This window comes from Bradyrhizobium hereditatis, from assembly GCF_020329435.1.
Classification (GTDB): Bacteria; Pseudomonadota; Alphaproteobacteria; order Rhizobiales; family Xanthobacteraceae; genus Bradyrhizobium; species Bradyrhizobium hereditatis.
In genome coordinates, this window is record NZ_JAGKJK010000002.1 from 512,320 (window position 1) to 560,982 (window position 48,663).

General features: G+C 64.2%; 46 protein-coding genes and 2 pseudogenes (1 of these 48 only partly in view). 28 read left to right on the top strand and 20 right to left on the bottom strand.

From position 1 onward, the window contains the following. The 7 genes from pgsA to J6524_RS07815 all read left to right on the top strand — a co-directional run. A protein-coding gene (pgsA, locus tag J6524_RS07785) for a CDP-diacylglycerol--glycerol-3-phosphate 3-phosphatidyltransferase (protein ID WP_225669787.1) crosses the window boundary here: on the top strand, positions 1-447 show its 3' portion. It extends 168 nt beyond the left edge of the window; 447 of the gene's 615 nt are visible here — the last part of the coding sequence; the start codon falls outside the window, past its left edge; its stop codon occupies positions 445-447. After that, entirely contained in the window at positions 444-695 is a 252-nt protein-coding gene (gene moaD / locus J6524_RS07790) for a molybdopterin converting factor subunit 1 (RefSeq protein ID WP_225669788.1), read from the top strand. Before pgsA ends, moaD begins: the two co-directional genes overlap by 4 nt. A gap of 8 nt (positions 696-703) precedes the next feature. Then, positions 704-1,171, top strand: a complete 468-nt coding sequence (locus J6524_RS07795) for a molybdenum cofactor biosynthesis protein MoaE (RefSeq protein ID WP_225669789.1) — start codon at positions 704-706, stop codon at positions 1,169-1,171. Then, positions 1,171-2,130, top strand: coding sequence for a 50S ribosomal protein L3 N(5)-glutamine methyltransferase (prmB, locus tag J6524_RS07800; protein ID WP_225669790.1), 960 nt, complete (start codon positions 1,171-1,173; stop codon positions 2,128-2,130). Before J6524_RS07795 ends, prmB begins: the two co-directional genes overlap by 1 nt. A gap of 108 nt (positions 2,131-2,238) precedes the next feature. Then, complete coding sequence (gene aptA, locus J6524_RS07805) at positions 2,239-3,585, top strand: omega-aminotransferase AptA (protein WP_225669791.1); 1,347 nt, start codon at positions 2,239-2,241, stop codon at positions 3,583-3,585. 283 nt (positions 3,586-3,868) lie between these two features. Then, the gene (locus J6524_RS07810; RefSeq protein ID WP_225669792.1) at positions 3,869-5,332 is read left to right on the top strand and encodes an EAL domain-containing protein; all 1,464 of its coding nucleotides are present in this window, start codon (positions 3,869-3,871) and stop codon (positions 5,330-5,332) included. A gap of 15 nt (positions 5,333-5,347) precedes the next feature. Further along, on the top strand, positions 5,348-6,202 hold the full coding sequence (locus J6524_RS07815) for a TIGR01459 family HAD-type hydrolase (protein ID WP_225669793.1): 855 nt from the start codon (positions 5,348-5,350) through the stop codon (positions 6,200-6,202). A 167-nt stretch (positions 6,203-6,369) separates the two neighbouring features. On the opposite strand, the gene J6524_RS07820 is transcribed toward J6524_RS07815, so the two are convergent. Next, complete coding sequence (locus J6524_RS07820; protein ID WP_028350718.1) at positions 6,370-6,765, bottom strand: response regulator; 396 nt, start codon at positions 6,763-6,765, stop codon at positions 6,370-6,372. Positions 6,766-6,981: 216 nt separating this feature from the next. On the opposite strand from J6524_RS07820, the gene J6524_RS07825 reads away from it, so the two are divergent. The 5 genes and pseudogenes from J6524_RS07825 (at position 6,982) to J6524_RS07845 (ending at position 13,648) form a co-directional block, all read left to right on the top strand. Then, on the top strand, positions 6,982-7,950 hold the full coding sequence (locus tag J6524_RS07825) for a bifunctional riboflavin kinase/FAD synthetase (protein WP_225669794.1): 969 nt from the start codon (positions 6,982-6,984) through the stop codon (positions 7,948-7,950). After that, positions 7,947-8,501: a sugar O-acetyltransferase gene (locus J6524_RS07830; protein WP_225669795.1), complete on the top strand. Its 555-nt coding sequence runs from the start codon at positions 7,947-7,949 to the stop codon at positions 8,499-8,501. The genes J6524_RS07825 and J6524_RS07830 overlap by 4 nt, the downstream gene beginning before the upstream one ends. Positions 8,502-8,695: 194 nt before the next feature. Next, positions 8,696-11,725, top strand: a pseudogene (gene ileS / locus J6524_RS07835) (isoleucine--tRNA ligase); the annotation flags it as partial. A gap of 618 nt (positions 11,726-12,343) precedes the next feature. Then, entirely contained in the window at positions 12,344-12,841 is a 498-nt protein-coding gene (lspA, locus tag J6524_RS07840) for a signal peptidase II (protein ID WP_225669796.1), read from the top strand. A gap of 93 nt (positions 12,842-12,934) precedes the next feature. After that, entirely contained in the window at positions 12,935-13,648 is a 714-nt protein-coding gene (locus tag J6524_RS07845) for a hypothetical protein (protein ID WP_225669797.1), read from the top strand. Here J6524_RS07845 and J6524_RS07850 read toward each other — a convergent pair whose 3' ends face one another. Then, entirely contained in the window at positions 13,649-13,810 is a 162-nt protein-coding gene (locus J6524_RS07850) for a hypothetical protein (protein WP_225669798.1), read from the bottom strand. On the opposite strand from J6524_RS07850, the gene J6524_RS07855 reads away from it, so the two are divergent. From J6524_RS07855 to arfB, 3 genes are all read left to right on the top strand, one after another. Then, on the top strand, positions 13,809-15,200 hold the full coding sequence (locus tag J6524_RS07855) for a M16 family metallopeptidase (protein ID WP_376711986.1): 1,392 nt from the start codon (positions 13,809-13,811) through the stop codon (positions 15,198-15,200). The two genes, J6524_RS07850 and J6524_RS07855, sit on opposite strands and share 2 nt — an antisense overlap. A gap of 62 nt (positions 15,201-15,262) precedes the next feature. Beyond that, positions 15,263-16,564: a M16 family metallopeptidase gene (locus tag J6524_RS07860; protein ID WP_225669854.1), complete on the top strand. Its 1,302-nt coding sequence runs from the start codon at positions 15,263-15,265 to the stop codon at positions 16,562-16,564. A gap of 253 nt (positions 16,565-16,817) precedes the next feature. Continuing rightward, a complete protein-coding gene (gene arfB / locus J6524_RS07865) occupies positions 16,818-17,234 on the top strand; it encodes an alternative ribosome rescue aminoacyl-tRNA hydrolase ArfB (protein WP_225669799.1) in 417 nt (138 codons plus the stop codon). Positions 17,235-17,253: 19 nt separating this feature from the next. Here the strand turns inward: arfB and J6524_RS07870 are convergent, their stop codons facing one another. From J6524_RS07870 to J6524_RS07880, 3 genes are all read right to left on the bottom strand, one after another. Next, positions 17,254-17,787, bottom strand: coding sequence for an RNA polymerase sigma factor (locus J6524_RS07870; RefSeq protein WP_225669800.1), 534 nt, complete (start codon positions 17,785-17,787; stop codon positions 17,254-17,256). After that, complete coding sequence (locus tag J6524_RS07875) at positions 17,784-17,990, bottom strand: YgaP family membrane protein (RefSeq protein WP_225669801.1); 207 nt, start codon at positions 17,988-17,990, stop codon at positions 17,784-17,786. Before J6524_RS07875 ends, J6524_RS07870 begins: the two co-directional genes overlap by 4 nt. Positions 17,991-18,171: 181 nt before the next feature. Further along, positions 18,172-18,459 (bottom strand): hypothetical protein, encoded by a 288-nt coding sequence (locus J6524_RS07880; RefSeq protein ID WP_225669802.1) that lies wholly within the window; start codon positions 18,457-18,459, stop codon positions 18,172-18,174. A gap of 308 nt (positions 18,460-18,767) precedes the next feature. On the opposite strand from J6524_RS07880, the gene mutL reads away from it, so the two are divergent. Continuing rightward, positions 18,768-20,579: a DNA mismatch repair endonuclease MutL gene (gene mutL / locus J6524_RS07885; protein ID WP_225669803.1), complete on the top strand. Its 1,812-nt coding sequence runs from the start codon at positions 18,768-18,770 to the stop codon at positions 20,577-20,579. A 127-nt stretch (positions 20,580-20,706) separates the two neighbouring features. On the opposite strand, the gene rsmD is transcribed toward mutL, so the two are convergent. Together rsmD and J6524_RS07895 are read right to left on the bottom strand one after the other, a co-directional pair. After that, positions 20,707-21,270, bottom strand: coding sequence for a 16S rRNA (guanine(966)-N(2))-methyltransferase RsmD (gene rsmD, locus J6524_RS07890; protein WP_225669804.1), 564 nt, complete (start codon positions 21,268-21,270; stop codon positions 20,707-20,709). A 7-nt stretch (positions 21,271-21,277) separates the two neighbouring features. Next, complete coding sequence (locus J6524_RS07895) at positions 21,278-23,209, bottom strand: pseudouridine synthase (protein WP_225669805.1); 1,932 nt, start codon at positions 23,207-23,209, stop codon at positions 21,278-21,280. A gap of 162 nt (positions 23,210-23,371) precedes the next feature. On the opposite strand from J6524_RS07895, the gene J6524_RS07900 reads away from it, so the two are divergent. After that, the gene (locus tag J6524_RS07900; protein WP_225669806.1) at positions 23,372-23,818 is read left to right on the top strand and encodes a nucleoside deaminase; all 447 of its coding nucleotides are present in this window, start codon (positions 23,372-23,374) and stop codon (positions 23,816-23,818) included. Between the two features lie 127 nt (positions 23,819-23,945). Here the strand turns inward: J6524_RS07900 and J6524_RS07905 are convergent, their stop codons facing one another. Then, positions 23,946-24,851 (bottom strand): alpha/beta fold hydrolase, encoded by a 906-nt coding sequence (locus tag J6524_RS07905; protein ID WP_225669807.1) that lies wholly within the window; start codon positions 24,849-24,851, stop codon positions 23,946-23,948. Positions 24,852-25,099: 248 nt separating this feature from the next. Between J6524_RS07905 and J6524_RS07910 the strand changes: the two genes are divergently transcribed. After that, positions 25,100-26,332 carry an acyl-CoA dehydrogenase family protein gene (locus J6524_RS07910; RefSeq protein WP_225669808.1) on the top strand — a complete coding sequence of 411 codons (1,233 nt, stop codon included), beginning with the start codon at positions 25,100-25,102 and terminating at the stop codon, positions 26,330-26,332. Between the two features lie 166 nt (positions 26,333-26,498). Here the strand turns inward: J6524_RS07910 and purD are convergent, their stop codons facing one another. Next, positions 26,499-27,776: a phosphoribosylamine--glycine ligase gene (gene purD / locus J6524_RS07915; RefSeq protein WP_225669809.1), complete on the bottom strand. Its 1,278-nt coding sequence runs from the start codon at positions 27,774-27,776 to the stop codon at positions 26,499-26,501. Positions 27,777-27,944: 168 nt separating this feature from the next. Here purD and xseA point away from each other — a divergent pair, with 168 nt between their 5' ends. Next, on the top strand, positions 27,945-29,564 hold the full coding sequence (gene xseA, locus J6524_RS07920) for an exodeoxyribonuclease VII large subunit (RefSeq protein WP_225669810.1): 1,620 nt from the start codon (positions 27,945-27,947) through the stop codon (positions 29,562-29,564). Between the two features lie 235 nt (positions 29,565-29,799). Here the strand turns inward: xseA and J6524_RS07925 are convergent, their stop codons facing one another. Next, positions 29,800-30,636 carry a dienelactone hydrolase family protein gene (locus J6524_RS07925; protein ID WP_225669811.1) on the bottom strand — a complete coding sequence of 279 codons (837 nt, stop codon included), beginning with the start codon at positions 30,634-30,636 and terminating at the stop codon, positions 29,800-29,802. 186 nt (positions 30,637-30,822) lie between these two features. Here J6524_RS07925 and J6524_RS07930 point away from each other — a divergent pair, with 186 nt between their 5' ends. Then, entirely contained in the window at positions 30,823-31,050 is a 228-nt protein-coding gene (locus J6524_RS07930; RefSeq protein ID WP_225669812.1) for a DUF2093 domain-containing protein, read from the top strand. 2 nt (positions 31,051-31,052) lie between these two features. Here J6524_RS07930 and lpxK read toward each other — a convergent pair whose 3' ends face one another. From lpxK to J6524_RS07960, 6 genes are all read right to left on the bottom strand, one after another. Further along, entirely contained in the window at positions 31,053-32,066 is a 1,014-nt protein-coding gene (gene lpxK, locus J6524_RS07935) for a tetraacyldisaccharide 4'-kinase (RefSeq protein ID WP_225669813.1), read from the bottom strand. Beyond that, a complete protein-coding gene (locus tag J6524_RS07940; protein ID WP_225669814.1) occupies positions 32,059-33,393 on the bottom strand; it encodes a 3-deoxy-D-manno-octulosonic acid transferase in 1,335 nt (444 codons plus the stop codon). Before J6524_RS07940 ends, lpxK begins: the two co-directional genes overlap by 8 nt. Beyond that, positions 33,356-34,069, bottom strand: coding sequence for a lysophospholipid acyltransferase family protein (locus J6524_RS07945; protein WP_225669815.1), 714 nt, complete (start codon positions 34,067-34,069; stop codon positions 33,356-33,358). The genes J6524_RS07940 and J6524_RS07945 overlap by 38 nt, the downstream gene beginning before the upstream one ends. Then, positions 34,066-34,314 (bottom strand): DUF4170 domain-containing protein, encoded by a 249-nt coding sequence (locus J6524_RS07950; RefSeq protein WP_225669816.1) that lies wholly within the window; start codon positions 34,312-34,314, stop codon positions 34,066-34,068. Before J6524_RS07950 ends, J6524_RS07945 begins: the two co-directional genes overlap by 4 nt. Before the next feature lie 93 nt (positions 34,315-34,407). After that, positions 34,408-35,217 (bottom strand): 3'(2'),5'-bisphosphate nucleotidase CysQ, encoded by an 810-nt coding sequence (locus J6524_RS07955; RefSeq protein WP_225669817.1) that lies wholly within the window; start codon positions 35,215-35,217, stop codon positions 34,408-34,410. Further along, entirely contained in the window at positions 35,204-36,571 is a 1,368-nt protein-coding gene (locus tag J6524_RS07960) for a TldD/PmbA family protein (protein WP_225669818.1), read from the bottom strand. The genes J6524_RS07955 and J6524_RS07960 overlap by 14 nt, the downstream gene beginning before the upstream one ends. A 287-nt stretch (positions 36,572-36,858) precedes the next feature. On the opposite strand from J6524_RS07960, the gene J6524_RS07965 reads away from it, so the two are divergent. Next, entirely contained in the window at positions 36,859-37,386 is a 528-nt protein-coding gene (locus J6524_RS07965) for a DUF6101 family protein (protein ID WP_225669819.1), read from the top strand. 900 nt (positions 37,387-38,286) lie between these two features. On the opposite strand, the gene ubiA is transcribed toward J6524_RS07965, so the two are convergent. Both ubiA and J6524_RS07975 read right to left on the bottom strand, forming a co-directional pair. Next, on the bottom strand, positions 38,287-39,213 hold the full coding sequence (ubiA, locus tag J6524_RS07970) for a 4-hydroxybenzoate octaprenyltransferase (protein WP_225669820.1): 927 nt from the start codon (positions 39,211-39,213) through the stop codon (positions 38,287-38,289). A gap of 10 nt (positions 39,214-39,223) precedes the next feature. Further along, positions 39,224-39,859 (bottom strand): hypothetical protein, encoded by a 636-nt coding sequence (locus J6524_RS07975; RefSeq protein ID WP_225669821.1) that lies wholly within the window; start codon positions 39,857-39,859, stop codon positions 39,224-39,226. 208 nt (positions 39,860-40,067) lie between these two features. Between J6524_RS07975 and J6524_RS07980 the strand changes: the two genes are divergently transcribed. The 6 genes from J6524_RS07980 to J6524_RS08005 all read left to right on the top strand — a co-directional run bounded on the left by J6524_RS07980 (position 40,068) and on the right by J6524_RS08005 (position 46,299). Continuing rightward, on the top strand, positions 40,068-40,808 hold the full coding sequence (locus J6524_RS07980; protein ID WP_225669822.1) for a 16S rRNA (uracil(1498)-N(3))-methyltransferase: 741 nt from the start codon (positions 40,068-40,070) through the stop codon (positions 40,806-40,808). Between the two features lie 419 nt (positions 40,809-41,227). After that, positions 41,228-42,406: an ATP phosphoribosyltransferase regulatory subunit gene (locus tag J6524_RS07985; RefSeq protein ID WP_225669823.1), complete on the top strand. Its 1,179-nt coding sequence runs from the start codon at positions 41,228-41,230 to the stop codon at positions 42,404-42,406. Then, a complete protein-coding gene (gene hisG / locus J6524_RS07990) occupies positions 42,403-43,380 on the top strand; it encodes an ATP phosphoribosyltransferase (protein WP_225669824.1) in 978 nt (325 codons plus the stop codon). Before J6524_RS07985 ends, hisG begins: the two co-directional genes overlap by 4 nt. Before the next feature lie 76 nt (positions 43,381-43,456). Next, complete coding sequence (locus tag J6524_RS07995) at positions 43,457-44,497, top strand: glycosyltransferase family 2 protein (RefSeq protein ID WP_225669825.1); 1,041 nt, start codon at positions 43,457-43,459, stop codon at positions 44,495-44,497. After that, positions 44,494-45,336 (top strand): ChbG/HpnK family deacetylase, encoded by an 843-nt coding sequence (locus J6524_RS08000; RefSeq protein ID WP_225669826.1) that lies wholly within the window; start codon positions 44,494-44,496, stop codon positions 45,334-45,336. The genes J6524_RS07995 and J6524_RS08000 overlap by 4 nt, the downstream gene beginning before the upstream one ends. 129 nt (positions 45,337-45,465) lie before the next feature. Next, positions 45,466-46,299 (top strand): DUF2076 domain-containing protein, encoded by an 834-nt coding sequence (locus J6524_RS08005; RefSeq protein ID WP_225669827.1) that lies wholly within the window; start codon positions 45,466-45,468, stop codon positions 46,297-46,299. Positions 46,300-46,371: 72 nt separating this feature from the next. Here J6524_RS08005 and J6524_RS08010 read toward each other — a convergent pair whose 3' ends face one another. After that, positions 46,372-47,172 (bottom strand): L,D-transpeptidase, encoded by an 801-nt coding sequence (locus tag J6524_RS08010; RefSeq protein ID WP_225669828.1) that lies wholly within the window; start codon positions 47,170-47,172, stop codon positions 46,372-46,374. Between the two features lie 298 nt (positions 47,173-47,470). On the opposite strand from J6524_RS08010, the gene J6524_RS08015 reads away from it, so the two are divergent. Further along, entirely contained in the window at positions 47,471-48,244 is a 774-nt protein-coding gene (locus J6524_RS08015) for a protein phosphatase CheZ (RefSeq protein ID WP_225669855.1), read from the top strand. Between the two features lie 173 nt (positions 48,245-48,417). On the opposite strand, the pseudogene J6524_RS08020 reads toward J6524_RS08015, so the two are convergent. Continuing rightward, positions 48,418-48,663: pseudogene (locus J6524_RS08020) on the bottom strand (integrase core domain-containing protein); the annotation flags it as partial.

Here is a 48,663-nt window from a genome sequence, read left to right on the forward strand (position 1 = left end):
GCCGGCGTCACTGATTACCTCGACGGCTATTATGCCCGGATCTGGGACCAGCAATCGGCCTTCGGACGGATGCTCGATCCGATCGCCGACAAGCTCTTGGTGGCGTCGTGCCTGTTGATGCTCGCGGCCGACAACTCGATCCATGGCTGGACCCTGTGGGCGGCCATTGTGATCCTGTGCCGCGAGATCCTGGTGTCGGGCCTGCGCGAATATCTGGCTGCGCTGCGGGTCAGCGTGCCCGTGACAAAGCTCGCGAAATGGAAGACCGCGATCCAGCTGGTCGCGATCGGCTTCCTGATTGCAGGCGAAGCGGGCGAGCAGCTGTTTGCCGCAACCACCCTGATTGGCATCATCCTGCTGTGGATGTCGGCGATCTTCACGATCTACACCGGCTATGATTATTTCCGCGCCGGCATCCATCACCTTATCAAGGAGGATGAGGGATGAAGGTCAAATATTTCGCCTGGGTACGTGAACGGATCGGCGTGGCGGAGGAGACCGTCGAGCCGCCGGCCGACGTGCGCACGGTGAACGATTTGATTGGCTGGCTTTCCCGGCGCGGCGAGGCTTACGCCCATGCCTTCGAAAAGCCGAAGGTGATCCGCGCCGCGATTGACCACGCCCATGTCAAGCCGGATGCCGTCATCACCGGCGCGCGCGAGATTGCGTTTTTTCCGCCGATGACCGGCGGTTGACCTCAACCATGTCCGTCACCGCGACCATCCACATCCAGGAAGGCGACTTCGATGTTGCGCAGGAGATCGCAGCCCTCACCCGTGGTCGGACCGATATCGGCGCCGTCGTCACGTTCAGCGGCATCTGTCGCGGCAGCGAGAACGGCGCGCCGATCGCGGCATTGATGCTTGAGCATTATCCCGGCATGGCGGAGGCCGAGATCGGACGCCACGCCGACGAGGCGCTGTCGCGCTGGCCGTTGCAGGCTCTCACCATCATTCATCGCTTCGGCCGCATTGCACCGGGCGAAAACATCGTGCTGGTGGTGACCGCCTCGGCGCATCGCCAGGCGGCCTTTGAAGCAGCGGAATTCCTGATGGACTATCTGAAGACCAGCGCACCATTCTGGAAGCGCGAGGAAAGCGAAAAGGGTGCGAGCTGGGTCGAGGCGCGCGATCATGACGACGCAGCCGCCGCGCGCTGGACCAAATCCTGATGGCTAAAGCCAAGAAAGCGGCCGCAAGGCGCGGCGCCAGCCAAACGAAACTGCCCAAGGTAGGCACTGGCGAATTGCTGACGCTGCTCGACTTCGTCCGCTACGCCGTCAGCCGCTTCAATGAGGCCGGGCTGGTATTTGCGCACGGCACCACCGATCCGGTCGCCGAGGCCGCCTTCATCGTCTGCGAGACGCTGCACCTGCACCCCGACCAGTTCGAATCTTTCGCGACCGCGCGGGTCACCGCGGCCGAAGGCAGGAAAATTCTTGACCTGATCGCGCGCCGCGTCACGACGCGAAAGCCCGCCGCCTACCTCGTCAACAAGATCTACATGCGCGGCCTCCCCTTCTATGTCGACGAGCGCACCATCGTGCCGCGCTCCTTCATCGGCGAATTGCTCGATCAGCATTTCGGCGGCGACGAAGAAGCCGGCTCGCTGATTTCGGCCCCGCTCGCAGTGGAGAGCGTGCTCGACCTCTGCACCGGCTCGGGCTGCCTTGCCATTCTGGCCAGCCGGAATTTTCCCAACGCCCAAATCGACGCGGTGGATATTTCAAAGGATGCGCTCGAGGTCGCCGCGCGCAATGTCGGCGATTATGGCCTGCAGGATCGCCTCACGCTCTATCGCGGCGATCTGTTCAAGCCGCTTGATGGCAAGCGCTACGACCTCATCATTTCCAATCCACCCTATGTCGATGCGGAAGGAATGGCCGGACTGCCGCGCGAATGCCGCGCTGAACCGAAGCTTGCCTTCGACGGCGGCGCCGACGGGCTTGACGTGGTCCGCCGCATACTCGACGAGGCGGCCGCGCACCTGACGCCGCAGGGCGGGCTATTATGCGAGATCGGCCGCTGCCGCCCGCAGCTCGAGGCCGCCTATCCGCACCTGCCGCTGCTCTGGCTCGATACCGAGGATTCTGAGGGCGAAGTATTCTGGATAGCCGCGGCCGATCTCTGAATCGTTGAGATTGCGCGCAAATATTACGGCGTGCCGGCGTTCCCGTTGAGGGGCGAAACTGATAGTTTGGCGTTAGCCCAACGCTCAAAACATCAAAGAGGCCGCCCCATGCTGGACAAGAGCCCCCGCCCGACTTCCGTCAACGTTCCGAACGACCTCGCCGCGCACTGGATGCCGTTCACCGCGAACCGGGCGTTCAAGAAGAATCCGCGACTGCTCGCCGGCGCCAAAGACATGCACTACTTCACCGTCGACGGCCGCACGTTGATCGATGCCGCCGCGGGCATGTGGTGCACCAATGCCGGCCACGGCCGCACGCAAATTTCGGACGCCATCGCCAAGATGGCAGCGACGCTGGACTATGCCCCGCCGTTCCAGTTCGGCATTCCGCAGGCGTTCGAACTTGCGAGCCGCATCGCCGAGCTGGCGCCGAAAGGCCTCGACCATGTGTTCTTCTGCAACTCCGGCTCGGAGGCGGCGGATACTGCGCTGAAGATCGCGCTGGCCTATCACCAGATCAACGGCCAGGGCGGCCGTTCGCGCCTGATCGGCCGGGTGCGCGGCTATCACGGCGTCGGCTTCGGTGGCACATCCGTCGGCGGCATCGTTGGCAACCGCAAGATCTTCGGCTCGCTCTTGTCAGGCGTCGACCATCTACCGGCGACCTACGACCGCGAGAAGCAAGCGTTCACCAAGGGTGAGCCGGAATACGGCGCACATTTCGCCGATGCGCTGGAGGACCTCGTCAACCTGCATGGCACCAACACCATCGCCGCCGTGATCGTCGAGCCGATGGCAGGATCGACCGGCGTGCTGGCAGCGCCGAAGGGTTATCTCAAGCGGCTGCGCGAGATCACCCAGAAGCACGGCATCCTCCTGATCTTCGACGAGGTGATCACCGGCTTCGGCCGGCTCGGCTTTGCCTTTGCCGCCGAGCGCTACGGCGTGCTGCCTGACATGATCACCTTCGCCAAGGGCGTTACTAATGGCGCAGCCCCGATGGGCGGTGTGGTGGTGCGCGACACCATCCATGACGCCTTCATGACTGGTCCCGAGCACATCGTCGAGCTGACGCATGGCTACACCTATTCGGCGCATCCGCTGGCCTGCGCCGCGGCCCTTGCCACGCTCGACATCTACCGCGACGAGAAGCTGTTCGAGCGGGCCAACAAGCTCGAATCCAAGTTCGCTGACGCCGTGATGTCGCTGAGGGACCAGCCCAATGTGCTTGATATCCGCACCATAGGTTTGACGGCCGGGATCGACCTTGCACCGTCTGCCGACGGGGTGGGCAAGCGGGGCTTTGCCGGGCTCAACAGCGCCTTCCACGACCATGACATCATGCTGCGCGCCGTCGGCGACACGCTGGCGCTGACCCCGCCCCTGATCGTCACCGAGGACCAGATCGGCGAGATCGTGGACAAGGTCGGGAAGGTGATCCGCGCGGTCGCGTAGGCGTCCTCGCGCGCCGGCCTTGAGCCGGGGCCCATCTCTCCTCCTGCCGATCCTTGACATGTGTCCCGGCTCCTGATGCGCAATTGCGCATAAGGGCCGGGACACGGAACACGCACGCGGCCGGCACCGCATTTCCAGTTCCGACCGTGTCCAAAGAACACTAGCTTTGCGAATCAACATTGATGCTAAGGTTGCTGCGCTTGGGGAGCGCAAACCGGACCGTGCCTGAAGCTTCCGTGTTTTCCCGGGTGAAGACAGTTCGGACCTGAAGGCGTAGCGCGCCATGATTCGCATCTCGACGATTTTCATCGCTATCTGCATGGTGCTGGTTGCGGCCTCCCTCGGGCTCGCCCTGCATGCGGTCGCGGGCTTCACCGGCACCGAATCCGCGATCGTGGCGCTCACCGCGCTGACCTTCCTGATCCTCTACAACGCCGTGTCGATGCGGCTGCGCGACCGTTCCGACGTCGGCGGCCAGATCGCCGATCTTTCCCGCGGCACTGCCGACCTCGCCCGCCAGGTCGCCGAATTCGGCCGACGGCTCGCCGCGGTCGAGGGCCGGGTCGTATCGGCGAATTCTGCTAGTTCCGATCGCATCCAGGCCGTGCTTGGCGAGATCAACGAGCTCGGCGTGCTGGTCAAGCAACTGGCTGTCTCGGTGGCGAGCCATGAGGATCTGTTGGCCGCCGGCGCGGCGGCTGCGGCCGCAACCCCTTCCCCCAAGCCGGCTCCGGAGCCGCACCACGAATCGGCGCCGGCCGCCTTGCAACCTGCGCCTGCCCTCAGGCCCACACCGGCGGTCGCTGCGACCCCCGCCCCGGCTGCTGTTGCTGCGGAATCGGCATCGCGCAACCAGCCGCAATTGCTCGCCGCAGTGAAGAACGCCATCGAGGAAAACCGGCTCGACATTTACCTGCAGCCGATGGTGACGCTGCCGCAGCGCAAGGTTCGCTTCTACGAAGCGGTGACGCGGCTGCGCGACGAGAGGGACCAGATCATCGCCGCCGATGATTTCATCTCCACCGCCGAAGCCGGCGGGCTGATCGGCAAGATCGACCACATGGTGATGCTGCGCTGTGTCCAGGTGCTGCGTCGCCTGATGGTGCGCAACAAGGACGTCGGCGTGTTCTGCAACGTCTCGGCGGCGACGCTCGGCAACCCCGCCAATTTCGCCCAATGCCTCGACTTCCTCGAGGCCAATCGGGCGCTGGCGCCGTCCTTCGTGCTCGAATTCAAGCAGGCGATGTTCCGCCGCCTGGGACCGATCGAGGTCGAGCATCTAGCCGCGCTATCGCAGCGTGGCTATCGGTTCTCGATCGATCATGTCACCGATCTCAGGATCGAGCCGCGCGAGCTTGCCGACCGCGGCGTTCGTTTCGTCAAGGTGCCGGCGGCATTGCTGCTCGATCCGAAGCAGAGCTCGACCTCGGACATCCACCCGTCCGACCTTTCCGATCTGCTCGGCCGCTTCGGCATCGATCTGATCGCCGAGAAGATCGAGGGCGAGCGCGCGGTGGTGGATCTGCTCGACTACGACGTACGCTTTGGTCAGGGCTTCCTGTTTGCTCCGCCGCGGCCGTTGCGGCCCGAGGGGGCATCTGCTACCGGCGGGGCCGTCCCGAACAAGGAATCCGGCACTCCCAATGGCGCCAGCAACCCCGTTCCCATGGCAAGCCAGCCCACGCAGCCCCCCGTACGTGCGACCGGCAATGCCGCGCTGGTGCGCCGCGCCGCAGGCCCGGCCTAACAGGCTGCCGAAATCATGACCTCATTGCGGTTCGTCGAGCGGCTGGGCGATCTCGTGGATGGCGTCGAGGTCATTCTCTCCGACATCTGGGGCGTTGTGCATAACGGGCTCGAATCCTTTCCCGAAGCCTGCGAGGCGCTGCATACCTGCCGTCAGCGCGGCGCTACCGTCATCCTGATCACCAACGCGCCGCGACCGGCCGATTCCGTGCAGCGCCAGTTGCGCAAGCTCGGCGTCGAAGATGAAACTTACGACGCCATCGTCAGTTCAGGCGACCTGACCCGCAGCTTCGTTGCCGATCACCCCGGCAAGAAGATGTTCTGGATCGGTCCGGAGCGAGACTCCTCGATCCATCGCGGGCTTGACGCTGTGATGGCGCCGCTGGAGCAGGCCGACTACATCGTCTGCACCGGCCTGTTCGACGACGAAACCGAGACGCCGGAAGACTATCGCGCGATGATGCTGCAGGCGCGCGAGCACAAGCTGCCCCTGATTTGCGCCAACCCAGATATCGTCGTCGAACGCGGCGACCGGCTGATCTATTGCGCAGGCGCGATCGCCGAGCTCTATCGCGAGCTTGGCGGCGAGGCGATCTTCTATGGCAAGCCGCACCGGCCGATCTATGAACGCGCGATGGCGCTCGCCGCCGAGCGCCGCGGCCGGCCCACGTCGCTCGACCGCGTGCTGGCGATCGGAGATTCGGTGCGGACCGATCTTACCGGCGCGCACGGCTTCGGGATCGATTGTCTTTTCCTGACCCGCGGCATCCATTCCGAGGAGTTCGAGGGCATCGACCAGCTCGACCCGGCCTCGGTGAAGGAGCTGTTCGGACATCCACCCCGCGCGCTGATGCGAGAGCTGCGCTGGTAGGTGCATCGCTGCACCGGACTCAAAATTGCGAAAACAACCCCATGCAAAGTAGGAATGGGCCTTACATCATCCGAAAACGCAAGACCTGGTAGGGCTCATGAGAGCGTAGCATGCCCGGGATTGGGCCGGGCATCACGAGAATTGGAGCGAGCTGGAGACCAGGCGCCTTACGCCGTCGCCATATCCGGGAAGACCGCCTCGATCTTGGTCTTCAACGTCGCCGCGTTGAACGGCTTGACGATGTAGTTGTTCACGCCGGCCTTCTTGGCGGCGATCACGTTCTCGGTCTTGGATTCGGCCGTAATCATGATGAAGGGCGTGGTGGCCAGATTGGGGTCGGCGCGAACTTCCTTGAGCAGGTCGTAGCCGGTCATCGGCTCCATGTTCCAGTCCGAGATCACGAGCCCGTACTTCTTGCTGCGCATCTTGTTCAGCGCGGCCGAGCCGTCGCTGGCGTCGTCGATATTGTCGAAGCCGAGCTGCTTCAAAAGATTTCGGATGATGCGGATCATGGTGCTGTAGTCATCAACCACCAGAACCGGCATGGACAAATCAACCGCCATCTTTTCCCCCACTCAACGCTGACGCCACAAATTATCGATAGGCCTGCGCGACCCGCAGACCTCGCCACCTCTAGCATCAGCCCTTAAACAGCCCGTAAACGGCCGGAGCCGGATTGCATCCGTTTTGGTCCCACCCTCCCCGCTTGACTTCGGACGGGGGGCCGCGTCACGGTCCGGCCGCGTTCACCGAGCCGGAATTCCTGAAGAATCCCTGAAATGACTGGTTTTACCGTTATCCGAGACACCACGCCTGCCGCCGAAATCCCCCGCGGGGCCGTGGTCGCCATGGGCAATTTCGACGGCGTCCATCTGGGCCACCGGGCCGTCATCGAGGCCGCCTTGCAGATGGGCCGTGCCCACGGCAAGCCGGCTTTCGCTCTCACGTTTGAACCGCATCCACGCACCTTTTTCAGCCCGAACAGCCCCCAGTTCCGCCTCTCCGACGAGACCAACAAGCTGCGGCTCCTGGCCGGGACGGGGCTGGCCGGCGCGGTCGTGATGACCTTCGACAAGGCCCGGGCCGGAACCTCGGCGCAAGATTTCATTCACCACGACCTGATCGGGCGGCTCGGCGTCAGCGGCATTGCCGTTGGCTACGACTTTCATTTCGGCAAGGGCCGGGCCGGCTCGCCGAGCCTTCTGGTCAGCGAGGGGCCCCGCCTCGGCATCGAGGTCGACGTCCAGGCTCATGTCGATATCGAGGAGCGGCCGGTGTCCTCTAGCGCGATCCGCATGGCGCTGGCAGAAGGCCAGATCGACGAAGCAACCGCCATGCTGGGCGGGCCCTGGTTCGTGAGCGGCGAGGTGATCCATGGCGAGAAGCGCGGCCGCGATCTTGGCTACCCCACCGCCAATATCCGCCTCGACAAGAATTGCAGCCTCAAGCACGGCATCTATGCGGTACGGGTCGGACGCGGTGCCGAACGGCTGGACGGCGTGGCGAGCTTTGGCCGCCGTCCGACCTTCGATAACGGCGCGCCGCTGCTCGAAGTGTTCCTGTTCGACTTCAAGGGCGACCTTTATGGCACCGTGCTCGATGTCGCCTTCATCGGCTTCATCCGCGACGAACTTAAATTCGACTCGATCGACGCATTGATCCGCCAGATGGACGACGACAGCGCGCGCGCCCGCGCGCGCCTGGCCGCCGCGCCGGACGCGTTTCCGAAGCTCGGAGTGATCGATTGAGCAAAACCGAAAAGCAGAAGATGCTGGCGGGCGAACTCTATCGCCCCGGCGATCCCGAATTGCAGGCGGATGCCGCCGCCAACAAGACCTGGCTGGCGCGTTACAACGCGGCACTGGCCGCGCCCGTGGCTGAGCGTCACGCGCTGCTATCGGCGCATTTCGGCCGCGTCGGCACCGGCGCGGTGATCCGTCCGCCGTTCTTTTGCGATTACGGCTACAACATCCGCCTCGGGGACGAAGTGTTTCTCAACTTCAACTGCGTCATCCTCGACGTCGTCGAGGTCGTCATCGGCGACCGCACCCAGATCGGGCCGGCGACGCAAATTTATGCAGCGGACCACCCCCGCGATGCCGAAACGCGGCGGACGGGCCTCGAATTCGGCCGCCCGGTGCGGATCGGCAGCGATGTCTGGATTGGCGGCGGCGCCATTATCCTGCCCGGCGTCACAATCGGCGACGGCGCAGTGATCGGTGCCGGCAGCGTGGTGACGCGGGATGTCGCCCCTGGCGTCACGGTTGCCGGAAACCCGGCCCGGCCGCGGCGGGACTGAAACGGCGCCTCCGCCAGCCTTTGCGATTTTCCCGGCCCCCTGCTATGGAAAGTCCCATGTTTGCGCGGCGCACCATCAGCATTAGGGGCCCGGCTTCCGCCTGAGCGTTTGCTTGGCGCAAGACCGGGATTTTCCTGTTTCAGCCGCTCCTCCCCAGCGTTTCAGCGCTGCCTTCGAGCCAAACCAGAGCATTCATGTCGCAACAGCCGCAAAAGTCCGACGTTACTGACTATTCGAAAACCCTGTTCCTGCCGCAGACGGAATTCCCGATGCGCGCCGGCCTGCCGCAGCGTGAGCCGGAGATCCTCAAATACTGGAACGAGATCGACCTCTACGGGAAGCTGCGCGAGAGCGCGAACGGCCGCACCAAATTCGTGCTGCATGACGGCCCGCCCTACGCCAATGGCAACATCCATATCGGCCATGCCCTCAACAAGATCCTCAAGGACGTGGTGACCAAGAGCCAGCAGATGCTCGGCTTCGATTCCAACTACGTGCCCGGCTGGGACTGTCACGGCCTGCCGATCGAATGGAAGATCGAGGAAGAGAACTACCGCTCCAAGGGCAAGCCGAAGCCTGACTTCCGCGACTCCACCGCGATGGTGGCGTTCCGCAAGGAATGCCGCGCCTATGCGACGCACTGGCTGAACGTGCAGCGCGAGGAGTTCAAGCGGCTCGGCATCATCGGCGACTGGGATCATCCCTACGCCACGATGAGCTATCCGGCCGAAGCGCAGATCGCGCGCGAACTGATGAAGTTTGTGGCCAACGGCACGCTCTATCGCGGCTCCAAACCCGTGATGTGGAGCGTGGTCGAAAAGACCGCGCTGGCGGAAGCCGAGGTCGAATACGACGACTACACCTCCGACATGGTGTGGGTGAAGTTTCCGGTCACCTCACCGGCGCATGGCGCACTCGCCGAGGCGTCGGTCGTGATCTGGACCACGACGCCATGGACACTGCCCGGCAACCGCGCCATCTCGTTCTCGCCGAAGATCGCCTACGGCCTCTACAAGGTCACCGACGCGCCCGCCGACAATTGGGCGAAGACCGGCGATGTCCTGATCCTCGCCGATGCGCTCGCAGCGGAAGTCTTCAAGCAGGCGCGCGTCACCGCCTACGAAAAGGTGCGTGACCTGTCGGGTGACACGCTCGACGCGGTGGAATGCGCCCATCCGCTGCGAGGCTTCGGTGGCGGATATGAATTCACCGTGCCGCTGTTGCCCGGCGAACATGTCACCGACGATACCGGTACCGGCTTCGTTCATACAGCGCCGAGCCACGGCCGCGAAGACTTCGACGCCTGGGTGGCGCACACGCGTGACCTCGACGCGCGCGGCATCAACACCGCAATCCCCTACACCGTAGACGAGAACGGCGCCTTCACCGATCATGCTCCCGGCTTCACCGGCAAGCGCGTGATCAACGATAAGGGCGAAAAGGGTGACGCGAACGACGCCGTGATCAAGGCGCTGGTCGAGGCTGGCAAGCTTTTGGCGCGCGGCCGGCTGAAGCACCAATATCCGCATTCCTGGCGCTCGAAGAAGCCGGTGATCTTCCGCAACACGCCGCAGTGGTTCATTGCGATGGATAAACCAATCACTCCAAACAAGCTGGTTTGGGGCAGTGGTGTGAATACCCCCATGACGCTGGCCGGCGATGACACTTTGCGGAACCGGGCTCTGAAATCGATCTCGGTGACTCAGTGGGTGCCGCCATCCGGCCAGAACCGCATCAATGGCATGATCGAGAGCCGCCCGGATTGGGTGATCTCCCGGCAGCGCGCCTGGGGCGTGCCGATCGCCGTCTTCGTGCGTGAGAAAGGTGACGGCTCCGCCGAAATCCTGCAGGACGAAATCGTCAACCAGCGCATCGTCGAAGCCTTCATGGAGGAAGGCGCGGACGCCTGGTACATGGATGGCGCGCGCGAACGTTTCCTTGGGACGCGCGCCGGCGAAGACTGGAAGAAGGTCGACGACATCCTCGATGTCTGGTTCGACTCCGGCTCGACACATGCCTTCGTGCTGGAAGACCGCCAGAATTTTCCGGGCCTCGGCCACATCGTCCGCAAGGTCGATGGCGGCGAGGATATCGTGATGTATCTCGAAGGAAGCGACCAGCATCGCGGCTGGTTTCATTCCTCGCTGCTGGAGAGCTCCGGCACCCGCGGCCGCGCGCCGTATGACATCGTGCTGACCCACGGCTTCACGCTGGACGAGAACGGCCACAAGATGTCGAAATCGCTCGGCAACACCGTCGAGCCGCAAAAGGTGATGAAGGACTCCGGCGCCGATATCCTGCGCCTCTGGGTCTGCGCCACCGACTACGCCGACGACCAGCGCATCGGGCCCGAGATCCTCAAGAACACGATCGAGACCTATCGCAAGCTGCGCAACTCGATCCGCTGGATGCTCGGCACGCTGCATCATTTCAATCCGGCCGAGGCGGTCGCGCATGGTGACATGCCCGAGTTGGAACGATTGATGCTGCACGAGCTCGCCAAGCGCGCCTCCATCGTGCGCAACGCCTATGCTGAGTTCGACTACAAGACGGTGGTCGCGACGCTGGCGGCGTTCATGAACAGCGAATTGTCGGCGTTCTATTTCGACATTCGCAAGGATACGCTCTATTGCGATCCGCCATCCTCGGTCGCGCGCAAGGCGGCGCTGACTACGATCGACATCATCTGCGATGCGATCCTGCGCTGGCTGGCGCCGGTGCTGAGCTTCACCTGCGAAGAAGCGTGGCGGATGTACAAGCCGAACGCGGAAGCCTCGGTGCACCTGACGCTGTTCCCGGAAGGGTTCGACCAATTCCGTGACGAGAAGCTTGCGAAGAAATGGGACATGATCCGCGCCGTGCGCCGTGTCGTAACAGGCGCACTGGAGATCGAGCGTGCCGCAAAACGGATCGGCTCCTCCCTGGAAGCTTCGCCTATCATCTATCTGCCCGAGGAGTACATGGGCGACCTGTTCGATGTTGATTGGGCGGAGGTCTGCATCACGTCGAGCGCCGAGGTGCACGTGCTGAAGGATGGCGAGAACGCACCGGCTGACGCCTTCAAGCTCGACGACGCCATGGGAATCGGCGTCGTGGTAGAGAAGGCGGTCGGCACCAAATGCGCGCGATCATGGAAGATCCTGCCCACGGTCGGAGAAGACCCTGATTATCCGGACGTGTCCCCGCGCGATGCACAGGCGCTGCGTGAGTGGAAGGTGCCTGGCCGCAACGATGGGCGAGCAACGCCGGTGGGCCAGCCGGCAGCGCAGAAACAGGACGTTGCAGAGGAGCCTGAGACGCCTGCAACAGCCGCAAACGTCGTGAGCATTGCGGAAACGATCGAGCCGCCCGCCGAGAACAACAAGCCCGCTGACGCTCCAAAGACGCCCAAGCGCGTCAGCGTGGCCGACGTTGTGAAACCTGCCGAGAGCACTGACGTGACGAAGCCTCCGAAGGCTGCCAAAGCCAAGAAACCTGCCGCTGCCGCGGAGGCAACAAAGGGGAAGAAAGCCGCTGGTGCGTCGAGCGCCACTAAAGACAAGAAGGCTGCCGTTGCATCGAAAACCAAAGGCAAGAAAGCTGCCGGTAGTTCGAAGACCGCCAAGGGAAAGAAGCCCGCCGGCACCTCGAAAGCAAGCAAGGGCAAGAAGGCTGCCAGCGCCTCAAAGGCCGCCAAGAGCACGAAGGCTGCCAAAGGCATAAAGGCCTTCGTCGCAAAGAACGCTGCGAAGGGAAAGAAGAAGGCCGCGAAGAAGCGCGCGGCAGCAGCGCCTGCGAAGAGAAAGAAAACAAAGAAAACCAAGGGCAAGAAGGCCAGATAAGTGTCCGGCAAGGAACGCTCCGTGACCCCACACCTGCGCGCTGGCGCCATCACGGCGGTCGCAACGCTGGTGGTCGACCAGGCCTCGAAGTTCTGGCTGCTCTATGGGTTCGACCTCGCCCAGCGCGGCGTGGTCAAGGTGACGCCGTTCTTCGACCTGGTGCTGGCCTGGAATGTCGGGATCAGCTTCGGCTGGTTCCAGAGCGAGAACCAGCTCGCCCAGATCGCGCTGATGGCGATCAAGGCGATCGCCGTGATCGTGCTCGGGATCTGGATGGCGCGCTCCAGCACGCTGCTGGCGACGCTGGCGCTCGGCCTGATCATCGGCGGCGCGGTTGGCAATGGCATCGACCGCTTCCTTTACGGCGCGGTGGTCGATTTCGCCCTGTTCCATATTGAGATCGCGGGAAAAACCTTCAATTGGTACGTGTTCAACCTCGCCGATGTGGCCATTGTTGCCGGGGTAGCGGGCCTATTGTATGACTCGTTCCTGGGGGTACCCGCCGCAAAAGCGCCCTGATCCCGGCCGATACGGACCCTTGCCGTATTGGAGCTATTGCGCCCCTCAGGCCGGCCTCCGTATGTTGCAGAAATTGTGAATGGGAACAGCGCGATGCGCGAGACCGAAGCCCGCTTCTGGATGCTACAGACTAGCTCGCTGAGCCGGGCGCTGCGGTTCGCCGCCATTGCCCTTGGCGTCGGCCTTGTGATGGCCGCAGGGCCGGTGCGCGCAGCTGACGACGAGGACGAGGACGACAAGACCTTCGAGGAAAAGATCATCGAGGGCATCATGCGCGGCATCGGCGGTACCAACATGGAAAACCGCGGCATCGAATACCGCGAGCGCTCTCCGCTGGTGGTTCCTCCCAAGCTCGATTTGCCGCCCCCGTCCGCGGCCGCAGCCGAAACCAAGGTGCCGAATTGGCCGAAGGATCCCGACGAGCAGCGCCGCAAGGCGGCGATTGCCGCGCGAAAGAAAGAGAACAAGGACCCGCGTGAAGCGGCCCGCGTCTTGACGCCGGCTGAACTCGCGGTGGGCAAGACTGCCGCGCCCGCACGCAAGGATAATGATCCGGTGCAACCCGGCACCTCGAACACCAACCCGATCCTGAGCCCGTCGCAGCTCGGCTATAGCGGCGGCTTCAGCGGCCTGTTCGGCGGCAACAAGACCGAGACGGCCACGTTCAAGGGCGAGCCGACCCGGGATTCGCTGACCCAGCCGCCGCCCGGCTACCAGACGCCGTCGCCGAATTATGCCTACGGCACCGGACCGAAGGAATCGCTCAACAAGGAATACAATCCGTCCAAGGGCAAGTATGGCGAATAGTTAAGCCGTTCTCTCGCCTTCGTGACGATGGATGCTACCAACGCCGTGTACGATGCCGCGGCTCGATCCCGAACGGTTTTGTCGGGTTATTTCTAACATTTGCGCCAATTCCTCTCGCAGGACCAGTAGCCAGTTTTGCGGAATAAGCGCCAGATAGGTCATGATGTCCTCACACCGCTTTGCCGTTTCTGTCGTTGCAGCCTTCATCTCGACGTTTGCTTTCTCGGCCGGCAGCGCATTCGCCCAGACCACGGTCACCTCGGAACGTCCCGCCAGCTTCACCCTCGACAACGGCCTGCAAGTCGTCGTGATTCCGGATCGCCGCACGCCGGTCGTCACGCAGATGATCTGGTACAAGGTCGGCTCCGCCGATGAGACGCCGGGCAAATCCGGCCTGGCGCACTTCCTCGAACATCTGATGTTCAAGGGAACAGCCAAGCATCCCGAAGGCGAATTTTCCAAGACCGTGCTGCGGATTGGCGGCAACGAGAACGCCTTCACCTCGCTCGACTACACAGGATATTTCCAGCGCGTGCCGCGCGAGCAATTGGCGAAAATGATGGAGTTCGAGGCCGACCGCATGACCGGCCTCATTCTCAAGGATGAGAACGTCTTGCCCGAGCGCGATGTCGTGCTCGAGGAATTCAACATGCGCGTCGCCAATAATCCCGAGGCGCGGCTGACCGAGCAGATCATGGCGGCGCTGTACCTCAACCATCCCTATGGCCGGCCGGTGATCGGCTGGCGCCAGGAAATCGAGAAACTGGATCGCGAGGATGCGCTGGCGTTCTACAAGCGCTTCTACGCGCCGAACAACGCGATCCTGGTGATTGCGGGCGACGTCGACGCCAAGGAAGTCCGCCCGATGGTGGAAAAGGCCTATGGCGGCATCCCGGCGCAGCCCGCGATTGCCGCGCAGCGCGTTCGCCCGCAGGAGCCGATGCCCGCGGCTCCGCGCACAGTGACGCTCGCCGATCCGCGCGTCGAACAGCCCGGCCTGCGGCGCTATTATCTCGTCCCCTCCTCGACCACTGCAGCCGCAGGGGAAGGCCCGGCCCTAGACGTGCTCGCGCAGCTGATGGGCGGCGGCTCCAACTCCTATCTCTATCGCGCGCTGGTGATCGACCGTCAGCTCGCGATCAGTGCGAATGCCGGCTATCAGGGCACTGCACTCGATCCTACGCAGTTCACGATTTCGGTTTCACCGAAGCCCGGCGTGGAGTTTTCGCAAGTAGAGCAGGTGATCGACGGCGTGATCGCGGAGGTGATCCAGAATCCCGCCCGTGCCGAGGATCTCGAGCGGGTCAAGACCCAGTTAATCGCGGAGGCGATCTACGCCCAGGACAACCAGGCCACGCTGGCGCGCTGGTATGGCGGCGCGCTGACCACCGGACTTTCGATCGACGACATCAGGAGCTGGCCGGACCGGATTCGCGCCGTCACCGCCGAGCAGGTCCGCGACGCCGCGCAAAAATGGCTCGACAAGAAACGCTCAGTGACCGGCTATCTCATCAAGGATACCGCGCAAAAACGCGAGGAGAAGCGCTCGTGATCCGTTTTTCGATTGGCGCGCAGCGCCTCGCATCCGGCCTGATCGCCGGCGCCGTGCTGCTGATGCTGGCGGCGAGCCCCTCTTACGCCGCCGCCAAGATCCAGCGGCTGGTCTCTCCTGGCGGCATCGAGGCGTGGTTCGTGCAGGACGCGACGGTGCCGCTGATCGCGATGGAGTACGCCTTCGCCGGCGGCGCCGCCCAAGACCCGTTAGGTAAGTCCGGCGTCGGCAACATGGTCGCCGGCCTGCTCGACGAGGGGTCCGGCGAGCTTGATTCCAAAACCTTCCACGAGCGCCTCGAGCGGCGCGCGATCGAGCTGAGTTTTTCGTCGACGCGGGATTATTTCCGCGGCTCGCTGCGCATGCTCAAGGACAACAAGGATGAGGCCTTCGGCCTCTTGCATCTGGCGCTGACCTCACCGCGTTTTGACGCCGCCGACGTCGAGCGCATTCGCGCGCAGGTGCTCTCCGGACTGCGCCGCGACACCACCAACCCGACCTCGCTGGTGAGCCGCAAATTCCTCGAAGTCGCCTTCGGCGATCATCCCTATGGCCGGCAGGGCAACGGTACGCTCGACAGCGTGCCGAAGATCGACGTCGCCGACATGAAGGATTATGTTCGCCGCTTGATCGCCAAGGATACGCTTCGTATCGCCGTGGTTGGCGATGTCGACGCCGACACCCTCGGCAAGCTCCTGGACAAGACATTTGGTGGACTGCCGGCCAAGCCCAACCTGACGCCGGTGCCCGAGGTTGAGGCTACCAAGCCGCCGCAGCGCGCATTCGTGCCGCTCGACGTGCCGCAAACCGTGGTGACGTTCGGCGGCCCCGGCATTCGCCGCCACGATCCGGATTTCATGGCCGCCTATGTCGTGAACCACATCATCGGCGGCGGATCATCGTCGCGGCTCTACAAGGAGGTGCGCGAAAAGCGCGGCCTTGCTTACTCGGTCTATGAATCCCTGCTCTGGATGGATCGTTCCGCTCTGTTCATCGGCAACACCGGCACCCGCGCCGACCGCGCAGGCGAGACTGTCGACGCGATCGAGAAGGAAATCCGCCGCATGGCCGAGGAAGGCCCGACCCAGAAGGAACTGGACGAGGCCAAGTCGTATCTGAAGGGCTCGCAGATGCTGGCGCTCGACACCTCCTCGAAGCTCGCGCAGGCGCTGCTGCAATACCAGCTCGACAAGCTGCCGATCGATTACATCGAAAAGCGCAACGCCCTTGTCGACGCGGTGACGCTCGACGACGCCAAGCGAGTAGCCAGGAAGCTGTGGGGCCAGGGCCTGCTCACCGTCATCGTCGGGCGCGCCCCGCAGGCCGCCGCCCAGCCCGCGTCGGCGCCGCTGCAGGCGAATTAGCCTTCTTCCGCGTTTAGGCACTCTCTCCCGACACGGTACTCTGCGCTCCCTCCCTCCTTGCGGGGGAGGGCTGGGGAGAGGGGTAAGCCACACGCACCGCCGATGCCGCCACCCCTCTCCCCAACCCCACGAGCGAGCTTCGCTCGTCTCGGACCCCGCAAGGGAGAGGGAACGACCAAGCTCGCGGCGAGCAGCTTCTCCTCAAAACCGCTATCTTGCATTCGCCGATTCTCTAGCCTTCCCGGTGAACGCCATGCTGCGGGTTTCCCGCGACCTCACGATCGACGACGACGACATCGAGATCGTCTTCGTCCGCGCCTCCGGCCCCGGCGGGCAGAACGTCAACAAGCTCGCGACCGCGGCCCAGCTTCGCTTCGACGCGCGCAAGATCGCGCTGCCGGAGGACGCCGCGGCGCGGCTCGTGCGGCTCGCCGGACAGCGCATGACAAAGGAGGGCGTGATCGTGATCCATGCCCAGCGCTTCCGCACCCAGGAACGCAACCGGGCCGACGCCATCGACCGCCTGCTCGAGCTGTTGCGCGAAGCCTTGATCCGCCCGACGCCGCGGCGTCCGACCAAGCCAACCTTCGGATCGAAGCAGCGGCGACTGGAGGGCAAGAAGCGGCGCAGTGACATCAAGGCGAAGCGCAACGTACGTTTCGAGGATTGAGTCCCCCTCTCGCGACATCTCAATCCCGGATCAGATATTCCCTGATCATCAGCCGCGCGCGGTGAATGCGGGCCTTGACGCTTTCACGCGTCAGGCCGAGCACGCCTGCGATTTCGTCGATCGACAACTCCTCGATATCACGGAGCAGGATTACCTCGCGGTAGTGATCTGGCAGCGACTGGATGGCGCGCGACAGATCGATGCGGATGTCCTCGGGCGCGAGAAGCGCCAGGCGTGCCTCTACATCGTCGGTCGAACTCTCCGCTGTCGCCGTCGCCCGGCGCAGTAGCCGCAAGCAGGCGCGGCGCGCCACCGCAAACAGCCACGCCGAAAACGACGTCACCGCACGCAGCGTGCCGACCCGGCGGTACAACAGCAACAGCGTTTCCTGTACCGCGTCGTCGATATCGGCCGCGCGGCAATTGCGCGCGGCATAGCGGCGGACGTCCGGCTGGGCGGCTGCGATCAGCGACACCAGCGCCTCGGTGTCACCGCGGCGGGCGGCGTCGACCAGCGAGGGGTCGCAGTGCCTTGCTCCGGCCAGCGCCGTCATGGCGCCGGAAGCCTGCGGCCGACCATGGCGCACATCGGGCAAAAGCCGAAAGACCCGGTCAGAATAGCGACCGCGCCGGCGCCTGCGATCACATAGCCAGCCATCGTACCGGGCATGCCGAAAAGCCCGTACACGATCATCACAACGCCCCCGATCGTCCGCATCGCCCGCTCCCAGCCCGGCAGATTCTTGCGATAAAACATAGCAGCTCCCTTCGATTCAGCGCGAGAACGTCAGCGCGTTCTCGCCCCATAGAGCCGGCCAGTCGGGCTTTCGGTTCGCGGATCGCAAGCCAAGGCGCAAAAAAACTCCGACCGCCGATGGCGGCCGGAGTTCTGCTTGGAGAGCAACCCGGCGGAGGAGACGGGTGTTCTCCTGGAGACTCTAGCGACTGGTCGGAGGAGTAGCCGCCCCGCCCGTGGTCTTGGGCGCCGCGTGGGGCGCGCTAGCGCCGGCTCCGACGGTGCCCTTCGCGCCCGTCTTCGCGCCGGCGCGTTGGCCGGCGGCCGGCGCATCCTCGTCGATACTGCCTGACGCGCCACCCTGCATCTGGGTCGTGCCTTTTGCGCCGCCGCGCAGTTGCGTGTCGGATGATGCGCCTTGCGCCAATACCGGACCGGCAAGCAGGGCCGACATAGCAACCGCGATCGCCGAGGTTTTCACTAGCTTCATCCATTTCTCCCAGGTTTGGTCGGCGATGAACAATCCGGCTTCTTCAGCGCCGTTCGCAGCTCGAAGATGCTCATCGCCAGATCAGTCGTTTCTCCGCGAGCGGCGCACTCGCCATGCAAGCCCCGCGATGTGGTAATCATGCAGGGATTTCGAGGTCATTTTGCGAATCCTTGGCCACATGCGAACCGCATATGCGGCGCCTCGGCAGCACCTGAAAAGTTCCGTAAAAACTTTTTGACCCACATGCATTTGATCAGACAGGCGCGTAAAATCGAAACCCCAGCCTTCGAATCGAAATCCCGAAATTCATGCCCGTCCGCCAGCTCCCCGAACAGGTCGTCAACCGCATCGCTGCCGGCGAGGTGGTCGAGCGTCCCGCGAGCGTGGTGAAGGAGCTCGTCGAAAACGCCATCGACGCCGGCGCCAGCCGGATCGACATCTTCACCGAAGGCGGCGGCAGGCGGCGGATCGGCATCACCGATGACGGCAGCGGCATGACCTACGCGGACCTCGCGCTCGCCGTCGACCGCCACGCGACCTCCAAGCTCGACGACGAGGATCTCCTGCGCATCCGCACGCTGGGCTTTCGCGGTGAGGCGCTGCCCTCGATCGGCGCGGTGGCGAAGCTCGGCATTACCACGCGCCATGCCAGTGAACCGCACGCCTGGTCGCTGTCGGTCGAAGGTGGCGTGAAATCAGAGATCATGCCAGCGGCGCTGTCGCAAGGCACCCGCGTCGAGGTCAGCGATCTCTTCTTCGCGACACCCGCCCGGCTGAAATTTCTCAAGACCGACCGCACCGAAGCTGAAGCGATCCGCGAAGTCGTACGGAGACTCGCCATGGCGCGGCCCGACATCGCCTTCACGCTCGCCGGCGAGGAACGCGCGCCGGTGACCTGGGCCGCGGCGCTGCCCGGCGCGGCCGGCCGGCTGACGCGGCTCGGCGATATCCTCGGAAGCGATTTCCGCTCGTGCGCCATCGAAGTTCGCGCCGAGCGCGAAGGCGTCATGGTCGAGGGATTTGCCGCGGCACCGTCGCTAACGCGCGCCAATGCGCTGGGACAGTATCTGTTCGTCAATGGCCGCCCGGTGCGCGACAAGCTCATCCTCGGCGCGGTGCGCGCTGCCTATTCGGATTATCTGCCGCGCGACCGCCATCCGGTGGTGGCGCTGTTCGTGACGCTTCAGCCACAGGAAGTCGATGCTAACGTGCATCCGGCCAAGACCGAGGTGCGCTTCCGCAACGCCGGCCTCGTGCGCGCATTGATCGTGCATGCGCTGAAGGATGGCCTATCCCGCGAAGGCAGGCGCACGGCCGCCAATACCGACGCCGCGGCGCTCTCCGCTTTTCGTCCATCCTTTGCGCCGCGCCCGAGCAACTGGGACTGGCGCAGCTCGCCGGCCTATCCGGTCGGGCCCACGTCTTCGCTCGAAGCTGCGGCGGCAACAGCATTCGCCGAAGCCGGGCAAGCTGCGTTCGATGTCGGCACGCCGACCGCCGATGTGCGCTTTGAAGCGCAGCCAGCCGCCGACTTGCTCGACCGGCCGCTCGGCGCGGCGCGCACACAGATTCACGAGACCTACATCGTGTCGCAAACTCGCGATGGTCTCATCGTCGTGGATCAGCATGCCGCGCATGAACGCATCGTCTATGAGAAGCTGAAGGCTTCGCTGGCCAGGAATGGCGTGCAGAGGCAGATATTGCTGATCCCGGAAATCGTCGAACTCGACGAATCGACCGTCGAAAAGCTGCTCGATCGCGCGGACGAGCTGGCCTCGTTCGGCCTCGCCATCGAATCCTTTGGCCCCGGTGCCGTCGCGGTGCGCGAGACGCCATCGCTGCTCGGCAAGACTAATGCGGTGGGATTGCTGCGCGATCTCGCCGAGCACATGGCCGAATGGGACGAGGCGCTGCCGCTGGAGCGGCGCCTGATGCATGTCGCCGCCACCATGGCCTGCCACGGCTCCGTCCGCGCCGGCCGCCGCCTCAAGCCGGAAGAGATGAATGCGCTGTTGCGCGAGATGGAAGACACGCCGAATTCCGGTCAGTGCAATCACGGCCGCCCGACCTATGTCGAGTTGAAGCTCGCCGATATCGAGAAGCTGTTTGGGAGAAGGTAGGGCTGCGCTTCCGCACATCAAGTGTCGTCGCCCGCGAAGGCGGGCGATCCAGTATTCCAGAGACGTTTGCGATTCAGCCGAGGAGCCGCGCCGTACTGGATGCCCCGCCTTCGCGGGGCATGACAACTCAGGGCTTGGTGACGGCCCGCAGGAATACAAACTCCGTATCGTCGTAAGCGCGCCGCTCCAGCTCCTCGAAGCTCTCCGGCGCCGCGAACGCCGCGGCTTTCGCTTCCTCCACCACCACGAGCGCCCCCGCGGTTAGCCAGCCGCCATCGCGCAGCGAGGCCAGCGCTTTCTCTGCAAGCCCTTTGCCGTAGGGCGGATCGAGAAACACCAGCGAGAAGGGCTCGACCGGATGCGCGGGGCCGAGATTGGTGGCGTCGCGGCGATAGACCTTTGTCACGCCGCCGAGACCCAGCGACTCGACATTGCTGCGCAACAGCGCGCGAGCTTCCGCGCCGTTGTCGACGAACAGCGTGAACGCTGCCCCACGCGATACCGCCTCGATGCCGAGCGCGCCGGTACCGGCGAACAGGTCGAGCACGCGTGCGCCTTCGATCGGGTTGTTATAGGCGTGGATCAGGATGTTGAACACGGACTCGCGCAAACGATCGGCCGTCGGGCGGATCGCCTGCGTGGAGGGCGAGGCCAGATTGCGGCCCTTCAGTCTTCCGCCAACGACGCGCATAGGCCAGCTACTCGTCGCGCGGCTTCAGATCGCGCTTGCCGTGATATCCGCGCTTGGGGCGGCGCGGCGGGCCGTAGCCGTTGGCTTCTTCCTCGTTGCGCGCGCGGGCCTCCTCGCTGCCGGTACGCTGCACCAGCACGCGGCGACCCTTGCGGTCGGCGATCAGCGCGCTCTTGCCCGCCGGCTTGAACGGCTTTTTGCCGCGCGGTGCGTCTTCTTCCGTCGCTTTATCGTCCTGCGCTGGCGGTGTGAAATCTGCTCCCGCAAGCGTTGCGATCTTCTCGCCGAGTTGCTCGCGCAGCACCCGCGTCTTGACCTCCTCAACCTGGCCCTCGGCCAGCTCGCCGAGTTGGAACGGTCCATAGGAGACGCGGATCAGCCGGTTCACCTCAAGGCCGAGATGGGCCATGACGTTGCGGACCTCACGGTTCTTGCCTTCGCGAATCGCGAACACGACCCAGACATTGGCGCCCTGGTCGCGTTCAAGCTGCGCATCGATCGGCCCGTATTTGACGCCTTCGATCTCGATGCCCTTTTTCAGTTCGTCGAGTTGCGCCTGCGTGACCTCGCCATGGGCGCGGACGCGGTAACGCCGCAGCCAGCCGGTGTCAGGCAGTTCGAGCGCGCGGGCGAGCCCGCCGTCATTGGTCAACAGCAGCAAGCCCTCGGTGTTGAAATCGAGCCGGCCAACCGAGATCAGCCGCGGCAGACCTTCGGGCAGATTGTCGAACACGGTCGGCCGCCCCTCGGGATCGGCATGCGTCGTCATCAGTCCGCGCGGCTTGTGATAGAGGAACAGCCGCGTGCGCTCGCGCGGCGGCAGCACCTTGCCGTCCACGGCGATCACGTCATTGCCCGTGACATCGAGCGCCGGCGAATTGATGACGCGGCCGTTGACGGTGACGCGGCCCTGCGTGATCAGCTCCTCGGCATCGCGGCGCGAAGCAAGACCTGCACGCGCCACCACCTTGGCGATGCGCTCGCCGGTCTTTTTCGGCTTCGGCTCGGCACGTGCCGCGCGCTTGTCGGCATCGGGCGTGCGCTCGCGATAGGCACCACGGCCACCGAACGCCGGGCGCTTTGCAAAAATCCTGCTGTCGTCCTCATTGTCACGGCGGGGGCGGTCGCGAAAGCGTCCCTCGCTGCGCGGATGCTCCTGCCACTCGGTGCGGCCTATCGGCCGCCCGCGGTCATGGTCGCCATCGCGCCGCTCTCGCGGACGATCGAACTTCGGCCGGTCCTCGCGCGAACGCGAAAATCGTGGACGCTCGTCGCCGTCGCGATCCTCACCCGTGCGAGCAAAGCGGGGCCGATCATCGTTGCGAGAATCCCGCCCACCTCGATCATCGCGCTTTTTCCAGGGCTTCTCCTCGCCGCGCTCGGGACGATCGCTAAAATCCTTGCGCGGTCCGCGCGAAAACCGCTTCTCGCCATCACGCGAGGGGCGATCACCACGCGGCCGATCATCGTCCTTGCGAAAGCTACGCGCTGAGGAGGTCCGCTTGTCGCTGAACTTTCTATCGGCAAAACGACCAGCGGGGCGGGCTTCGTCGCGATCACGGCGCGGCGGACGATCATCGCGATCGTAATTCGGCCGCTCGCCGCGCGGCTTGAATGAACGCTTCTCGCCGTCGCGGTCCTCGCGCGCGCGAGAATCCTTGCGCGGCCCGCGCTCATCCCGGTTGAAGCGCTGCGGCCGGTCGCCAAAATCCCGCCGCGGGCGGTCATCGTCCCGGCGCGGCGAACTGCCCTCGCGCTTGCCGGCGTAAGGCTTCTTGCCGAACGCCTTGCGCTCACCACCGGCTCCATCCCTGGCGACAAACCCGCGCTTGGCGAACTTCTTCTCCGGCCCCCTCGCCGCCCCCGAGCGGCCTTTGCCGCTGCGGGCCCGGTCACGCCGGCCGCGGGAATCGTTGTTTTTGTCGTTATCGCGGGGCATGAAGGATCTCTCGAATACAGATGAATTGCCAATCAGGGTGCGGATGGGTTGTCATAGCGACTACGCGCGCGCACTTGGCTCAAGGCGCATTCTCACGCAAAACCGGCATCCACGTTTGCTGAAGGCGGCTCTCTTAGCAGGTTTCTTTCGATGATACGAGGCATGACAGCTCCTTCTTTCATGGATTTGGCGCTGAAAACGGCCGAAAACGCCGGAAAAGCCGGCGAAGTTCCGATCGGATGCGTCATCGTCAGGGATTACGAGGTCATCGCCACCGCCGGCAACCGGACCCTGACCGACCGCGACCCGACCGCCCATGCCGAGATCCTGGCGATCCGGCAGGCCGCGGAGGCCATCGGGACCGAGCGGCTGGTCGATTGCGATCTCTACGTCACCCTGGAGCCCTGCACCATGTGCGCCGGCGCGATCTCGTTTGCCCGGATCCGGCGGCTCTACTACGGGGCGGCCGACCCCAAGGGCGGCGCGGTGGACTCCGGCGTGCGGTTCTTTGCGCAGCCGACCTGTCACCACGCACCGGAGGTTTATTCGGCGGTCGGCGAGACCGAGGCGGCGGCGCTGCTCAAGGAGTTTTTCAAGGTGAGGCGGTAGCGCCTCGCGCCGCACCGTTGTCATCATCCGCGAAAGCGGATGATCCAGTATCCCAGAGACGGTCGTGATCGACCGAGAGGCCGCGGCGTGCGGGTATGACGAGGTTCATGTGCGGCGAGATCTCGCCTCACGCTGCCATGAAAAACTCCCGCAACAACCTCGCCGTCACATCCGGATTCTCCTCGGGCAGGAAGTGTCCGGAATCCACCGGCGCGCCGCTCACATTCGTCGCCCGTTTCTTCCACGTATCGAGCGGTGTCGTAGCCGCAGGCGCGACGCCGGCATCGCCCCACAGCGCCAGCATCGGGACCGTGATCTTCTTTCCGGCCCCGAAATCTGCCTTGTCGATCTCGTAGTCGGCATAGGCGCCGGCGCGATAGTCCTCGCACATCGCATGTATGCGCGCCGGATCGCGGAACGGCGCAAGGTAATGCTCGAGCGCGCGCGGATCGATGGCATCGAGCGTCTTCGATTTGGTTTGGCTGGCCATCTTGTACCTTAGGAAAAATTCTCCGTTGCTCGCGATCAACGTTTCCGGCAGCGGGTGAGGCTGCGCCAGAAACGCCCAATGATAGATCTTCAGCGCCGACAGCCGGTTCAACTTCTCCCAATAATCGTAAGTCGGCGCGATATCGAGCACGGCAAGCTTCGACAGCCGGCCAGGATGGTCGAGCGCCAGGCGGTACGACACGCGGCCGCCGCGGTCATGGCCGGCGAGTGCGAAATGCACATGGCCGAGCTGCTCCATCGCCTCCACCATCGCTTTCGCCATCGCGCGTTTGGTGTAAGGCGTGTGGTTGTCGTCGCTGCGAGGCATGTCCGACCAGCCATAGCCCGGCAGATCAGCGATGATCAGCGTAAAGCTGTCAGCCAGTTGCGGCGCGACCTGATGCCACATCACATGCGTCGAGGAGAACCCGTGCAGCAGCAACAGTGGCGGCCCGTTGCCGCCGACGCGGGCGAAGATGCGCCCCGATGAGATGTTGATCCATTCGGACGCATATCCGGGAAACAGATCGGCAAGATCGGGCATCTTCGTACTCTCCCGTAATCATCCGCCAACGGGTCGCGCGAATGCGCGCCCGATGACAGGCTCCGGCGGATGATCCAGTAAACACCGGCATCACGATCAACAACAGGCGCCCCGGCGTACTGGATACCCCGCCTGCGCGGGGTATGACAGCCGCGGCTGCTTTAAACTTTGTTTGTCGTTGCCGCAGGCAGACCTCAGGATTATGCCATCCCTCAAGTCCGACCAACAGGAACCAGAGGAAACCAGCGATGCCGATCGATTTCGAGATTCCAGCCGAAGCCAAGGCGATCCGCGAGAAGGTGCGCAAATGGGTGCATGAGGAATGCATCCCCGCGGAGAAGGAACTGGATACCAAGCCCCTCGCCGAAGTGCTCGGACCGCTGCGGGCCAAGGCCCGTGCGCAGGGCCTCTGGTGCCCGTGGGTACCGAAGGAATATGGCGGCATGGGTCTCGGCCCGCTGGCCAATGCGCTGGTGCAGATGGAGCTCGGCGAGAGCATGCTTGGCGCGCTGTCCATGAACACGCAGGGTCCCGACGACGCCTCGATGATGACGATCCTCGCCCACGGTACGGAATATCAGAAGGAGAAGTTCCTCAAGCCTCTGCTCAACGGCGACAAGCGCATCTGCTTCTCGATGACGGAGAAGGCCGCCGGCGCCGACGCCACGGGCATGCAGACCACGGCGGTGAAGGACGGCAATGAGAATTACATTCTCAACGGCGAGAAGTGGTTCTCCTCTTCCGCCAGCGTTGCCGACATGGCGCTGGTGATGGCCAAGACCGATCCCAACGCGCCGCGTCACAAGCAGTATTCTACCTTCATCGTCGAGCTGCCGAACCCCGGCTACAAGATCAAGCGCAACGTCGCCAACATGGCGATCGAGGGGCCGCATGACGACGTCCTGCACGGCGGCCACTCCGAGATCGAGATCAGGGATCTCGTGGTACCGGCCGACAATCTGCTCGGCGGCGAAGGCAACGGCTTTGCCATGGGGCAGCACCGCCTCGCCTATGGTCGCCTGCGCCATGGCATGCACAACGTCGCCAAGGCGCAACGCGCGCTCGACATGGCGGTCGCCCATGTCACCAAGCGCTCGACCTTCGGCCAACTGCTCGCCGACCGCCAGGCGGTGCAGTTCATGCTCGCCGATTGCGCCAGCGAGCTCTATATCGGCCGGCTGATGTTGCTTCATATCGCCTACAAGGCGGAGAAGGGCCTCGACATCCGGCAGGAGAACTCGATCGCAAAAATCTTCCATGCGCATATGGTGCACAAGGTGATCGACACCGCGATCCAGCTCCACGGCGCGCTCGGCTTCAGCCAGGATACGCCGCTGGCGAAATGGTACACGCAGGTGCGCTCACAGCGGCTGGTCGACGGTCCGGATGAAGTGCACAAGTGGAAGATCGGCAAAAACGTCATCAAGGCGTTCCGCGAGCACGGCACCACCGCTAGCGCGGCGGGCGGGGATTTGCTCTAGCGACATCAAAAGGTGTCATTGCCGGGCTTGACCCGCCTGCGAGGCCGAAGCCTCTTCGGCGTGGCGAAGGCCCGACAATCCATGCTTCGAAGCACTCATACGCGGAGTGATGGATGCCCGGGTCAGGCCCGGCATGACGAGCGGAAGAGATGGCGCGTGCGAGCGCCTAACCCTTCTCCGCCTCCACCGCCTGCCAGGCAATGTCGCGGCGGCAGAAGCCGTCAGACCATTGAATGCGATCGACGGCCTGATAGGCGCGCTCTCTCGCCTCGGTTACAGTCCTGCCCATCGCGCAGACGTTCAGCACCCGCCCGCCATTGGCGACGATGCCATCATCCTTCGCCGCCGTGCCGGCATGGAAGATTTCGACGCCCTCGATCTTGGCGGCGTCATCGAGGCCCTCGATGCGCGTGCCCTTCTGGTAGTCGCCGGGATAGCCTTTCGCCGCCATCACCACCGTCAAGGCAGGATCAGGGAACCAGCGCAGATCAAAGTGCTTTAACTCGCCGTCGCAGGACGCCAGAAACGCTGGCAGGATGTCGGACATCATCCGCAGCATCAGCACCTGGCACTCGGGATCGCCGAAGCGGACGTTGTATTCGAACAGTTTTGGCCCCTGCTCCGTCAGCATCACGCCGGCGTAGAGCACACCGCGAAACGGCGTGCCGCGCTGCTTCATGCCGGCGACGGTCGGCAGGATGATGCGCGCCATGATCTGATCGTGAATTTCTGCCGTCACGAACGGCGTCGGCGAATAGGCGCCCATGCCGCCGGTGTTCGGCCCCTCGTCGCGATCGAACACCCGCTTGTGGTCTTGGGCGGAGGCGAGCGGGATCGCAGTCTCGCCGTCGCACAGCGCGAAAAAGCTGATCTCGCGGCCAGCGAGGAATTCCTCGATCACGACCTCGGTGCCCGCCGCGCCGAACACACCGTCGAACATCATGGCAATCGCCGCTTCGGCTTCAGCCAGTGTCTTCGCCACCACGACGCCCTTGCCGGCCGCCAAGCCATCAGCCTTGACCACGATCGGCGCGCCCTGCGTGCGGACATAGGCCACCGCGTCGTTAGCATTATCGAAGCGACGATAGGCTCCCGTCGGAATATTGAACTCGCTGCACAGGTCCTTCGTGAAGCCTTTCGAGCCCTCGAGCTGCGCTGCCTGCTTGCTCGGACCAAACGCCTTAATACCGGCCGCCGCGAGATCATCAACAATTCCTGCCGCCAGCGGCGTCTCCGGACCGACCACGACGAGATCGACCGCGTTGCGCTTGCAGAACTCGATCACCGCGGGATGATCGGCGATATCGAGCGCGACGCATTCGGCCTCGCGCGCAATGCCGGCATTGCCGGGCGCGCACCACAGTTTGGTGAGCAGCGGGGAAGCGGCGATCTTCCATGCGAGAGCGTGTTCGCGGCCGCCGGAACCGAGCAGGAGAATGTTCATGGGAAGTGCAGCCAATTGGAGGGTTGCCGGCTATTGCGCGACGGTTTAGCACGGCGGGGACCTACCGCAACAACGTGTCTATTTCTGTGTGGATATGTGCCCTGACACCCCGGTCTCGGCCTCGGCACCTTGCGGAGGCGCCGGAAAAGGCCGATTCTAAGCCCCGATATGCCTGCTGAGAACCTGATCAACGCGCCCGAATTCACCGTCTCGGAGCTCTCCTCCGCCCTGAAGCGTACGGTGGAGGACCGGTTTGGCCACGTCCGCGTCCGCGGCGAAATCTCCGGTTTCCGCGGGCCGCACTCCTCGGGGCATTGCTATTTCGCGCTGAAGGACGAGAGCGCCAAGATCGAGGCTGTCATCTGGAAGTTCGCCCACGCCCGGATGCGCTTCAAGCCGCAGGAAGGGCTGGAGGTCATCGCCACCGGCAGGCTCACGACCTATCCGAACTCCTCGAAATACCAGATCGTCATCGACTCGCTTGAGCCGGCCGGCATCGGGGCGCTGATGGCGCTGATGGAGGAACGCAAGCGGAAGCTCGCGGCCGAAGGCCTGTTCGACGAGGCGCGCAAGCAATTGCTGCCCTGGCTGCCGGAAGTGATCGGCGTCGTCACCTCGCCGACCGGGGCTGTCATCCGCGACATCCTGCACCGGCTGCAGGACCGTTTTCCGCGCCGGGTTTTGGTGTGGCCCGTGAAGGTGCAGGGTGACGGCTCGGCCGAGCAGGTCGCCGCGGCGATCCGCGGCTTCAATGCGCTGCCGGAAGCTGGCCGCATCCCGCGGCCGGATCTCTTGATCGTCGCGCGCGGCGGCGGCTCGCTGGAGGATCTATGGTCGTTCAACGAGGAGATCGTGGTTCGCGCCGCCGCCGACAGCACGATCCCGCTGATCTCGGCCGTCGGCCATGAGACCGATATCACGCTGATCGATTTCGCCGCCGACAAGCGCGCACCGACGCCGACGGCGGCGGCTGAGATGGCCGTTCCCGTGCGGAGCGAATTGTTCGCCGAAGTCGAAAGCCTGGCGCGGCGCACGATGGTATGCTGGCAGCGCGGCCAGGAGAGCCGCCGCAACGAGTTGCGCGCCGCCGCCCGCGCGTTGCCGAGCTTGAGCGAACTGCTAGCCATTCCCCGGCAACGGCTCGACCATCTCGGCGCCGCCCTGCCCCGCGGCCTGAAGGCCAATACCCACGCCCATCACCGCCGCTTCTCGCAGCTTAGCGCCGGCCTGACGCTGAAGGTGCTGCGCGGACAGGTCACGCAGGCCAATCATCGCCTGATCGTATCGAGCGAACGCATCCGCCTCTCCGCCCGCGCGTTGCTGCGCAACCGGCGCGAACGCTTCATGGGGCTCGAAGTCAGGTTCAAGGCCTCAAAGCTGTCCAATGCCCAGGCGCAGCGCAATGCCATCGTGCGCGACTGCGAGCGCATGCAGCGGCTTGCCGAGCGCGCCCGCCGTGCCCTCCTGACCTCCCTGCAGCGTCTCGACGCCCGCGTCGCTCATAGCGGCCAGTTGTTGTCGGCACTGTCCTATCGCGGCGTGCTCGCCCGCGGCTTCGCGCTGGTGCGCGACGAGCACGGCCATGCGGTCCATGCCGCCGCTGCGGTTGGACCAAGCGCGCGTCTGTCGATTGAATTCGCCGATGGCCGCGTCGGCGCCACCGCCGATCCGGATCGCCCGGCCGCGACGCCCGGCCCCACGAGCGCTGCCAAACCAGCCCCGCGCGAGACCAAGCCGGCGACGCCGAAGCGCGTGCCAAAACCAGCGGATCAGGGAAGCCTGTTCTAAAGCATGATGAAGTAGGTCTGATTGCGACCACGAAGAAGGTGCGCTCCCTCTCCCGCTTGCGGGGGAGGGCTGGGTGGTGGGGGTGTGTCCGCGGGCGATACTGCCCGAGTGGAGAGAGCCCCCACCCGGCGCTTCGCGCCGACCTAAGAGCGAGCTTCGCTCGTCTCGACCCCGCAAGCGGGAGAGGTTGAAGCGCGTCTGCGACCAAATCGATCTAACCAAAAATCATCATGCTCTAACGCGCCAGCCACTCCGTGACGCGCGCTTGCGCATCCTTTCGGGCATCCGTATCGGTGCCGATGTGACCGCGCTCGGGCAATGCGGCATCAGCGCCTGCGATCGCCCGCAGCGGAAGATTCGCGCGGTCGAAATCGTGAGATGCGCCGGGATAGACAATAATCCGCGCCAGCGCGCTGCGGCCGCGGGCGCCTTCCACCGCCTGGCGACAGGCGGACGGCGAGCTGATGTCGTCCTTCGCGCCGATCAACAATAGCGTGGGCACGCGCGTGCTCCAGCCGAGGCCGGAGGAGATCCGGCAATCCGGATAGAATGCGATAGCGGAGCGGAAATCGGGTTCAGCATTGCGCGTCAACAGTTGCGGACGCACCGCCCATAGCACGGCGCTGGCGCCGTTCGCCCATCCCAAGAGGCTGATGCGGTCCCGCGCGACCCAAGGCTGCTGCAACAGCCATTGCCGCGACGCATTGATGTCCGCCACCCGCTCGCGGCGAGCGAGTACGCGGCGCTCCTTGACCCGGCATTGCGGGCCGAGTTCGCGCGAACCGTAGCTGTCCGGCAACAGCACCGCATGGCCAATCTTCAATAGCTGTTCCGCCCAGTCGCGGTAACGGGGCAACACCGCCTCCGACTGTGCTCCTAATCCACCGCAGCCGTGCAGCGCAATCACGGTGGGAAACGGCCCCAGGCCTTCGGGCTTGTAGAGCTGGGCATGCAACGTCAGGCTGGCTGAGGCGGGAATATCCACCTGCTGTGGCGCCGGCAACGGCGCGGCATGCGCCGTGCAGGCCGTAGCGAGGAGCGTCAGGGATAGCGCTACTGGCAAAAAAAGCATGTTGGGCCGGATTGTCGTGGCGCCGCGGTCACAGCGAATGTGAGGCTATCATGCGCCCCTGGCGCAAAATCATCACAAGTCGGTGGGGTTTCCAAGGCGGACAGTATGACCTATTTATGATAAATCGAAATTGGAGAATACACTTTAAGGCCAGCCCCGCGGGTCGGCCGATCGGAGAGTTTGGCGGTGCTCAATAAATTCGGTCCCTCAGGCCATGGCGAAGCGCAGGTGCAGTATCTTGATGGCGATTTCCGCGTGATCTCGCCCGGAACCTATGTTCGTTGCGCCATCACCGATGTGCGGATCCCGCTCGACGAATTGAAGTACTGGAGTGTCGATCTGCAGGAGGCGTATGCGCTGCCGAGCGCGGTGCTGCAGCGGCATTTTCCCGGCGCGCTGAAGTCGCAGGGCTGAGGTCATTTCCGCTCGCGCGCCTTGAATAACCGATCGGCGACGAACTTGCGCAAACGCGCCGGCTCGTCGAATTCGAGCGTCACCCCGAACGGCACGATCTCTTTCGCCCAATTCGGCAAGCTGCCGCCATTCCGCAGCCGCGCCAGATCCTTCTCCGTCGTTACCAATATCAGCCCGTCGCGCCGGCTCTCGGTGATCAGGCCTTCGATTTCGGCCTGAGAATATGGGTGATGATCGGGGAAGGCCCGCTGCTCGACGACGTCGATACCGCTGGCGCGCAGCGTGTTGAAGAATCGCGGGGGATCGCCGATGCCGGCAAATGCCAGCACGCGCTTGCCGCGAAGCTGCGCCACCACCGCGTCGTCCGGCTTCAGGTGCGCGCGCAATACCGGCTTGCCTTGGGCCGCAATCTCTGCCGCCACTGCCGCAGCGGCGGAGCCATCGCCGACAATGATCAGCGCGTCGGTGCGCGCCAGTTGCGGCCGCAGCGGCGCACGCAGCGGGCCCGCCGGGAATACCTGCCCGTTGCCGATCCCGCGCTCGCTGTCGATGACGATCAGGGACGCATCCTTGACGATCGAAGGATTCTGGAAACCGTCGTCCATCAGGATCACGGTCGCGCCCTGCGAGCGCGCCAGCGGCACGCCGGCCGCGCGTTTGCGCGACACGACCACCGGCAAATGGCCCGCCAGCATCAAGGGCTCATCGCCAACATCGGAAGCTGCGTGCCTGTCCGGATCGACCCTGATCGGTCCCCGCAATTCGCCGCCATAGCCGCGGCTGAGCACGACCGGTGTCTCGCCGAGCCCACGCATGAGCTTCGCCAGCGCCAGCACGGTCGGTGTCTTACCGGCACCGCCGACGTGATAATTGCCGATGCAGAGCACGGGAATGCCGGCCTTCAATCCCTTTCGCCTGAGGCGCTGTGCAGCGATGGCGCCATAGAGCGCGCCGAGCGGTTTCAACAGATGCGAGTTCAGCGAAGCGGGGCCGTGCCAGAAGCCCGGCTCACGCATTGGCTGCTCCCATCTCGATCCGCAATTGCAGCAGATACGGCTCAAGCGCGGAGAGTGTTCGCTCCAGCGCGCCGCCGAGCTGCCCGACCACGCGCTCGGACGCAGTGAGCACGGCCTCGCGCGCCTTGGGATCGGCGAGCATCTGCCCGAACTGTTTCACCAGCGCTTCCGGCGTATCAGCCCGCCGCGCGCCGCCGGCCGCATCGAGAGCTTCATAGACGTCGGCGAAGTTGAAGACATGGGGGCCGTGGACGACCGAGGCGCCGAGCTTGATCGCCTCGATCGGGTTCTGCCCGCCATGCTCGACCAGCGAGCCGCCCATAAACACGATCGGCGCCAGGCGATAGAACAGCCCCAGCTCACCCATGGTGTCGGCAACATAGATGTCGGTGGTAGCGGTCGGCAGTTCCTCGCGCGAGCGCAGGCTCGGATTGAGGCCGCTCGCTGCGATCATGTCGGCGATTGCCTCGCCGCGATCGGGATGCCGCGGCACGATTACGGTCAACAGCTTCGGAAAATAGCGGGCCAGCGTCCGGTGGGTTTCCGTGAGGATCTCTTCCTCGCCCACGTGCGTGGAGGCCGCCACCACGACCGGCCGGCCGCGCGTCATCGACATCAGCATATCCAGCTTGTTGCCGTCGGCCGGCGGCGCGGGAACGTCGAGCTTCAGATTTCCCGTAACGATCACGTTGTGGCTGCCCAAGGCCGCAAAACGATCGGCATCGATCTGTGACTGCGCCAGGCAGATGTCGAACTTGTCGAGCAGCGCCGAGATAGTTCCCTGGACCCGGCGCCAACGCGGAAACGAGCGCTGCGACATGCGGCCATTGATCAATACCATCGGCAGCCGCCGCGCGGCGCTCGACAGGATCAGGTTCGGCCACAGATCGGATTCGATGAAAAGCGCAAGCGACGGCCGCCAGTGATCGAGGAAACGCGCGACGTAGCGCGGCGAATCGTAGGGCACATATTGATGGATGACATCAGGCGGAAACCGCTTGGCGGCGATTGCAGCCGAGGTCACCGTGCCCGAGGTCAGGAGGATGCGCAAATTAAGCGCCCGCAGCCGCTCGATCAGCGCCGCAGCCGCCAGCACCTCGCCGACGCTGGCGCCATGAATCCATACCAGCGGACCCGCGGGGCGGGCATCGGCGCTGAGGCCGCGGCGCTCGCCGATCCGCGCGGGGTCTTCCTTGCCGAGCCTCACTCGCCGACTGATCAACGCAGGCGACAGCGGAACCATCGCGGACGACAGTTTCCGGTAGACGCGCAGCGTCATCGGCAGCGAGTTAGCCAAGAGCGGCCTCCGGACGACCGACCGCCGCATAGGCGCGGCGAGTCGCTTCGTTCAGTAAAGCTTCTACCTTAAGCCGCAGCTTTTCCATAGTTTCGGCGTCGGCGTCGGGCGGCACGAATATATGTTCAATGCCTACCACGGCACCGCGCCCGAATGGCAAATTGATGGTCGTAGAGTCCCAGTTCTTCAACCGAATGAAGCGGCTGGTCGCCATCGCAAACGGCATGATCGGCCGTCCGGACTCCCGCGCCAGCATGATAATGCCCAGCCCCACAACCCGCGCGCGCTTCGGGACGTCGGCGGTCGTTGCGACATTCCACTTGTCCTCCAGCGCCTGCAGCATCTCCCGGAAGGCGCCGACGCCGCCCTTGCGGTGAAAGGCGCCGCCGTGATCGCCGGATCCCCTGATGGTTCCGATGCCGAGCCGTTCGGCGGCAATGGCATTGAATTCGCCGTCGCGATGCCGCGAGATCAGAACCTTGGCGCGGTGGATCTCCTTGGTTTTGATGAACGGCGTCATGAAATGCTGGCCGTGCCAGAACGCGAAGATCGCCGGCATCTCCGGCTCGACTATGTCGTAGACGTTGGCCGGATCATAGCTGAAGCGATTGGTCAGCCAGACCAGCCGGAGATATTCGGCCGCAAGCACCCCCAGCGCGCGCTGAACGAAGGTGCTGCGCAGCAAATCGCGAATGAGACGTTTCAACTGGAGGACTTCGTGTCTTGACCTGGATCGAGCAGCCGGTGGAGGTGAACCACGAAGTAGCGCATGTGAGCGTTGTCCACGGTCTGCTGCGCTTTCGCTTTCCATGCCGCGTAAGCGGTTGCATAGTTGGGATACACGCCGACGATGTCGACCTGGTCGAGGTCCTTGAACGTGACGTGTTCGAGATCGGTCAACTCGCCACCGATGACGAGGTGCAGCAATTGCTGCGGGGCACTATCTGGCATGATTGTCTTTCCTAGCGGGATGCCCGGCAAGCAAGAGCGATACTATGACTCGCGGTATGAACGGGATGATTTGTGGCACGGATTTCGACCTATTCAGGGCATCCGACCATCCCGAAAATGCTCGACAATGCGCGCATGCCGATCGTGTCCCGCCGCTACCAGCACCCCGTGCACCACGTCCCGGCGATTGTACTCAATCGCATCCCCCGAGAGCACGGTCATTCTACCATTCGCTTCCTGCACGATTAAATTCGCCGCCGCAAGATCCCAGTCGTGGCTCTGGCCGCCCGCAAAAGCGGCATCGAGACTGCCATCGGCAACCCGGCACAGCCGCAGCGCCAGCGATCCGATTCGCGGATGCAGCGTGATATTATCAGGCGAGGTGCTCAGCCGTTGCACCAGCGGCTTCGGCCCGGCCATGCGGGAAAAATCGAGCTCCGTACCCGCGGTGGCATGCACCGGCTTTTCGTTGCGCGTGGTGCCTTTTCCGCGCACCGCGAAGAAGAATTCGTCGCTGGCAGGCGCGAACACCGCCGCCAGCACCGGCGACGACCCGGCGACCAGCGCCACGCTGACGCACCAGTCCTCGCGGCCGGCGAGATAGGCGCGGGTGCCGTCGATCGGATCGACGATCCAGACCAGTTCCTTGCCAAGCCGCGTATCGTCGTCGACGCTCTCCTCCGATAGCCAGCCATAGTCCGGCGTCGCCGCGCGCAGCCGCCGCTGGACGAGGTCATTGACTGCGATATCGGCCTCCGAGACCGGCGACGAGGCGCCCTTGGTCCAGTTCTTCAGTTCGGTGCGAAACAGCGACAAGGCTAGCGCGCCGGCCTCGCGCACGGTGTCCCGCAACAGCGCGGCATCGTGTGCCCAGATCCTGTCGGCGGTATCAGCGTCCGCCAAGCGTCAGGCCCTCGATGCGCAGGGTCGGCGCGTTGACGCCGTAGCGGAATTCCAGATCGTTGGCAGGAACCAGCGACTTGAACATCGCCAGAAGATGCCCTGCGATCGTCACCTCGCTGACCGGGTAAGTGATCTCGCCGTTCTCGATCCAGAAGCCCGAGGCACCGCGGCTGTAATCGCCGGTCACGCCGTTAACGCCGGAGCCGATCAGGTCGGTGACGTAAAAGCCCTGCTCGATATCGGAGATCAGCTCCTTCGGCGTCATCTCTCCGGGTTCGAGATGCAGATTGTACGATCCCGGCGACGGCGAGGACGAGACGCCGCGATGGGCGTGCCCGGTCGTGACCAGCCCGAGCTCGCGTGCGGTGGCGCAATCGAGCAACCAGGTGGTCAGCACCCCCTCGTCGATGAGAGCGAGCTTCTTCACCTTGACGCCCTCGGCGTCGAAGGTCTGCGAGCGCAGGCCGCGCACGCGAAGTGGATCGTCGATGATGCGGATGTCCTTGGCGAACAGTTGCTCGCCCATCCGGTCTTTCAGAAAGCTCGTCTTGCGCGCGATCGAGGCGCCGTTGATGGCGCCGACGAGATGGCCGACCAGCGATCCCGCAACGCGAGGGTCGTACACGACAGGCACTTTGCAGGTCTCGACCTTGCGCGGATTTGCGCGTGCGACGGTACGCTCCCCTGCCCTGCGGCCGACGCTTTCGGGCGAATCGAGGTCGGAGGCGTGTGGAGCGGAGGTGAAATCGTAATCGCGCTCCATGCTGGTGCCTTCACCTGATATCGCGGTCACCGATATGCTGTGGCTGGAGCGCAGATATGAGCCGTGGAAGCCGGTCGAGGTTACCAGTACCATGCCGCCGATGCCGCTTGAGGCGGACGCGCCGCTCGATTTGGTCACGCCCTTGACCGCAAGCGCCGCGGCCTCCGCTTCGCAGGCACGCCGCTCCAGCTCGGCCGTATCAGGAATATTGCGGTCGAGCAGATCGAGATCGGCGAACTCGCGCGCCAGCAGATCGGGATCGGCGAGGCCGACATATTTGTCATCAGGCGCGACGCGGGCCATCGCAACCGCCCGCTCGGCGAGCCTGGCGACGCCGTCGCCGGAAATGTCATTTGTCGAGACCACCGCCTGGCGCTGGCCGACCAGCACCCGCAGACCGACATCGTCGCCTTCCGACCGCTCGGATTCCTCGACCCGGCCGTCGCGCACTTCGACCCCTTGCGAGACGCCACGCACCGCGACCGCATCAGCGCTATCCGCGCCCGCACGTTTGGCGGCCTCAACCAGGCGCTGCGCCAGCGTTGAAAGCGCCGATTGATCGAACAGGTCTGAGGATGGTGAAGAGTTCACAAACAGAATCCCTGACATTGAAACGGGCGGGAACGCAACTCGCGCAAGGCCCTGAGATGTGCCTGATTCACAGGGATTTCAAGCATTTTGCGCTGCCAAATGCCAAACAATTTCCGCTTTTGCGCAAGGTCTCGTCAATCATGCGCGCCAAGGTCTTGTCAATCATGCGAGGAGATCCAGGGCAGGTGACCACTCCTTAACCAGGCTTTTTAAGGCGAAACGGAAATCGCTCGGCTAAGGTCCTGCGTATCGACCGGGAACATAATCCCGGCGGGGAGATGAGAGCCGTGAGGCGTCAAACAGCAACAAGCGGGATCAATCCCGCCGGGTCGAGCCGTGCTCTGCGGCTCGACCCTCTTTCTCTGCCGCTCAGCTTCCATGCGCACGACACCCGCGCAGACGGCGGCGTGCGCAGGGTCGAACTTCATCGCGAACGCGTGGTGCTGCACCGTGCCGTCCAGGGCATGCGGATGGCAATCAACGTCCGCGTCAGCGATTTTCTCGGCGTCGCGCTGCGCGGTCTCGACGACGAGGCGCAGGTGCTGGTGCTGGCGCATCGCGATCCCGCGCTGAACATTCCCTTGTGCGTGAGCTCCGATCCCGAGGAGATCGCCACCGCCTGGCAGATGTGGAGCGATATCTTCGCGCTGCCGCTATTGACCGAGGACGATGATCGCGAACCGGCCGCCCGCCGCCGCCGCCACAACGCGATCCGCGCCCGCCGCCCGAAATTCCTGATGCGTCGCCGGCTCGGTAATCTCTTCAATACCGACACCGTGCATCGCGACGAGCGCGAGATCATCGCGCAAGATTAGCTCGTCATTGCGAGCGCAGCGAAGCAATCCATGCCTCCACGTGCGGTGCTATGGATTGCTTCGCTGCGCTCGCAATGACGCGGAGGTAGCGACGCAACCTCGGCTGTCATCCCCGCGAAGGCGGGATCCAGTACGCCGCGGCCTATCGGTTCTATCATTGATGTCTCTGGAATACTGGTCACCCGCCTGCGCGGGTGACGACAACTGAGTATGACTTCGCGATCTCGCGGCGCATTACGCCCGAGGTTTGCATCTTTTTTGCCCTCATCAAAGTCAGAGGGCGCAGGGAAGACCGGGTGCGCGCCGCACCCGCGGTCTCGTGTGCTGCTTGCGCATAAAGAAAATGCACACGAGCATACAGGTTCGGCGGGAGCATCCCGGCCTTCCCTGCGCAATGGCTTTACGGCTTACTTCGTGCTCTCTCTGGTGAACGGCTCTTTTGCCACCATCGCCCGTGAGAAGCTTTCGCTTCTCGCGGACTTAACGCCAGCACCGCGGCGTCCAGACCACACGACTTCGCCGTACGCCTCCGGCACGCAACGTCTCTCGCGCCATCTGCGTCCATCGCATCTCACTGCGCGTTCGTGACGTTCGCGAGCGCCCCTCATCTCGCAGTGAGACGAACGGAGTTATGCCGCTGATTTGGGTGAGAACGAAAGCGGAATATTTTTGCTTCCGGGCCTTGACACGATTTCTGAAAATCAGAAGTGATTTGGCCGTCGTGCCAATTAGTCGCGGCCTGCCGCATCGAATGAGCTTGCGCGCAATGCAAATCACTTCGCAGCCATAGGGTACGAATTTGCAGCCTCGCATCGTCATTGCGAGCGCAGCGAAGCAATCCATAGCGAGGCTTGTGGAGACGTGGATTGCTTCGCTGCGCTCGCAATGACGAGGGAGGCGTCAGCGCGTTACCGCATCAACCAACAGTCCCGCAAACAGCAACAGCCCCGCGTCGCGGTTGGACTTGAAGATGCGCAGGCACAGCGCGGGATCGGCGATATCGAGCCGCTTGATCTGCCAGGCGAGGTGGCCGGCGAACGCGATCAATCCGATCCATGCCGGCCAGCGCACCCCGGCCAGCGCCAGCGCCACGCCGATCAGAACCACCGCGAGCGCATAAAATATCGAAAGCGCTAGATGGGTGCGTGCGCCGAACAGGCGGGCGGTCGACTTGATGCCGATCAGCTCGTCGTCTTCGGCGTCCTGATGGGCGTAGATCGTGTCGTAACCGATCACCCAGGCGATCGAGCCGGCGTAGAGCACGAGCGCGGTCAGATCGATGCGCCCGAGCGTGACGGCAAATCCCATCAGCGCGCCCCAGGAGAAGGCGAGCCCCAGCACGACCTGCGGCCACCAGGTGATGCGCTTCATGAAGGGATAGATCGCGACGATGACGAGCGACGCGATGCCGGTCAGAATCGCGAAGCGGTTGAACTGCAGCAGCACTGCCAAGCCGATCAATGCCTGCAGCACCAGGAAGGCAAACGCCTGCGTCACGCTGACCTGTCCGGCCGGCAAGGGCCGAGAGCGCGTGCGCTCGACCCTGGCGTCGAGATCGCGGTCGGTGATGTCGTTCCAGGTGCAGCCCGCCCCGCGCATGACAAAGGCGCCGATGAAGAACAGCACGATCACCAGCGGCAACGACGCGACGTCGCGCGCAATGCCGGCGGCCAGCGCCGCCGACCACCAGCACGGCATCAATAGCAGCCATGATCCGATCGGACGGTCAAAACGGGAAAGTCGCAAATAAGGTCGCGACCAGGCCGGCGCACGCGTGTCGACCCAGTTGCCAGTCGCATCGGCAACGCGGGTGGTCGCGTCGCTCATCGGAGCGGGATCATCGCGCGAGAACGTTGCCGTTCAGCGTATCGAAGGTGCTGCCGCCCTTCTTGACCGTCTGCGCTTCGGGCAGCGACGCCGAGCCGAGCACTTCACTAAGGCTCGGACCGGCCGGCCTTGCAGCGGCCTGTTGCGCGACGGCACAGACCTGCTTCTGCATCTTCTCGGTGTTCTTATGGCCGTTCTTGAGCTGCTCGGCGATCTGCGGCGGAATTCCGCATTTGGCCGCATTGGTCTCGACGTATTTGATCATCTTCAATTCGGCCTGGCCGAAATTGCCGATCAGCTTGCAGGCCTCATCCGGCGGCGCCTTGCGCTCGCTCGCGGCCTTGATCAGCTTGCCACGCCGTTCGGCTTCTTCGCGCAAGGGAACGAAGCCCTGCATGCAGGCATCCGGCGACCCGCTGGCCTGGGGCGGCGGCCCGCTGAATCCTCTGGAAACCGGGGCGGCACCTTGCGACGGGAACGGCGCCGGGGCGCCGACCGTGGCGGAAGGCGCTGCGCCATTCACCGGCGGAAACGGCGAAGCGCTCTGGTTGGGCAATGGCGCCGGAAACGCACCTTGCGCAAACACGTGGCCCGCGGGAACGATCATGGCGGCAGCGGTCAGCGGCACAATCAGGCGGCGGATCATCGGTTGTGTGTCTCCGGCGAAGGTTCAGGCAGCCCCAACGTCTTCAAAAACGAAGCGGATTTGCGGTGGGCATTTTTACGATCCCTGCCGCCCCTTAACAACCCGTTGATTGGGGCGGGAGCGCGGCGCGGCGCCCCCGGAAAGCCAAAAATAGCGCCCGGATTCTAGCGCTTTAGGCTAAAAGCGCCGCGAAACGGAACAATCAGATATGCCTGACCTCGATTTTCGCGCCCCTCGCCTGTTCGTCGATGCCCCGTTGCACGAGGGTGAACGAATCGCGCTCGAGCGCAACCAGAGCAATTATCTGGGCAACGTGCTCAGGCTCTCGGCCGGCGAGAACATCCTGGTGTTCAACGGCCGCGACGGTGAATGGCGGGCCGCGATCGACGGACGCAAGCGGCCCGACAGCCTCGTGATCATCGCGCGGACGCGGCCGCAAGACCGCCTGCCCGACATCGCCTATGTCTTCGCGCCGCTGAAACACGCCCGCCTCGACTACATGGTGCAGAAGGCGGTCGAGATGGGCGCCTCGGTTCTGCAGCCGGTGCTGACGCGGCACACCCAGGTCTCCCGGGTTAACGGCGAGCGGATGCGGGCCAATGTCATCGAGGCGGCCGAGCAATGCGGCATCCTGAGCCTTGCCGCGGTTGCCGAGCCGATCGCGCTCGACCGCTTTCTCGACAAGCGCGACTCGGCGCGGCTTCTGGTGTTCTGCGACGAGGCAAGCGACGTCACCGCGCCGGTGCAGGCGCTGCAGACGGCGCAGGCTGCAGCCGGGATCGACGTGTTGATTGGCCCGGAGGGTGGCTTTGCCGAGGATGAACGGGCGCTGCTGCTGCGGCAGCCGAAGACGCTGCGATTGTCCTTGGGCCCCCGCATCCTGCGGGCGGATACCGCAGGTGTCGCCGCGCTGGCGCTGGTGCAGGTGGCGCTCGGCGATTGGAATTAGTTAGGGACGCACCGGCGGATGGGTTCCCTCCCCCCTTGCGGGGGAGGGCTAGGGAGAGGGGTACCCCTTGCTCCGCTGCCGACGAAGCGCGACAGGGGCTCTCAGCTTGGGCTTGGCGCGCAATGGTTGGACAGGTCAGCCTGATGTCCTCGTTCGCATGCGCGGCTTACCCCTCTCCCCAGCCCTCCCCCGCAAGGGGGGAGGGAGCCTGACGAGCGTACTCACCTCACTTACGGCCTCAGTTCGCTACCAAGACCTCGCTTGGTTATTCCAAGCCACTGGCCATTAATTCAGTTGGCCAATCCCTGTCGAAACGCCGCCCGGGCCATGCTAAGGGCTGCGCCGACGAGCCTCCGGGACCCCCGGTGGAAACCCAAAACGAACCCGGAACCCGGTTTTTCCGGATATTTGGACCTGAAATGACCGCGACCGCCGCCTCCCCTGGTGCTGCCGGGTCCGCCGCCTGGGCGGACGCGCTGCTGCTGTCGTTTGCCCAAGGTGGCTACGTCCAGGCGCACCCGGCCATCCTGCAGCCGGCGGAGCCGTTTCTCGACCTCTCCGGCGAGGACATTCGCAAGAGCCTTTACCTGACCACCGACGCTTCCGGCGAGGAGCTCTGCCTGCGCCCTGACCTCACCATTCCGGTGGCGCGCGACTATCTTGCCTCGCCGAGCGCCGGAAAGCCCGCGGGCTTTTCCTATCTCGGGCCGGTGTTCCGTTATCGTGGCGGCCGTCCCAGCGAATTCCTGCAGGCCGGCATCGAATCGTTTGGTCGGCAGGACCGCGCCGCGGCCGATGCCGAAATGCTGGCGCTGGCACTGCAAGCGGCCGCCGCCTTCGGCGTGAAGGATGTCGAGATCCGCACCGGCGATGTTGCGCTGTTCAATGCGCTGATCGACGCGCTCGACCTTTATCCGGTGTGGCGGCGGCGGCTGATCAAGGATTTTAACCGCAAGGTGAGCCTCACCGAGGACATCGAGCGGCTGACGCTCGCAACGGCCCCGGGCCGCAACGAATATGAGGGCGTGCTGGCGGCCCTTGCCGGCTCCGACCGCAAGGCGGCGCTGGCGCTGGTCACCGATCTGATGTCGATCGCCGGCACCACCAATGTCGGCGGACGGACTGTTGCCGAAATCGCCGACCGCTTCCTCGAACAATCGACGCTGAAGGCCGGCGCGCTGCCGCGCGATGCGCTCGACATCATCAAGCGCTTCCTTGCGATCGCGGGCGATCCAAACGAGTCGGTCAAGCAACTACGCGCGCTGACTTCCGACGCCAAGCTCGATCTGGCCGCCGCTATCGATGAGCTCGAACGTCGCATTGGCTTCATGACTGCGCGCGGTATCGACACGAAGCTGACGCGGTTCTCCACCTCGTTCGGCCGCGGGCTCGATTACTACACCGGCTTCGAATTCGAACTGCACGCCAAAGGAAACGGCAAAGGCAATGGCGTCGAGCCGCTGGTCGCGGGCGGGCGCTATGACGGGCTGATGACGCAGCTCGGTTCATCAACGCCGATCCCGGCGGTCGGCTTCTCGGTGTGGATCGAGGCGCTGACACAGCTCGGCCAATCCGGCGCGCAAGGGAGCGCCGCATGACCACTCCCTTCGTTCTCGCCGTTCCGTCCAAGGGCCGCCTGCAGGAAAACACCGAGGCGTTCTTCACGCGCGCCGGGCTCTCGCTGGCCAAACCGCGCGGCGCGCGCGACTATCGCGGCACCATTGCCGGCCTCGATAATGTCGAGATCGCTTATCTATCGGCGAGCGAAATCGCTTTCCAGCTCTCGCGCGGCATGGTGCATCTCGGCGTCACCGGCGAGGATCTGCTCCGCGAAAGCATCGCGGACGCCGACAAGCGCGTACTGCTGATCGATAATCTCGGCTTCGGCAGCGCCAATGTCGTGGTCGCGGTGCCGCAGGCCTGGATCGACGTCCGCACCATGGCCGACCTCGACGACGTCACCACCGGTTTTCGCGCCCAGCATAACCGGCGCATGCGGGTCGCGACCAAATACATCAACCTGACGCGGAACTTCTTTGCTTCTCACGGCGTGGTCGACTACCGCATCGTCGAGAGCGCCGGCGCGACCGAAGGGGCGCCCGCCGTCGGCACCGCCGAACTGATCGTCGATATCACCACCACCGGCGCGACGCTCGCCGCCAATGGGCTGAAGGTGCTCGATGACGGCGTGATCCTGCGCAGCCAGGCGAACCTTGTCGCCTCACGTGATGCGGACTGGTCGACCGAGGCCCGCGAGACCGCGCGTGTCATTCTCGACCACATCGCCGCGCGTGCCCGCGCCAGCAAATATCGCGAAGTGCGCACCCGCTTTGCCGGCTGCAACGACAAGCTGCTGACGGAAGCGCATAATAGGTTTGGAGTTGTGGCGCCGTTCGGCGGGCCGACCTCCTCGGGCATGCTGACGCTGCACTGCCCGCCGATGCAGCTCTACGCGCTCGGCAGCTTCCTGCGCGAGCACGGCGCCGAAACGGTTTCAATCGCCTCGCTCGATTACGTGCTCGACCGCGAAAACCCGCTATTTGCCAAGCTCGAGGCGTTCTTGCGGCAATAGGGCTGCCGTTTCGTTCATCGTTGCGACAGCTTCTCGCAGGTAACATATACGGTTGGATAATCTGGGACCCCGATTGATGACGCTCGGCTCTGACGTTTCCCGCCTGACGACGACCACGGCCAGCGCCGCAGCGCAGGGCCTGTCGATTGTCGTGCCTGTATATAACGAGGCCGCGGGGCTCGCGCTGTTGCACGAGCGGCTGATCGGCCTCGCCCGCACGCTGATGGCGCGCTACGGCCTCGGCTGCGAAGTCGTCTATATCGACGACGGCAGCGCCGACAACACGCTTGCGATCGCGCGCTCGCTTAACGCCGACAGCCTCGACGTTCAGGTGGTGTCGCTGTCGCGCAATTTCGGCAAGGAAGCCGCGCTGATGGCGGGGCTCGACCACGCCCGTCTCGGCGCCGTGCTGTTCATGGATGGCGATGGTCAGCACCCGCCGAGCCTGGTCGAAAAGCTGGTCGCGCACTGGATCGATGACGGCTACGACGTCGTCTATACGGCGAAAGCGCATCGCGACAATGAATCGTTCCTGCGCCGCCAGGCGGTGCGCGGCTTCTATGCGCTGATCAACTGGGGCGCGCGGCAGAAGATTCCCGAGGACGCCGGCGATTTCCGCCTGCTGTCGCCGCGCGCGGCGGCGGCGCTGCGGCAGCTGCCCGAGCGCAACCGCTTTTTCAAGGGCCTGTCGAACTGGATCGGCTTCCGCCAGATCCGCGTCGGCTACGAGCCGGCGCCGCGCGCGCATGGCGTCACCACCTTCAGCCCGGGCCGGCTGATCGGCCTGTCGATCGAGGGACTGACGTCATTCTCGGTGGCGCCGCTGCGCTTTGCCAGCCTGCTCGGCGTGCTACTGGCCATCAGCGCCTTCATATTCGGCCTGACCATTCTCTGGGAGGTCTGGACCACCGGCAAGCAGGTCCCCGGCTATCCCTCACTGGTGATCGGCCTGATGACGATCGGCGGCGTGCAACTCATCATGATCGGCATTGTCGGCGAATATATCGGCAAGATTCTCTCCGAGCTGAAGGCGCGGCCGATCTATTTCGTTGCCGAGCACACCGAGAAGCGGGCTGACGGCGAGGCTGCGGCGAGCGAACGGACCGCCGCCGAATGAACGAGGCTGCGCTGCGCCGGATCTGGCTATGCGCCGACGATTACGGGCTCGCCGAGGGCGTCAATCGCGCCATTCGCGATCTGATTTCCCGCGGACGCCTCAACGCCACGTCGGTGATGGTGGTCGGACCTGCGATCGGCCGCGCAGAGGTCGCGGCATTGCAGGAGGTCGCGGCCAGCAGTCCGCGCTGCGCGATCGGACTGCACGTGACGCTGACCGCGCCGTTTCGTCCGCTGTCGATGCATTTCCGGCCCGTGGACGGCGGCCTGTTTCTGCCGTTTCCAAATCTGTTGCGCGCGGGCCTGTTGCGGCGGCTCGATCCTGACCTGGTCGAAGACGAAGTTGTGGCGCAGCTCGCCGCCTTCAAGGAGCTGTTCGGTCGCGCGCCCGATTTCGTCGACGGCCATCAGCACGCGCAACTCTTCCCGCAGGTGCGCGACGGTTTTCTGCGCGCGGTGAAAGAGGCGGCCCCCGGCGCGTGGGTGCGCCAGGGCGGACGCCGCAAGCCGCTCGCGAAATTGCTCGGCGCGCCCAAGGCGCTGGTGCTTGACACGCTCAGCGCGCAATTCCGCAAGCGCGCCGCCCATGCCGGGATCGCGTTCAACCCCGCTTTCGCCGGCGCCTATGATTTTTCGACAGCGTCCGATTTCGGCGCGCTGATGTCTGAGTTTCTTGAAGGGTTGCCGGATGGCGGGCTCGTGATGTGCCATCCCGGCTTTGTCGACCAGACGCTCGAGAGCCTCGATCCCCTCACCACCCAGCGCGAGGCGGAACACGCGTATCTCGCCAGTGATCGATTTCCGACATTGCTGGCGGCGAATAAAGTTACATTGAATTGACAAACTTCGACAAATCCGTCCGGCGTTTTGTCGCATACAAAAATTTAATTCGCCCGCCCACTACTTGGGACACAAAGCCCGCCTTACATCTCCCCCCGCGCGTCTCGATTCGACGCGAGGGAGAGGGCCATGACACCGCAAGAACGCCAACTGATTGACGATCTTTTTGACCGGCTCGCCAAGCTGGAAAGCGCCAAGCGCGATCCGGAAGCGATGTCGGCGATCATGGAAGGGATGCGCAAGGCGCCCAATGCGGTCTATGCGCTGGTGCAAACGACGCTGGTGCAGGACGAAGCGCTGAAGCGCGCCGACATGCGCATCCAGGAATTGGAAGCGGCGGTGGACCAGCAAAATCAGCAAACCCAACCCGGCGGCTTCCTCGATTCGATGCGCGACGCGATCTTCGGTCAGAACCAGCAGCATGGCCAAGCCCAGGGCTCCGTGCCGAACGTTCGCCCGCCTGAAATCGGCGGCAATCGGCCGGCCTGGAATACCGGGCAGGTGCTGCAGCAGACCCAGCCGGGCGGACCGTACAATCAGCCGGGCTACGGCCAGCCTTATGGCGGCGCCCAGCAGCAGCCGTCTGCGTTCGGCGGCGGTGGTTCATTCCTCGGCACGGCGGCGGCGGCTGCGGCCGGCGTGGTCGGCGGATCGTTGCTGGCGAACAGCATCCGCTCGATGATGGGCGGCGGCGGCAATCATCAGGCGTTCGGCGACACCGCGGGCCATAGCGGCGGCGTCGAAGACCGCAGGCCTTGGGGCGATCAGTCCGGCGGTGACCTCGCGCGCGAGGCCGGGATCAACGACATCGGCTCATCGAGCCGGCGCGCTGACAATAACAGCGACAATGATTACGGCTCGCGGCAGGGATTCTTTGACCAGGGGTCGCACGATGATGGCGACGACATGGATCACGATTCCGACGACTTTGGCGGCGACGATGGCGACAGCGATTACGCGTAAGCCACGCGAGAGTTGAAATCAAAGCGGCCGCCCATTGGGCGGCCGTTTCATTTCAAACCGGATCAACGATAATCAGATCACCACCACCTTGGCGCCGACGTTGACGCGGCCGTAGAGATCGATCACGTCCTCATTGCGCATCCTGATGCAGCCGGAGGAAACGTTGGTGCCGATGGTCCAGGGCTCGTTGGAGCCGTGGATGCGATAGAGCGAGGAGCCCAGATACATCGCGCGTGCGCCGAGCGGATTGTCCGGGCCGCCCTCCATGTACCGCGGCAGATCGGGGCGACGCGCCAGCATTTCCGGCGGCGGCGTCCAGGCCGGCCATTCCTTCTTCGCCGAGATCGTCTTGACGCCCGACCAGGTGAAGCCGGGACGGCCGACACCGACGCCGTAGCGCAGCGCCTTGCCGCCGCCCTGCACCAGAAACAGGAACTTGTTCGGGGTGTCGATCACGATGGTGCCCGGGCTTTCCTTGCCGTGATACTCGACCATCTGTCTTTCGAATTTCGGATCGAGCCGGTACTGCGCGGGGTCGACCACTTCCTCCTCGCGCCGCATCGATTGATACGGATCCATCGGCGGCAGCAGCATGCGTCGCCCGCCGTAGCCATACTCCGGCTGCTGCTGATAGACGGATTCGCGCTGATAGCGTCCGCCCTGCGGCGCATCGCCAAACAGGAATTCGATGAATCCGCCGCCCATGTTGGAGCGTTCGGCAGCGGCCATGCGCACCGGCGCCGGCGGCGCTACCTGACGGGCGTAGATTACGGTGGGCTCAGTCGATGATGAGGCATCGAACGCTGCGGCGTCACTGGCGAAGCAAAGGCAAGACGCGCTCGCAAGGAGCGCAAAAGAAATTTTTCCGGACATCGACGTACTCTGTACTGTTCGTCACTGCTGGCTTGCGCGCCGCGACACGACGAGCGCCGCTGCACGCGAACAATACAAATCAAAACCTAGTCGGTTTGGTAAACGGAAACCGCGTTTCGATTCACCACGTCCGCAATGGCGCGTGGATTTGCCGGACAGCGTTTATTTTGCGTGAACGCGCGCCGCTCATGGTTAATCGTTTGGTGTGCAGCCGCCGACACGCGAGTTTCGCGCGTGAACCTCACGTTAAATGGCGTTGGTCTACAACACCTTCGAACTGGAAGGGGGTGGGAATCTCATGTCGGTCAATCGCAAACGTTTTCGTATTGAACAAGCCATTATGGGCGACGCGCCAATTGTCATGCATGAAGAAGGCGGCGAGATCGGCCCGATGCACCGCGAGATCATGGCCGAGCTGCGCGCGATCCGCGCCCAGATGGCGAGCTTCGGCCACGCCCGCGCCGCTACGAGCGTGCAGTCGGAAATTTCGCGCGAGACCGCCGACGCCCACGCGCTTCTCGAAACCTATCGCGCCCAGATCGAACAGTGCGAGAAGCTGAAGGTCGAACTCGACCTGATCCACGACGCCATCAACCGCACCAAGCGCGAAATCGCCACCCTGCACGGCAAGAGCTTTGACGGCCAGGAAATGGCCAAGGTCAACGGCGAGCTCGGCGCCGTCGTCGGCGGTACCGAACAGGCCACCCAGCAGATCCTCGAAGCCACGGAAGCGATCGACCAGGCGGCCACCGCGCTTTCCAAGAACATCTCGCCCGACCAGCAGAAGCTGCTCAGCGAGGAAATCCAGGAACGTGTCGTCTCGATCTTCGAGGCCTGCAACTTCCAGGACCTCACCGGCCAGCGCATCAACAAGGTGATGGGCACGATGAAGTTCATCGAGCAGCACATCTATGCGATGATGGAAATCTGGGGCGGCGTCGACGCGATCAAGGCTCACGCAGCGCCGATCGTCGACACCCGCGAAGGCGACGCCAAGCTGCTCAACGGCCCGAAGCTCGACGGCGACGTCGGCCACGCCTCGCAAGACGACATCGACGCGATGTTCAATTGATCGGCTGGTTAAGATAGCCCAAATAAAGCGCCGGCTTCGAGCCGGCGTTTTTTGTTCGATCGTTGCGACTGCTCCTTGTACTAGTCAGGGACGCACCGACGGAAGGGTTGAGCAACCGGCGACATGGGTAACAGTTCTGACCGACGACATAGGTAACACAATTCCCGTTTCGTTCAGGTCTGTTGTTGCTGGGCCTGTGCGGCTTGTGGGCAACGCCCCTTCGCGTTGTCCACAAGTCCACAGGCCTTGCGTTTTGGTTTGTTCAGGCGATCGCCGCGGTGAGTGATCACGCCGAGCTCGATCCGCCCGTAGCTGACGGTCCAGCATCCCGCGTCGTCTTCGGCCAGGCCGACCGGCTCGCCGACGAGAGCCTCGTTGATGTAGATCGTGCTGCCGTTCCACTTGATCTCGCCGTTGTG

Excerpts from the sequence above, each read along its gene's own strand:
- J6524_RS07795 (WP_225669789.1), top strand. The coding sequence starts at position 704 with ATGTCCGTCACCGCGACCATCCACATCCAGGAAGGCGACTTCGATGTT.
- J6524_RS07895 (WP_225669805.1), bottom strand. The coding sequence starts at position 23,209 with ATGCCCCGCGATAACGACAAAAACAACGATTCCCGCGGCCGGCGTGAC.
- J6524_RS07855 (WP_376711986.1), top strand. The coding sequence starts at position 13,809 with ATGATGTCCTCACACCGCTTTGCCGTTTCTGTCGTTGCAGCCTTCATC.
- J6524_RS08000 (WP_225669826.1), top strand. The coding sequence starts at position 44,494 with ATGAACGAGGCTGCGCTGCGCCGGATCTGGCTATGCGCCGACGATTAC.
- xseA (WP_225669810.1), top strand. The coding sequence starts at position 27,945 with ATGCCTGCTGAGAACCTGATCAACGCGCCCGAATTCACCGTCTCGGAG.
- J6524_RS07900 (WP_225669806.1), top strand. The coding sequence starts at position 23,372 with ATGACAGCTCCTTCTTTCATGGATTTGGCGCTGAAAACGGCCGAAAAC.
- J6524_RS07925 (WP_225669811.1), bottom strand. The coding sequence starts at position 30,636 with ATGCTTTTTTTGCCAGTAGCGCTATCCCTGACGCTCCTCGCTACGGCC.
- J6524_RS07905 (WP_225669807.1), bottom strand. The coding sequence starts at position 24,851 with ATGCCCGATCTTGCCGATCTGTTTCCCGGATATGCGTCCGAATGGATC.
- ubiA (WP_225669820.1), bottom strand. The coding sequence starts at position 39,213 with ATGAGCGACGCGACCACCCGCGTTGCCGATGCGACTGGCAACTGGGTC.
- J6524_RS08005 (WP_225669827.1), top strand. The coding sequence starts at position 45,466 with ATGACACCGCAAGAACGCCAACTGATTGACGATCTTTTTGACCGGCTC.
- arfB (WP_225669799.1), top strand. The coding sequence starts at position 16,818 with ATGCTGCGGGTTTCCCGCGACCTCACGATCGACGACGACGACATCGAG.
- J6524_RS07820 (WP_028350718.1), bottom strand. The coding sequence starts at position 6,765 with ATGGCGGTTGATTTGTCCATGCCGGTTCTGGTGGTTGATGACTACAGC.
- J6524_RS07850 (WP_225669798.1), bottom strand. The coding sequence starts at position 13,810 with ATGACCTATCTGGCGCTTATTCCGCAAAACTGGCTACTGGTCCTGCGA.
- J6524_RS07875 (WP_225669801.1), bottom strand. The coding sequence starts at position 17,990 with ATGTTTTATCGCAAGAATCTGCCGGGCTGGGAGCGGGCGATGCGGACG.
- lpxK (WP_225669813.1), bottom strand. The coding sequence starts at position 32,066 with ATGCGTGAGCCGGGCTTCTGGCACGGCCCCGCTTCGCTGAACTCGCAT.
- J6524_RS07880 (WP_225669802.1), bottom strand. The coding sequence starts at position 18,459 with ATGAAGCTAGTGAAAACCTCGGCGATCGCGGTTGCTATGTCGGCCCTG.
- J6524_RS08010 (WP_225669828.1), bottom strand. The coding sequence starts at position 47,172 with ATGTCCGGAAAAATTTCTTTTGCGCTCCTTGCGAGCGCGTCTTGCCTT.
- J6524_RS07975 (WP_225669821.1), bottom strand. The coding sequence starts at position 39,859 with ATGATCCGCCGCCTGATTGTGCCGCTGACCGCTGCCGCCATGATCGTT.
- J6524_RS07940 (WP_225669814.1), bottom strand. The coding sequence starts at position 33,393 with ATGCGGCGGTCGGTCGTCCGGAGGCCGCTCTTGGCTAACTCGCTGCCG.
- J6524_RS07815 (WP_225669793.1), top strand. The coding sequence starts at position 5,348 with ATGACCTCATTGCGGTTCGTCGAGCGGCTGGGCGATCTCGTGGATGGC.
- J6524_RS07870 (WP_225669800.1), bottom strand. The coding sequence starts at position 17,787 with ATGACGGCGCTGGCCGGAGCAAGGCACTGCGACCCCTCGCTGGTCGAC.
- J6524_RS07910 (WP_225669808.1), top strand. The coding sequence starts at position 25,100 with ATGCCGATCGATTTCGAGATTCCAGCCGAAGCCAAGGCGATCCGCGAG.
- J6524_RS07950 (WP_225669816.1), bottom strand. The coding sequence starts at position 34,314 with ATGCCAGATAGTGCCCCGCAGCAATTGCTGCACCTCGTCATCGGTGGC.
- J6524_RS08015 (WP_225669855.1), top strand. The coding sequence starts at position 47,471 with ATGTCGGTCAATCGCAAACGTTTTCGTATTGAACAAGCCATTATGGGC.
- J6524_RS07995 (WP_225669825.1), top strand. The coding sequence starts at position 43,457 with ATGACGCTCGGCTCTGACGTTTCCCGCCTGACGACGACCACGGCCAGC.
- J6524_RS07810 (WP_225669792.1), top strand. The coding sequence starts at position 3,869 with ATGATTCGCATCTCGACGATTTTCATCGCTATCTGCATGGTGCTGGTT.
- J6524_RS07985 (WP_225669823.1), top strand. The coding sequence starts at position 41,228 with ATGACCGCGACCGCCGCCTCCCCTGGTGCTGCCGGGTCCGCCGCCTGG.
- J6524_RS07825 (WP_225669794.1), top strand. The coding sequence starts at position 6,982 with ATGACTGGTTTTACCGTTATCCGAGACACCACGCCTGCCGCCGAAATC.
- mutL (WP_225669803.1), top strand. The coding sequence starts at position 18,768 with ATGCCCGTCCGCCAGCTCCCCGAACAGGTCGTCAACCGCATCGCTGCC.
- J6524_RS07845 (WP_225669797.1), top strand. The coding sequence starts at position 12,935 with ATGCGCGAGACCGAAGCCCGCTTCTGGATGCTACAGACTAGCTCGCTG.
- J6524_RS07860 (WP_225669854.1), top strand. The coding sequence starts at position 15,263 with ATGCTGGCGGCGAGCCCCTCTTACGCCGCCGCCAAGATCCAGCGGCTG.
- rsmD (WP_225669804.1), bottom strand. The coding sequence starts at position 21,270 with ATGCGCGTCGTTGGCGGAAGACTGAAGGGCCGCAATCTGGCCTCGCCC.
- aptA (WP_225669791.1), top strand. The coding sequence starts at position 2,239 with ATGCTGGACAAGAGCCCCCGCCCGACTTCCGTCAACGTTCCGAACGAC.
- hisG (WP_225669824.1), top strand. The coding sequence starts at position 42,403 with ATGACCACTCCCTTCGTTCTCGCCGTTCCGTCCAAGGGCCGCCTGCAG.
- purD (WP_225669809.1), bottom strand. The coding sequence starts at position 27,776 with ATGAACATTCTCCTGCTCGGTTCCGGCGGCCGCGAACACGCTCTCGCA.
- prmB (WP_225669790.1), top strand. The coding sequence starts at position 1,171 with ATGGCTAAAGCCAAGAAAGCGGCCGCAAGGCGCGGCGCCAGCCAAACG.
- J6524_RS07980 (WP_225669822.1), top strand. The coding sequence starts at position 40,068 with ATGCCTGACCTCGATTTTCGCGCCCCTCGCCTGTTCGTCGATGCCCCG.
- moaD (WP_225669788.1), top strand. The coding sequence starts at position 444 with ATGAAGGTCAAATATTTCGCCTGGGTACGTGAACGGATCGGCGTGGCG.